Source organism: Granulicella paludicola, from assembly GCF_025685545.1.
Classification (GTDB): domain Bacteria; phylum Acidobacteriota; class Terriglobia; order Terriglobales; family Acidobacteriaceae; genus Granulicella; species Granulicella paludicola.
Genome location: NZ_JAGSYC010000020.1, coordinates 1 through 57,671, shown reverse-complemented (window position 1 = coordinate 57,671; position 57,671 = coordinate 1). Strand labels below are relative to the sequence as shown.

Annotated in this window: 36 protein-coding genes (1 of these 36 running past the window's edge); 15 read left to right on the top strand and 21 right to left on the bottom strand. The window is 60.2% G+C overall.

Features of this window, described 5'->3' with window-relative positions; translation table 11 throughout:
- The 4 genes from OHL14_RS03420 to moaC form a co-directional block, all read left to right on the top strand.
- A protein-coding gene (locus OHL14_RS03420; RefSeq protein ID WP_263377913.1) for a carboxypeptidase regulatory-like domain-containing protein crosses the window boundary here: on the top strand, nucleotides 1-73 show its 3' end. The gene continues 1,106 nt to the left of window position 1, outside the view; only the last 73 of its 1,179 coding nucleotides appear in the window; the start codon falls outside the window, past its left edge; it ends in the stop codon at nucleotides 71-73.
- A gap of 454 nt (nucleotides 74-527) precedes the next feature.
- Entirely contained in the window at nucleotides 528-1,844 is a 1,317-nt protein-coding gene (locus tag OHL14_RS03415) for a molybdopterin molybdotransferase MoeA (protein WP_263377912.1), read from the top strand.
- A 409-nt stretch (nucleotides 1,845-2,253) separates the two neighbouring features.
- On the top strand, nucleotides 2,254-2,472 hold the full coding sequence (locus tag OHL14_RS03410; RefSeq protein ID WP_263377911.1) for a hypothetical protein: 219 nt from the start codon (nucleotides 2,254-2,256) through the stop codon (nucleotides 2,470-2,472).
- Nucleotides 2,469-2,954, top strand: a complete 486-nt coding sequence (gene moaC, locus OHL14_RS03405; protein WP_263377910.1) for a cyclic pyranopterin monophosphate synthase MoaC — start codon at nucleotides 2,469-2,471, stop codon at nucleotides 2,952-2,954. The genes OHL14_RS03410 and moaC overlap by 4 nt, the downstream gene beginning before the upstream one ends.
- Nucleotides 2,955-3,180: 226 nt before the next feature.
- Here the strand turns inward: moaC and egtD are convergent, their stop codons facing one another.
- Both egtD and egtB read right to left on the bottom strand, forming a co-directional pair.
- The gene (egtD, locus tag OHL14_RS03400) at nucleotides 3,181-4,152 is read right to left on the bottom strand and encodes an L-histidine N(alpha)-methyltransferase (protein ID WP_263377909.1); all 972 of its coding nucleotides are present in this window, start codon (nucleotides 4,150-4,152) and stop codon (nucleotides 3,181-3,183) included.
- Nucleotides 4,153-4,216: 64 nt separating this feature from the next.
- Nucleotides 4,217-5,527, bottom strand: a complete 1,311-nt coding sequence (gene egtB, locus OHL14_RS03395; RefSeq protein WP_263377908.1) for an ergothioneine biosynthesis protein EgtB — start codon at nucleotides 5,525-5,527, stop codon at nucleotides 4,217-4,219.
- A gap of 383 nt (nucleotides 5,528-5,910) precedes the next feature.
- Between egtB and OHL14_RS03390 the strand changes: the two genes are divergently transcribed.
- The 5 genes from OHL14_RS03390 to OHL14_RS03370 all read left to right on the top strand — a co-directional run bounded on the left by OHL14_RS03390 (nucleotide 5,911) and on the right by OHL14_RS03370 (nucleotide 14,803).
- Nucleotides 5,911-6,708 (top strand): hypothetical protein, encoded by a 798-nt coding sequence (locus OHL14_RS03390; protein WP_263377907.1) that lies wholly within the window; start codon nucleotides 5,911-5,913, stop codon nucleotides 6,706-6,708.
- Nucleotides 6,709-6,826: 118 nt separating this feature from the next.
- Complete coding sequence (locus OHL14_RS03385) at nucleotides 6,827-10,423, top strand: TonB-dependent receptor (protein ID WP_263377906.1); 3,597 nt, start codon at nucleotides 6,827-6,829, stop codon at nucleotides 10,421-10,423.
- A gap of 35 nt (nucleotides 10,424-10,458) precedes the next feature.
- Nucleotides 10,459-12,687, top strand: a complete 2,229-nt coding sequence (locus OHL14_RS03380; RefSeq protein WP_263377905.1) for a VWA domain-containing protein — start codon at nucleotides 10,459-10,461, stop codon at nucleotides 12,685-12,687.
- 76 nt (nucleotides 12,688-12,763) lie between these two features.
- Complete coding sequence (locus tag OHL14_RS03375; protein WP_263377904.1) at nucleotides 12,764-13,660, top strand: tetratricopeptide repeat protein; 897 nt, start codon at nucleotides 12,764-12,766, stop codon at nucleotides 13,658-13,660.
- 120 nt (nucleotides 13,661-13,780) lie between these two features.
- Entirely contained in the window at nucleotides 13,781-14,803 is a 1,023-nt protein-coding gene (locus OHL14_RS03370) for a VWA domain-containing protein (RefSeq protein WP_263377903.1), read from the top strand.
- Here the strand turns inward: OHL14_RS03370 and OHL14_RS03365 are convergent, their stop codons facing one another.
- From OHL14_RS03365 to OHL14_RS03345, 5 genes are all read right to left on the bottom strand, one after another.
- Entirely contained in the window at nucleotides 14,804-14,986 is a 183-nt protein-coding gene (locus OHL14_RS03365) for a DUF5522 domain-containing protein (RefSeq protein WP_263377902.1), read from the bottom strand. It lies immediately after the preceding gene.
- The gene (locus tag OHL14_RS03360; RefSeq protein WP_263377901.1) at nucleotides 14,983-19,569 is read right to left on the bottom strand and encodes a DEAD/DEAH box helicase; all 4,587 of its coding nucleotides are present in this window, start codon (nucleotides 19,567-19,569) and stop codon (nucleotides 14,983-14,985) included. Before OHL14_RS03360 ends, OHL14_RS03365 begins: the two co-directional genes overlap by 4 nt.
- 53 nt (nucleotides 19,570-19,622) lie before the next feature.
- Nucleotides 19,623-20,231: a KdsC family phosphatase gene (locus tag OHL14_RS03355; RefSeq protein WP_263377900.1), complete on the bottom strand. Its 609-nt coding sequence runs from the start codon at nucleotides 20,229-20,231 to the stop codon at nucleotides 19,623-19,625.
- Nucleotides 20,232-20,310: 79 nt separating this feature from the next.
- Nucleotides 20,311-20,616, bottom strand: a complete 306-nt coding sequence (locus OHL14_RS03350; protein ID WP_263377899.1) for a hypothetical protein — start codon at nucleotides 20,614-20,616, stop codon at nucleotides 20,311-20,313.
- A 181-nt stretch (nucleotides 20,617-20,797) separates the two neighbouring features.
- A complete protein-coding gene (locus OHL14_RS03345) occupies nucleotides 20,798-24,391 on the bottom strand; it encodes a TonB-dependent receptor (protein WP_263377898.1) in 3,594 nt (1,197 codons plus the stop codon).
- A 349-nt stretch (nucleotides 24,392-24,740) separates the two neighbouring features.
- Here OHL14_RS03345 and OHL14_RS03340 point away from each other — a divergent pair, with 349 nt between their 5' ends.
- Nucleotides 24,741-25,163, top strand: coding sequence for an NIPSNAP family protein (locus OHL14_RS03340; protein ID WP_263377897.1), 423 nt, complete (start codon nucleotides 24,741-24,743; stop codon nucleotides 25,161-25,163).
- 210 nt (nucleotides 25,164-25,373) lie between these two features.
- Here the strand turns inward: OHL14_RS03340 and OHL14_RS03335 are convergent, their stop codons facing one another.
- On the bottom strand, nucleotides 25,374-26,339 hold the full coding sequence (locus OHL14_RS03335; RefSeq protein WP_263377896.1) for a carbohydrate kinase family protein: 966 nt from the start codon (nucleotides 26,337-26,339) through the stop codon (nucleotides 25,374-25,376).
- 113 nt (nucleotides 26,340-26,452) lie between these two features.
- Here OHL14_RS03335 and OHL14_RS03330 point away from each other — a divergent pair, with 113 nt between their 5' ends.
- The gene (locus OHL14_RS03330; protein ID WP_263377895.1) at nucleotides 26,453-27,367 is read left to right on the top strand and encodes a VOC family protein; all 915 of its coding nucleotides are present in this window, start codon (nucleotides 26,453-26,455) and stop codon (nucleotides 27,365-27,367) included.
- Between the two features lie 6 nt (nucleotides 27,368-27,373).
- Here OHL14_RS03330 and OHL14_RS03325 read toward each other — a convergent pair whose 3' ends face one another.
- The 4 genes from OHL14_RS03325 to OHL14_RS03310 form a co-directional block, all read right to left on the bottom strand.
- Nucleotides 27,374-27,757: a hypothetical protein gene (locus tag OHL14_RS03325; protein WP_263377894.1), complete on the bottom strand. Its 384-nt coding sequence runs from the start codon at nucleotides 27,755-27,757 to the stop codon at nucleotides 27,374-27,376.
- An 18-nt stretch (nucleotides 27,758-27,775) separates the two neighbouring features.
- Entirely contained in the window at nucleotides 27,776-28,087 is a 312-nt protein-coding gene (locus OHL14_RS03320; protein WP_263377893.1) for a DUF3861 domain-containing protein, read from the bottom strand.
- A gap of 67 nt (nucleotides 28,088-28,154) precedes the next feature.
- A complete protein-coding gene (locus tag OHL14_RS03315; protein WP_263377892.1) occupies nucleotides 28,155-28,322 on the bottom strand; it encodes a hypothetical protein in 168 nt (55 codons plus the stop codon).
- Nucleotides 28,323-28,388: 66 nt separating this feature from the next.
- On the bottom strand, nucleotides 28,389-31,277 hold the full coding sequence (locus OHL14_RS03310) for a TonB-dependent receptor (RefSeq protein ID WP_263377891.1): 2,889 nt from the start codon (nucleotides 31,275-31,277) through the stop codon (nucleotides 28,389-28,391).
- A gap of 301 nt (nucleotides 31,278-31,578) precedes the next feature.
- Here OHL14_RS03310 and OHL14_RS03305 point away from each other — a divergent pair, with 301 nt between their 5' ends.
- The 3 genes from OHL14_RS03305 to OHL14_RS03295 all read left to right on the top strand — a co-directional run bounded on the left by OHL14_RS03305 (nucleotide 31,579) and on the right by OHL14_RS03295 (nucleotide 34,248).
- On the top strand, nucleotides 31,579-32,289 hold the full coding sequence (locus OHL14_RS03305; protein WP_263377890.1) for a response regulator transcription factor: 711 nt from the start codon (nucleotides 31,579-31,581) through the stop codon (nucleotides 32,287-32,289).
- 3 nt (nucleotides 32,290-32,292) lie between these two features.
- Nucleotides 32,293-33,672, top strand: a complete 1,380-nt coding sequence (locus tag OHL14_RS03300; protein ID WP_263377889.1) for a sensor histidine kinase — start codon at nucleotides 32,293-32,295, stop codon at nucleotides 33,670-33,672.
- Nucleotides 33,673-33,777: 105 nt separating this feature from the next.
- Nucleotides 33,778-34,248, top strand: coding sequence for a hypothetical protein (locus tag OHL14_RS03295; protein WP_263377888.1), 471 nt, complete (start codon nucleotides 33,778-33,780; stop codon nucleotides 34,246-34,248).
- 136 nt (nucleotides 34,249-34,384) lie between these two features.
- Here OHL14_RS03295 and cspE read toward each other — a convergent pair whose 3' ends face one another.
- The 4 genes from cspE to OHL14_RS03275 all read right to left on the bottom strand — a co-directional run bounded on the left by cspE (nucleotide 34,385) and on the right by OHL14_RS03275 (nucleotide 42,678).
- Nucleotides 34,385-34,588, bottom strand: coding sequence for a transcription antiterminator/RNA stability regulator CspE (cspE, locus tag OHL14_RS03290; protein WP_263377887.1), 204 nt, complete (start codon nucleotides 34,586-34,588; stop codon nucleotides 34,385-34,387).
- A gap of 111 nt (nucleotides 34,589-34,699) precedes the next feature.
- The gene (locus OHL14_RS03285; protein WP_263377886.1) at nucleotides 34,700-37,165 is read right to left on the bottom strand and encodes a glycoside hydrolase family 31 protein; all 2,466 of its coding nucleotides are present in this window, start codon (nucleotides 37,163-37,165) and stop codon (nucleotides 34,700-34,702) included.
- Nucleotides 37,166-37,204: 39 nt separating this feature from the next.
- Entirely contained in the window at nucleotides 37,205-39,079 is a 1,875-nt protein-coding gene (locus tag OHL14_RS03280; RefSeq protein ID WP_263377885.1) for an alpha-amylase family glycosyl hydrolase, read from the bottom strand.
- A 143-nt stretch (nucleotides 39,080-39,222) separates the two neighbouring features.
- Complete coding sequence (locus OHL14_RS03275; RefSeq protein ID WP_263377884.1) at nucleotides 39,223-42,678, bottom strand: TonB-dependent receptor; 3,456 nt, start codon at nucleotides 42,676-42,678, stop codon at nucleotides 39,223-39,225.
- Nucleotides 42,679-42,998: 320 nt separating this feature from the next.
- Between OHL14_RS03275 and OHL14_RS03270 the strand changes: the two genes are divergently transcribed.
- Nucleotides 42,999-45,239 (top strand): winged helix-turn-helix domain-containing protein, encoded by a 2,241-nt coding sequence (locus OHL14_RS03270; RefSeq protein WP_263377883.1) that lies wholly within the window; start codon nucleotides 42,999-43,001, stop codon nucleotides 45,237-45,239.
- A gap of 70 nt (nucleotides 45,240-45,309) precedes the next feature.
- On the opposite strand, the gene OHL14_RS03265 is transcribed toward OHL14_RS03270, so the two are convergent.
- The 5 genes from OHL14_RS03265 to OHL14_RS03245 form a co-directional block, all read right to left on the bottom strand.
- Nucleotides 45,310-46,257: a rhodanese-like domain-containing protein gene (locus OHL14_RS03265; RefSeq protein WP_263377882.1), complete on the bottom strand. Its 948-nt coding sequence runs from the start codon at nucleotides 46,255-46,257 to the stop codon at nucleotides 45,310-45,312.
- A gap of 280 nt (nucleotides 46,258-46,537) precedes the next feature.
- A complete protein-coding gene (locus OHL14_RS03260) occupies nucleotides 46,538-48,874 on the bottom strand; it encodes a GH92 family glycosyl hydrolase (RefSeq protein ID WP_263377881.1) in 2,337 nt (778 codons plus the stop codon).
- Between the two features lie 48 nt (nucleotides 48,875-48,922).
- Nucleotides 48,923-53,302, bottom strand: a complete 4,380-nt coding sequence (locus OHL14_RS03255; protein WP_263377880.1) for an alpha-mannosidase — start codon at nucleotides 53,300-53,302, stop codon at nucleotides 48,923-48,925.
- Nucleotides 53,303-53,381: 79 nt separating this feature from the next.
- Nucleotides 53,382-57,107: a carboxypeptidase-like regulatory domain-containing protein gene (locus OHL14_RS03250; protein WP_263377879.1), complete on the bottom strand. Its 3,726-nt coding sequence runs from the start codon at nucleotides 57,105-57,107 to the stop codon at nucleotides 53,382-53,384.
- Between the two features lie 247 nt (nucleotides 57,108-57,354).
- On the bottom strand, nucleotides 57,355-57,671 hold a 317-nt coding region (locus OHL14_RS03245; protein ID WP_263377878.1), incomplete at its 5' end, for a substrate-binding domain-containing protein.

The following is a 57,671-nucleotide window of genomic DNA, read 5'->3' as shown; positions in this document are numbered from 1 at the left end:
TCCGGGTGTAAAGGAAGTCCTCACCAGCCTCGGCGAAAAGATCGACACCAAGTTCAAGGCCGGCAAGAAGTAGCCTGAACTCCAACCAACACCCCAAGGGGCATGGCCACAAGCCATGCCCCTTCCGCTTTCCCCCGCTCCACAAACTGTCCCCAAAAGCGCCGCCCGCCATCAAAAAAACTTATCCCCCAAGCGCAGCGGTGATCCCCAAGAACCTCTCACCCAAGCGCAGCGCCAAATTACAAAAACCTTTCACCCCAAGCGAAGCGGCAAATTACAAAAACCTGTCATCCTGAGCGAAGCGCAGCGTAGCCGAAGGACCCCGACGCTCTCGCCTCACCCCATCCGCGCGCCCCTTCCCCTCCCACAACCGACTCCGCCTCTTCGCGACAGCTTGACCATAGCTAAAGTCGGATGATGATCCCCCCGTCCTCCGCCACAGAACCCATCCTCACCCAACCACCAGATCCCTGAGACTCATTGCCTCTCATACACTGAAACAAGGGGCCGTCGCCCCGGAGCGAACCATGCCCAACCAAGTCTTCCCCTTCGCTGAAGCCCTCGCCACCGTTCTCACCCACGCGGCCTCCCTGCCCCGGCCCGCGACCGAACAAGTCCCTCTCGACGAAGCCACGAACCGCATCCTCGCCACCCCCATCGTCGCCCCGCGCGACCAGCCGCCCTTCGACCGCTCCACCCGCGACGGCTTCGCGATCCGCGCCGCCGACATCGCCACCCCTCTCAAGGTCATCGGCCAGCTCCGCGCCGGAGAGACCTGGCAGCACCCACCTCTCGCCGCGAACCAAGCCATCGAGATCATGACCGGCGCTCCCGTCCCCACAGGCGCCGACGCCGTCATCATGGTCGAGCACACCTCTCTCACCGGCGACACTCTCCACATCGATCCATCCCGCACCCTGCGCTCCGGTGACAACATCGTCCCGCGTGGAGCCGAGGCACGTACCGGCAACACCGTCCTCCCCACCGGCCGCTCCCTGCAAGCCGCCGAGATCGCCGTCGCCGCCAGCTGCGGGTGCTCCACCATTGCCGTCTTCCAGCAGCCCACCGTCGCCATCCTCGCCACTGGAGACGAGCTCGTCGAACTGGGAAGTACGCCGTTAGCGGCAGCGTTGAAGGGGCGGGGCTTCAGCCCCGCCATCCATACGCCTCCAGAAGAAGGGGCTTCAGCCCCTGAAGGTACTGCGCTCAACGAAGCCGAAATCTACAACTCCAACAGCTACGCCCTCGCCTCCCTCGTCCGCTCCACCGGCGGCCTGCCCACGCGCCTCCCCATCGCCCGCGACAACCGCGCCGATCTCGACGCCCGCCTCGCCTCCGCCATGGATCACGACCTCCTCCTGCTCTCCGGCGGCGTCTCCATGGGCAAGTTCGACCTCGTCGAAGAGGCCCTCGCCGCCCGCGGTGCCGAGTTCTTTTTTACCGGCGCTGCCATCCAGCCCGGCAAGCCCATCGTCTTCGGCAAGCTCCCCGCCACTGAGACGCACGAAGGCCCCTACTTCTTCGGCCTTCCCGGCAACCCCGTCTCCACCCAGGTCTGCTTCCACCTCTTCGTCGCGCCGCTCCTTCGCGCCCTCGCCGGAGGCTCCCATCTCGCGCCCACCTTCGTCGAGGCCCGCCTAGAACACGACATCCCTTCCGGCCCCAAAGTCCTCCGCTTCCTTCCCGCCGAACTCACCGGCACCCACGAATCCGTCACCACCCGCCTCGTAGGCTGGCAAGGCTCCGGAGACCTCTCCGCCAACGCCCGCGGCAACTGCTACTGCGTCCTCCCCATAGGCCAGGACCTCAAAGCAGGCGACCCCGTCCGCGTCCTCCTCCGTTGAACAGTCCGACTCTCCGTCATCCTAAGCGCAGCCCGCAGCTACAAAACCTGCTACTCTGAGCGCAGCCCGTAGCTACAAAAATCTGTCATCCTGAGCGAAGCGCACAACAGGAATTCTGTCATCCTGAGCGAAGCGCAGCGGAGCCGAAGGACCCCGACGCTCCCGTTTCACCTCATCCGCCCACCGCTTTCCCACCACCCAACCGGGCGCGCACCCCTTTTCTTTGTCACTCCGCACTTCTTGTTGTCCTTCCGTAGCGCAGCTCTTTGTCATTCCGTAGCGCAGCTCTTTGTCATCCCGTAGCGCAGCGGAAGAATCTGCATTTCCCGTAGCGATGTGCGAAGCACGAGCTTACCCCCTTTCCAGTTCCCACCCACTCTCTACTCCCTACTCCCTGTACCCTATCCCTATGCGCCTCTCCCTCAAGTTCATCGGCGGAGTTCTCGTAGGCTTCGGCCTCGCGACCCTGGCCTTCGGCATCTGGGTCTGGACATGGATGCGCCACATGTACGTCATCGGCACCTCCAGCTGGCCAGCCCTCATCGTGATGCTGCTGTTGCCCATCTTTCTCATCATCCTCGGCATAGCTCTCGCCGCCGCAGGCCGCCAGCACAAGGACAAGGCATGACCGATCAACCCACCAAGCTCTCCCACTTCGACGCCTCCGGCCAAGCCCACATGGTCGACGTCTCCGCCAAGGCTGAAACTTGCCGCGAAGCCGTAGCCTCCGCCTTCGTCGAACTCAACGAAGCCGTCCTCGCCGCCCTGCCCCAGAACCCCAAAGGCAATCCGCTCGAGGTCGCCCGCTTCGCCGGCATCCAGGCCGCCAAGCGCACCTCCGAGCTCATCCCCATGTGCCACCCGCTCGCTCTCAGCTTCGTCGACGTGCAGGCCACCATCGTCCCTGGCGGAGTCGACATCCGCGCCACCGCCGCCACCGTCGCCGGAACCGGCGTCGAGATGGAAGCCATGACCGCCGCCTCCATCGCCGCCCTCACCGTCTATGACATGACGAAAGCCCTCGACAAAGGCATCCGCATCCGCGAGATCGTCCTTGAAAGTAAAACCGGCGGCAAGTCCGGCCCTTACCATAGACCTGTCAAGCCCTGAATCTCCTAAACCCCTCATTCCATGCGAAATAGAGTTGGATGTTTACCCTTATCAACCTGATAAAATTGAAATAGAGAAACAAAAGAGACCGGCTGCCAGGAGGACATCCCCTTCCGCCAGCCGGTCTGCTGTTTAGAGCCAGTACTTTCAGACTTCACATCACCAAGAGTCAGACCTAACCCACGACCGCTCAATACTTTGACTACTTAAATATGGGGGAGGGGTCCTAGACTGCTACCGCCAGCGTCACCGCAAAGCTCTTCGTCGGCGACAAAAACGTCCTGCTGGCACTGAAGTCAGCGCTCCCCAGCAGCTGCTGCAAAGACGCCTCCGTGAATTTGTGGCTGTTCTCCGTATGAATCGTCTCGCCTGCAGCAAAGGAAATCGTCTCTCCCGCAATGTGAACCGTCTGCGCAATCAGGCTTTCCAGATGCATCTCAATGCGGCTGCAGCCTTGATTCCAGCGCGCGCGATGAGCAAACGCAGCCACATCAAAGTCAGCACCCAACTCGCAGTTCAACCGAGCCAGCACATTCAGGTTGAACGCCGCAGTCACACCAGCCGCATCGTCATAAGCTGCCAACAGCGTATCCACAGACTTCTCCACACTCGGCGAAAGGTCAGTTCCTAACAGCAGCGCATCGCCTACCTGCAAATGCTGGCGCAGGTTCGACAGAATCTGCACAGCTTCGCTCGGCGAGAAATTCCCAATGCTCGACCCGATATACAGCGCCAGCACCTTCTGTCCCTTCGGCCGCGCAATGTCATAACGTTCAGTGATGTAGTTCGCAACCTGCGGCTCTACCTTCACACCCGGAATCCGCTCAGCGATCGAAGCTGCCGCCTCATCCAACGCACTCGGGCTGATGTCGATCGGCTGATACAGCACCTCATCCTGAAACTTCGTGGCCGCCCGCAGCAGCACGCCTGTCTTCGCGGCTGAGCCCGCACCGAGTTCCGCGAGCGTCACATCCGCACCGAGCGCGGTCACTATCTCATCGGCGTGCGTGACAAACACCTCGCGCTCCGTACGCGTCAGGTAATACTCAGGCAGCGCCGTAATCTGCTCGAACAGCAGCGATCCAGCCTCGTCATAGAACAGCCACGGCGGAAGCGACTTCTGCCCGCGCGCGGTCAATCCAGTCAGAGCAGCGTTCAGCACAGCTTCATTTTGAAGGGAGATATCAGCAGCAGCCACAGAGTCCTCGAGCGGGTTTAGAGTCAACTTTCGTCAGCAAAAGACGCAAACTCAACGTTGGATGCTAACTTGCGCCGTCCCGCGCCAAACGAAGTCCCGAGAACTGCCACCGCGTAGCCGGGGTGAAGAAGTTTCTGTAAGTGGCGCGAATATGGGTCTGTGGCGTGACACACGATCCGCCCCGCAACACCATTTGCGAGCTCATGAACTTGCCGTTGTACTCTCCCAGCGCTCCAGGCAGCGGCTTATATCCGGGATAACCCGTATAAGGCGACTGCGTCCACTCCCACACATCACCGAACATCTGCTGTGGGCCCGGACCGTTCGCAGCAGGTCGTGGATGCAGCGCATTGGACTCCAGCAGATTGCCCTGGATCGGCATCTGCGCCGCGACGAACTCCCATTCGAACTCCGTAGGCAGACGATGACCGGACCAGCGAGCATAAGCGTCCGCCTCAAAGAAGCTGAGATGACAGACAGGCGTCTCCGAAAGCTCGCCCAGCGAACGCCATCCATGGAGCGTGTAGATCGACCAGCCGGACTTCGTTGCCGCATCACGGCGCCAGTAGAGCGGCGCCTGCCAGCCTTCGGCATGCAGCGTGGACCAGCCTTCGCTGAGCCAGACCTCGGGACGCGAATAGCCGCCTTCTTCGATAAAGGTGAGGTACTCCGCGCAGGTGACTGCCCGCGACGCCAGCCGGAAAGGAGCCACATAGACCGGATGGCGCGGCGTCTCGTTATCAAAAGCAAAGCTGTCGACCGCACGCGGATTGGGCGAGATGCCCACCTCGACAATGCCAGGACGCACCGGATAACCAGGCGAATACGGCAGCCACTCGACCGGCGGAGCGATCATCGAACTCGGCCCGTCTTTGGCATCGATGTACGCTGGCTGCAACGGATTAGTGAAGAAGGCGTGCTTGATATCAGTAGCGGCGAGCTCGAGATGCTGCTGCTCGTGTTCCAGTCCCAGCGCGACGCGACGCAGGATTTCATCCTCGGGCGTCTGCTGCAGAAGGCGTTCGATGCCTGCCTCCACATGCGCGCGGTAGGCGAGAATGCGGTCCAGCGGCGGTCGCGAGAAGCTGGCACGAAGCTTCTTCTCCGGCATCTCGCCCAGCGAGTTGTAGTAGCTGTTGAAGAGCCAGCGGAAGTCGGGATCGAACGCCTGGTAGCCGGCGACGAACTCAGCCAGAAGGAAGGTCTCAAAGAACCACGATGTGTGTGCGAGGTGCCACTTGACGGGCGAGGCTTCGGCGCAGGACTGCACCATCATGTCTTCCGGCGAAAGCGGGCCACAGAAGCGGGTGGTCGCGGCGCGGACGGCCCGAAAGCGTTCGAGCAGCGAGATCGCGGCGGACTGCTGGGTGAGCATAGAGGGAGCTCCAATCTCAGGTTAGATGCCGTTGCGAAGAGAAGTTGTTGCCAGAAGCAGCCTGCCGAAAGCTGGGCCCTGAGTAGAGACCCGGCAGCCGTGCAGGCCGGATCAGAGATGGGGAATGCGCGCAGCCGATCGCGAAGTTCGGTGAACTCGATCAACAGATAATACGCGCTCGGACGCCCTGGGGATTCAATTTTTGCGTGGAGCGTCCGCCGTTGGAAAGGCATGGAACGGCGGCAAGCCAGAAGGCTGCAGTAGGAGAGGTGCAAATATTTGATCGCTGCGTGCGTCTTCAGAGGCGGAAACACGTCTCTGTATGCAGGTCACAGACGAGGTTCGACGCGGGCGCTGACGTGACCTGCAAGGAGTGGTATTCAATGCTGCGTAAAGCCCTGGTGTGTGGATTGTCTTTAGTCTTGGTAACTCCGCTGGGTCGCGCTCTGGCCCAGGACACCGCTTCGTCCGATGGGGCAGGGGCGCCAAGACAGCGCGGCCAGTTCGGGGGCGGACAGTTTGCCGGCATGCAACGTGCAGGTGGCGAAGTGACGGCAGTCTCCGGCGCGACGATCACGATCAAAACCGAGACCGGTGGAACGATGCAGATCGTCACCACCGACAATACCCGCATCATGAAGGGCCGCCCTAACGAAGGCGGCGGCGTCATCAAAGTTGGCGATCTGAAGGTTGGCGATGGCGTCATGGCCATGGGCAATCTCGATGCGCCGAACAAGACGATCCATGCGGCCATGGTGATGGCGACGGACGCGGCACAACTGAAGGCACTGAAGGACAACCTCGGCAAAACCTACATCGCAGGTAAGGTCACAGGCATAGACATGGACGACGCCAAGCTCACGGTGCTGCGGTCGGACGGCGTCTCCCAGACGATCGGCCTGGACGAAGCGACCTCCTTCCGTCGGGGTCGCGTAGCAGCAGGAGAGTTTGGCGGCGCGGGAATGGGTGGTGGCCGACAGCGCGGCGGTGACAACGCCGGTCAGCCGACACCGACAGCTGAAAGCATCACGCTCGCCGACATCAAAGTAGGCGACAACATCGGCGGCAAAGGCTCGCTGAAGGCCGGCGTCTTCGTGCCGACCGAGGTCGTCGTGGCTACACCCGGACAGCGCAGGTCCCGCAATGCTGGCTCTGAAGCGCTTGCTGCGCCGCAGCAGTAGAAGCTGAAACTCGATCCGCAACCGCTGTAACTGAGCTTCGAGCGACACGACGCGAACTACAAATTTGTTTGGTAAGGGATGGGACCGCTGCAACTCAGCGGCGGTTGGAGGAGTGCAGGTGGCAGGTACGAAGACACGATTCGAGATGCGAGTGGCTGGCATGTTCGCGCTGAGCGCAGTGCTGGGTGGGCAGATGCTGCGGGCTCAGAACGCTGCTCCGACGACCGCAACGACACCGGCGCAAGTGACGGCTGCGGCTCCAGCACAGGGCGGCACAATCAAGGGCACCGTCATCGCTGGTATCGCAGGTAAGGCTGGCACCCCATTGCCAGGCGTCGCCGTGACTGCGACCAACACGCTCACCGGGAAGAAGTACACCACCGCTACCGATATCGACGGCGTGTATGCCATGAAGATCCCGAAGAACGGCCGCTATGTCATCAAGGCTGAACTGACCGGCTTTGCCCTCGAAACGCAGGAGGTTGTCATCACCAGCGCGGACGCAGGCAGCGAAAAGAAGGCCGAGTTCGGGCTGCAACTCGCCAGCCGCGCTGCTGCGGCCGAGGCTGCACAGACAGCGACCGCGACGACGCGCACCGGCGCAGCGATGGGACGAGGCACGGTGAGCCTGAACCTCGGCGACGCAGGCCTCGATGCAACCGACGCGAGCGCCAGCACAGGCAACACCGGCACCACGCTACCCGCGCTCGGTGGATTGGGCGATTCTGCGGATGCGACAAGTGACTCCATCGCTGTGAGTGGTGGGGCGCAGTCGCAGATGAATGGCCTCGCAGGCATAAGCGAAGAAGACCTGCGCAATCGCGTGGAAGATGCCGTCGCACAGGGACGCGCCAGCGGCTTGATTCCGCAGGGTGGCGATCCAACCAACGCCATCGTCGGCATGCTGGGCGGCATGATGGGTGGTGGTGGATTCGGCGGCGGTCCTGGCGGTGGAGGCGGCGGTCGCGGGGGCGGAGGTCGTGGCGGTGGCGGTGGCTTCGGTGGAGGTGCCTTCCGCAACCTGAACCCCGCACAGCCGCATGGCAGCATCTTCTACCAGGGCGCAAACAACGCCCTGAACTCGGCTCAATGGTCCCCGACCTTACAACCGACAACGCAGCCTGACGGCTATCAGAACAACTACGGGCTCACGCTGGGTATGTCGCCCTATATCCCGGGTCTGACGAAGCCAAATACGAAGCAATTCGTCTTCATCAACCTGACCGGCAAAAAGACGCTGACCGCGTCGCTCTATGACGGTCTTGTACCGACCGCAGCAGAGAGAGCGGGCAACTTTTCCGGCGCCACGCTGAGAGGCGTTCCGATTGTGCTGTACGACCCGACGACCGGCAATCCCATCCCGGGCAACAATCTCGCGAACGCCACAGTGCCCATCTCGCAGCAGGCGTTGAACCTGTTGAACACCGGCTATTATCCTCTGCCCAACATCACCCCGAACGTCACGAACGGCGACAACTATCAGACCGTCACCAACGCGGGCAACAACACCGTCGCTATCAACAGCCGCTACGTACGTACGCTGGGAAGCGCGACAAACACCCCGTTTGGTCGCTTCGGCGGAGGTGCTGGCGGTGGAACACGGCAGCGCGGACAGAACCAGAACGTGAAGCCGCAGATCCATCAGAACATCAACATCTCGTACAACTACCAGCATGCCGCGGCCGACCAGCGCCAGATCTTTCTGCCTCTCGGGGGTGCGACGCAGAGCGATGGCAACGCGCTGAACGTCGGCTACACCCTCGGCTACGGACGTCTATCGAACAACGCCAGCATCACGTGGAACCGGCTGGACGCAAAGACCCGCAACTACTTCACGGATACGGCCAACAATCCTTCCGCGACCATCGGCCTCAATGTGCCCAACATGGGCGGCGGCTTCGCCGATCCGCGTTTCTACAATGGCCTCGCGAGCTTCAGCTTCGGCAAGTTCACCGGATTGAGCAACCAGACGCCCAGCCAGACGATCAACCAGACCATCAGCTTCACCGACTTCGTGGCGTGGAGAAAGAAGAAGCACAACATCCGCATCGGCTTTGACCTCCGCCGCGTTCATAACGATCAGATCGGCGGCAACAATCCCCTGGGTTCTTATGACTTCACCGGCTATGCGACCGAGTCGCCAACCGATCAGGCCAACAACGACCAGGGTGCCACAGGCTCAGGCTTCGCCGACTTCCTGCTCGGCCTGCCGCAGACCACCTCGATTCAGGCTGGACTCTACAAGGACTACCTCCGCGAAAACGTTTATGACTGGTACGCGCAGGATGACTTCCGTGTGGCGTCCAATCTGACGCTGAACTACGGCATACGGTACGAGTACTTCGGCCCCTACACAGAGAAGAACAACCGGCTGGTCAACCTTACCGGCATCAGTCGCACCACGCCCGCGACCTCGGGCATTGGCTGCGTCTCACCGGTGGCGATCAGCTACACCAGCGCGGCAGGCACGGTGAATTGCAGTGCAGGAACAGGAAGCCTCGTAAACCCCGATCGCGCCATGTTCGCACCGCGCTTCGGCTTCGCCTACCGGCCGAACCAGAAGATCAAGCTGTTCAAGGATGTCGTGGTGCGCGGCGGTTATGGCATTAACTACAACACCGGCGCCTTTGTGAGCTTCGCGCAGTCACTGTCTCACCAGACTCCGTTTGCGGTGACGCAGACGAACACGTTGACCTCCGGCTGCACGACGACCACTACAGCAACCCGGGCGAACATGACACTGGCGAACGGCTTCGGCTGCTCCTCGCTGTACGCGATCACGAACAACTACGCCGTCGACCCAAACTACCGACTCGGCATGACGCAGGTGTACAACCTGAACATCCAGAAGACGCTGCCGCTGCAGACCGTCTTCAACATCGGCTACAACGGAACGAAAGCTTCAGGTCTGGACATCTACGGCACACCGAACGGCACGACCGCTGGTTCGACAGTACCGGGCGTCGCTCCGTTCGACTATGAGACCTCCGGCGCAACGCTGCACTCGAACCAGCTTGTCGTGAGCCTGCAGAAGCGTCAGCAGAAAGGCATCGCTGTCGGCGCGACCTACACCTATGGCCATGCTATCGACGACGCGTCTGCCGTGGGCAACGGAGCAGCTCGCACGCCAATGCAGAACTTCTACAACCTCCGCGGCGAAGAAGGAAACTCGAGCCTCGATGTGCGTCACAGCGTCACCGGCAATTGGGTCGCCGAGTTACCTTTCGGACCGAACCGCATGTTCCTGAACAAAGGCGGCGTGGTGGCCAAGGTGCTGGACAGCTTCAACGTCAGCGGCAACTTCACCTTCGCCTCCGGTACGTACCTTACGCCAACCTACTCCGGCACCGAGCAGGCAAACTCAGGCAACACCTTCACACAGCGCCCGAACCGCGATTACACCATGTCCAGCGTCGGTCCGGGCTCCGTTGGAAGGTTCTTCAACACATCGGCGTTCACCGTACCCACTGGCTACGGCACGGCAGCGGTGGACTCAATCGAAGGCCCCGGCACAGTTTCAGTCACAGCTTCGCTTTCGCGCACGATCCAGTTCAAGGGAACGAACTCGCTGGAGACTCGCGTGACGGCATCGAACGTCTTCAACACGGTGCAATACAGCGGCATCACCACGAATCTGTATTCGGGAACCTTCGGGCAGGTGCAGAGCGCAGCGAATATGCGCGCCATTCAATATCAGGCAAGGTACAGGTTCTAGCCATGACCCCAGGCACAACCATGAGCGGAGTACGTATGCAGCGGATGGTAGCGGCAATGATGGTGGGCACGCTGGGAGCGTTGAACCCGATGATGCTGGCCGCGCAGGATGCACAGCAGAACGGCGCAGGCACCTACACGTTGAAGGTCGACACCAACATCGTGCTGACCAACGTAGTGGCGCGCGATAAGAAGACCGGCGCCGTCGTGAAGGGCCTCAAAGCCAGCGACTTCACTATCATCGAAGACAAAACCCCGCAGAAGATCGCCAGCTTCGACTACCAGACCGTCGACGATGCCGCTGTGCTGAATGAAGGCAGAACCGCAGGCGGCAAAGCCAGCATCGCGGACCTACTGGAGCATAACTTCGCGGCGAACACGCAGCAACTGCGCGACCACCGGCTCATCGTCATGTTTTTCGACCTCAGCTCCATGCAGGATGAGGACATCGACCGCTCCGTCGACGCGGCGAAGAACTACATCAACAAGCAGATGGCGCCCGCCGATCTCGTTGCCATGGTGAGTATGTCCACTGGTCTCAGCATGGACCAGGACTTCACGTCGGACAAGGCCGCACTACTCCGCGCCGTCGCCAAGTACGACGGCAGCGACGAAACAGGTTTCGCGAACGGCACCACCGGCTCGACCGACGGCACCAGCGATGACACCTCCGCCTTCGCGGCGGACGACACCGAGTTCAACAGCCTCAATACGGACCGCGAACTGTTCGCCATCCGCGCAATTGCCAAGAGCCTGGAACGCGTGGACCAGCGCAAGTCGATGATGTACTTCTCCGGCGGCCTGACGCGCAACGGCATTGAAAACCAGGCGAGCCTGCGAGCCGCGACCAACGAAGCAGCGAAGGCCAACATGGCGATCTACAGCGTGGACACGCGCGGCTTGCAGGCGTTGCCTCCCGTAGGCGATGCCAGCAAAGGCAGCCTCCGCGGCAACTCGGCCTACAGCGGTGGAGCAGCAACAGCGCAGCTTGCCGCGAACTTCAGCTCGCAGGAGACGCTTGGCACACTGGCAGCGGACACAGGCGGCAAGTTCTTCGGCGACTCCAACGACTTCGCGCCTGCATTCCAGCAGGTGCAGCACGATACCGAGGCCTATTACATCCTCGGATTCCACTCGACGAACCAGCGCAAGGACGGGACCTATCGTCACCTGACCGTGAAGGTGAACCGGCCCGACGTGAAGCTCGAGTTCCGACCCGGCTACTATGCGCCTGCGGACTTCACTCACCAGAAGACAGAGGACCGCGAGCTGGCACTGACCGAGCAGATGCGCAGCGATCTGCCCGCCACCGATGTCGCTCTGTACCTGCAGGCACTCTACTTCCGCCAGACGGAGAACCTGTTCTACATCCCTGTCAGCCTGCTTGTACCCGGTTCGCAGATTCCGTTTGTGAAGAACGGGGATAGCGCCCGCGGCCAGGAGAAGGACAAGGCCACGCTCGACATCATCGGTCAGGTGAAGAAGGTCGTCGTCGATGCAAAGGTCACCGGGCCGAATGCCGAGTCGCAGAGCATCACCGTCGGCAACGTGCGCGACACAATCAAGCTCGCGCTCGACGCTTCGCAGCAGGTGCAGCGCAAGAACATCCAGTACTCGACCGGCTTTACGCTGGCGCCGGGCAAGTATCACCTGAAGTTCGTGGTGCGCGAAAACCAGACGGGCAACATGGGTAGCTTCGAAACGGACATCCAGGTGCCCGATCTGAAGAAGGTGCCGCTCAAGCTGAGCTCCGTCGTGCTCGCGAGCCAGCGTGTGCCGAACACCACCAAGCCCACCAAGGGAGCTGAGCCGAGTCCGCTTGTCCGCGATGGTCTTGAGTGGGTGCCGAACGTCGCGCACGTCTTCCGCCAGGACCAGCATCTCTACTTCCTGTACGAGGTCTATGATCCGACAAGCCAGAAAGGCGCGGCGACGCCGTCCGCCTCGCCCGGTCTAACTCGCCGCGAGAATGGTCCGGTGCACGTGCTCACCAGCATCGAATTCCTCAACGGCGGCACGAAGGTGTACGAGACGCCGCTGGTGACAGCGGATGCCTTGAACGATCCTCTGCGCGGCGCGGTTGCCTTCCAGTTCGATGTGCCGCTGACGCAGCTGAAGCCGGGCACCTACATCTGCCAGGTAAATGTGATCGACGACGCTGGCGGCAGCTTCACCTTCCCGCGTATGGCCGTGCGCGTAACGCCTGCCGCAGCAACAGTCACACCTGCTCCGCCTCCCCCGCCAACCGGTGATGGCGGACGGTAATATTCGTCCATTTTTGCCTTGACGAGTTGCAGCGACGAAGAGCAGAATTTGTGCCTTCCTGAACAGGAGGCTCACGATGCGTCTTCGTTCGCTGTTCGTCCCTTTCCTCACCGGCCTTTCCGCCTGTGCCCTGCTTCCCGCGCAGCAACCGTCTACGCCCACCTTGTCTGCAGAACGCGCATCGCTGCATCGCAGCAGTGAATGGGACCTGATCCTTCCGCATCTTCCCGATCCAGCGACCGCCACAGCCGCTCAGTTGGAGCTCTCCGGGGACGTTCTCAACGCTCGTCGCTTTCCGGAAGACGCTCTCGACTACTACCAGTTCGCGATGAAGCGAGGCGGCAACCCCAGTGAGTTGATGAAGAAGATCGGTGTCGTGCGCCTTGAACTGCAGCAAACATTGCTGGCCAGAGCGATCTTCCAGCGTTGCGTACAGGTGTCCAGAAACGATGCCCAGGCATGGAACAACCTGGGAGCCGCCGATTACGTAATGGGTGCTTACAGCCGGTCCATCCACGAATACAAGCGAGCGGTGAAGCTCAACAAAAAGTCTGCCGTGTTCCATGCCAATCTCGGCATTGCCTACCTCTCTGCAGGTGACACATCGGCGGCGCAGCGGGAGTTCCAGATCGCACTTGAGCTCGATCCCGCGATCCTCGAAGACCGATCTCAAGGTGGCGTCACGCTGCGGGCGTTGCAGGTCAAGGACTTCGCAAGGCTGTGTTTTCAGATGGCGCACCTGTATGTCGAACAGGGACGGATTCAGCTGGCGAAGGTGTGGCTGCGGCGGGCCGGCGAGAATGGCGCCGATCTGCGGGCCGCAATGGACGACGATCGCACGCTTCGTCCTCTTTTGAAAGACCCGGAGTTCCAGGACATGATCGCAAATACCGAGGCCCTCCGGAAACGCGTCGCCGTCACAAACACAGCTCCACTCGGAGCGGGTAGCGAACCCCATAACCTACCAGATTAAGCAGACTGGCAGCGATAATCGCTAGGCCACACGTCGCAACACGCCATAACGCATCTAAATCCTTAGACCCGAAAGGCCGAGGTGACTTACCCGCGGCATTCCGGCCTCTGAGGATTCATCATGCGTACACGTCTGTCTCTCGGTCTTCTCTCTCTCGCGGTAGCTCTTCTACCCTCTGCAACCCTTACGGCCCAAACCAGTACTCAGGCTGCAGGCCCGCAGAACAAGCAGATTCATCTCGACGTCCAGGTAAAAGGCGAGAGCGAGCTTCGCCCTCAGGACTTCACGCTGCTCGACAACAAAACACCGCGTCCGATCACCTTGGTACGTGCGGCGAACAACCAGACGGATCAAGCCGAGGTCATCCTCGTAGTGGATGCGGTGAACACGCCATACACGGCCTTGGGCTATCAGCGCGACCAGATCGATAAGTATCTGCGCAGCCACGAAGGCATGCTTGCCTATCCCACCCGCATCGCGGTGCTCACAGACAAATCTCTGGAGATCACGCCGAAGGCGACGCGCAACGGAATGGAGCTTGCGGACTCTCTCAAGCATTACGACATCGGACTGCGCGTAATTGGCCGCGATCAGGGATTCTACGGCGCGTCCGACCGCATGACGATCTCGCTCAATGCGCTCAAGCAGTTGATCGGCGCTGAAGCGAAGCAGCCAGGGCGCAAGCTGCTGCTCTGGCTTTCGCCAGGCTGGCCGCTGCTCTCCGGACCGGAAGTAGAACTGAGCGGCAATCAACAGCGCAGCATCTATCAATCTGTCGTCAGCTTCTCCACGCAGCTGCGCGAGGCTAACATCACGCTCTACAGCCTCAACAGCTGGGGAGCCAGTGAGTCCCTCAATCGCTCCAACTACTATGAGGCTTTCATCAGCGGAGTGAAGAAGCCCGGCGACGCGCAGCTCGGCAATATAGGGCTGCAGGTGCTGGCGGTACAAAGCGGCGGTCTGGTGCTGAATACGAGCGATGTGGGCGGCATGATCCAGCAGTGCACGGCGGATGCAGACCACTACTATGAGCTGTCGTTCGAGCCAGCGCCAAGCGATCATCCTGAAGAGTTTCATCAGCTGCAGGTAAAGGTTGCAGGCAGCGGAGTGCGGACGCGTGACGGTTACTATTCGCGACCCTAGTTACTTGTAAGGGCAGTGACGGCAGTCCGAGTTACAGCAGTAGCCGCGACGCAGATGGTAGGCCGCAGTGAAGACCATGTAAGGACCTTCCATGTAGAAGTCTCCGGGTTGCAGCTCGACTGCGACCTGGGGAGCTTCACCGGGTGCAGGCTTCGGTCCATCGGGCTTGATCTCTTGGCTCATTGGAAAAGACTCTGCGTAACGGGCGTTGCAGCTGCGCGCGGCGTGAGAGCTTCGTTGCGGAGCAGATCGGCGATGTTGCGGGCGCGCGTCGACTTCTTCGGCGGAGTCGGCACGAGATCGTCCTGCACCGCGCAGCCATTGAGAAACAGCACCTGATTGCCCGGCGTCGCAGCAACTCGCTCGCCCGGCACAAGGATGCCCACAAGGTTCAGTGGATCAGTTCCTGCAATAGAGATTGCCTGCGTTTCGGTCGACGAGGCGTAACGCTTGCGCGCTTCTCGGATCGCATCGGAGGCTTCGGGCAGCGCGTACTGTTCACCAAAGGGACCGCTGACAAAGCGACCGCCGCGAATCTCTCCACGGGCTTCAAGCCTGCGCAGGATAGGCACGAGATCGCGCCACTTCGGAGCGTTCGATTCACGCGCCAGCAGATCGCGGAAGAGCACACCGTAGCGGCAGAGCAGAATCCGCGCCTGGGCATCGAGAGCCGTATCGTTGCGACGAGCCTCCGCGATCGCCTTCTGCTGAGGATCCATCTGCGCCGTAGGTGCCTCGGATTCGATCAACAGCGACCAGCGGCCAGCCGTCGTTCGTGCGGCAGCTCGCTTCCGCAGACTCGTCGCGGGCTTCTGCTCCGTGGTCGCCGACTTGCGGCGAGGATCCATCAAGGCGCGCAGTTGATCGAAGCCATCAGCCGAAGCAAGACCCGCGGTTGCGAGCTCCCAAAGCGCCGTGCAGGTCTGCAGCTTCGTCAGGCCGGAGACACGCTGCAGGTCGGCGGTAAAGGCGGCCCCGCTGCGTGCAAGCAAGGCGCGGATAGTTTGAGCCTCCGCCGAGAGCGACTGTGCGAGCACCGTCTCATCCACGGACTTTGCGGCGAGAGCTGCATGCAGCCACTCGGAGGACTCGCGCAGATAGAACGTGATCGGCGCGGCGCTCGTCGGAATCACACGACGCGGCGCGGACGCTTCCTTCGCGCTCCACGCCGGATGCGGCGAGATGCGTCCCCAGCCGATCACACCAGCTAGGCACAAATTATCCAGCCATTGCGGATCGTAGTTCGCCACACGCGCAGGCAGCAGCGTGCGCTCCCATTCAACAGCCGGCGCTTCAAAGCCTTCGAGCTGCTCAATAGCGGCGAGGACGCCTTCTTCGCCGGTAAGCTGCGTCTGCGGCGCGAGATGATGCCAGTCGAGAAGCCAGCGCATGAAGATCGCGGGCGTTGCAGGCTCGACGGACTTCCGCAGCGTGCTAAGCGTGAGCCGATGGATGCGCTGCAGGATGCGGCGTTCACACCACTCGATGGCCAGCGGCTGATCGTCTGCGGGCTTCGCATGTTCAAAGACACCGCGCATCGCGATGCCCTGCATCTCCATCGCAAGGAAGGCCTGATGCAGAGAGCGAGGATGCAGGTGTGTGATCGCGCCAAGCTCCGTCGCCGTTGTGGGGCCGAGTAGCTGCAGCCAGCCCTGCACAAGCGTAGTCGTCGCCGTATCACGCGCGCTGAACGTCTGTGCGGGACGATCTTCTGTGCCGCCGAGCACGATCGCTTTGGCCTCAGGCACGACGAGCGACGCAGGCAAAGATGCCTCCGGCCAGAGATGGGCGGCGTCAGAAAGGCGTTCACTCGCGAGCCACATCGGCAGGCCGTCGATCTCGACGCAGTGCGCGCGCTGCTGCTGCGCCAGGCGTTCAAAGAGGAGCTGCCAGTGCGTTGTGTCGCCTTTACCTGCTTGCGCTGCAAGCCAGTCAAGAGGCAGAGCGACGAGAGAAAGCAGCAGGTCGTGAAGCTCATGCTCGTCGCGAACATCAGGCCAAAGCTGCTCGCGCACAGTGGCGATGGCAGCGGCATCGATGCGGCCAGCTCCTTCGCTGACAGCGTCGGGCAAAGCGCGCCGCAGCGAGGTCGAACGCGCTCGGCGCTCTTCCGCACCGGCTTCGTCGAGATACGCATACGGCATCGCGTTTACAAGTTCGTGTGCGAAGAGCGAAGGTACGGGCGTATCGACTGCGAGGGTGCGAATCGCTCCCGATGCGATGCCGCGCAAGACCTCCAACAGGCCTTCGATGTCCATTGCCTCCGTGAGTGTATCCTTCATCACCTCGTTCACAAGTGGATGATCCGGAATCTGAATGTCTCCGGTCATCGTCTCAGGGCAGGCCGAGGCGTGCGGAAAGACGCTGGCGAGCAGATCATCCGAGCGCGAGCGCTGAATCTGTGGAGCGACGCGTTTGCCCTTCTGCATGCGCAGCAGCTGGAGGCTGCGACCCGCAGCCCAGCGCCACCGGTTCTTGAAGAGCGGCGATGGAATACACGCCTGTTCGAGCAGGTCCTTCGCAGTGTGCTCGGTGAGGAAGTGGAAGACATCGGAGAGCGGAAAGCTGTGCTGCTCGGCGAGCGAGATGTTGATGCCGTTGTCGGTCGCCGCAGCCTGCAGCTCGAAGTTGAATCCGCGACAGAACCGCTTGCGCAGCGCGAGTCCCCACGCCTTGTTGAGACGACCGCCGAACGGCGCATGCAGGATGAGCTGCTGGCCTCCACCTTCGTCGAAGAAGCGTTCAGCGATGATGGTCGTCTTCGTCGGCACAGCGCCCAGCGCAGCCCGCCCTCCAACGATGTAAGTAATCAGCTGCAGTGCGGCCGAGTCGCAGACGTAACAGTTTTCCTTGAGCCACGTGATGCACGCAGCGACTTCGGGATTCGTCGTGCGGACCGCTGTGGGTGCGACGTTGCGCGTGCGAACATCGATCTCTGAACGAAGATCACCGACGCCATCGGAGAGCACACTGGTGCGCTGCGGCGCTTCGCCCTCCCAGAAAGGAATGCTCGGTGGCGCGCCGTGAGCGTCTTCGACGAGAACCCTCCCAGCAGCTTCAACACGCTGGATACGCCAGCTTGTGTTGCCGAGCAGGATCACGTCGCCAGGGGATGAGTCGACGGCGAAGTGTTCATCGAGTGTGGCGATCTGCACATTCTCCGGCTGCAGCATCACGGCGAAGATCGCGGTGTCAGGTATCGCCCCGCCATTGCCTATCGCGATCATGCGAGCGCCGCGACGAGCGTGCAGCTGGCCTTGGACGCGGTCGCGAAGCAGATAGGCACCGTAGCGTCCGCGCGAGCTTTCGATGCCATTGTGCAGGAGTGCCAGCAGCTTTTCGTACTCTTCAAAGGACAGGTTGCGGAAGGGCCACGCGCGGCGCACGACGTTGTAAAGCGTGATCTCATCCCATGACTCGGCACCGCAGGCTGCGACGATCTGCTGCATCAGCACGTCAACAGGAAGCTCTGGCACTTCGAGTTGATCGAGCTCGCCGGCGACCATCTTGCGCAGCAGAGCGGCCTGCTCCATCAGGTCATCGCGGGTCGTGGCGAAGAAACGACCCTTCGGAATCGCTCCACGCCAATGACCAGCACGACCGACGCGCTGCATCGCAACGGCGACGGCGCGCGTCGTGGCGATCTGGCAGACGAGATCGACGGTGCCGATGTCGATGCCGAGTTCAAGGGAAGCCGTCGCGACGAGAATCTTGATCTCCCCGCGCTTCAGTCTCTGCTCGGCATCCAGCCTCAGCGTGCGCGACAGCGAGCCGTGATGCCCTGCGACAACCTCTTCACCAAGCCGGTTGCTGAGTTCGAAGCTGATGCGCTCGACGAGCTTGCGGGTGTTCACGAAGACGAGCGTGGAGCGATGATGCTCGGTGAGCGCTGCCAGCTTGTCGAAAATCTCCTGCCACATGGCGCTCGTGGTAATCGAGCCAAGTTCGTCGGAAGGCACTTCAATCGCGAGATCCAGCGTACGCCGCTGCCCAACCTGGATGATGGTAGCTGGCTGGCGACTTCCCACTACGCCTGTCAAAAAGTTGGCAACGAGGTCGATGGGGTTCTGCGTCGCAGAAAGCCCGATGCGTTGCGGCGGCGTAGCAAGCCCGGTGAGAAACGTCCCCGGAGATAACCGATTTTCGCCGCAGACGAGAGCATCAAGCCGTTCGAGCGACAGTGCCAGATGCGCGCCGCGTTTGTCATCGGCGATCGCGTGAATTTCATCGACGATGACGGTGCGGACACGCGTGAGGTTCTGCCGCGACTTACCCGCAGTGAGCAGGATGTACAGCGATTCGGGCGTGGTGACAAGAATGTGCGGCGGCTGCCGAAGCATCGCCGCGCGGTCTTTCGTCGGCGTGTCTCCAGTGCGAACGCCGGTGCGGATCTGCGGGCAGAGATAGCCACGCTGCCCGGCGAGTTGCTGAATCTCGGCGAGAGGACCGTCGAGGTTCTTCTGCACATCGTTCGAGAGCGCCTTAAGCGGGGAAACGTAGACGACCTCGGTTTGCGCTGCGAGGCTGCCGTCAAGCGCCTTACGCAACAGCGTATCGATGCAGACGAGAAAGGCGGTCAGCGTCTTGCCGGAACCGGTAGGCGCCGAAATCAACGTCGGGTCGCCGAGCAGGATCGCAGGCCAGCCAGCGATCTGCGGTTCCGTGGGCGAGCCGAAATTCGCAAGGAACCACTCCTGCACCACAGGATGCGCCCAGGCAAGCGCGGGGTGCGTGAGGAGTTCCGGCGATGCAGCGGCTGCAGCCATGCTGCGATTGTAGCGCGAGGTTCGTGCTTTGTTCGCCCTGACTTTGGTGCAGTTTACATATTGCCAACGCCGATATCGGCCGACTTCGCTTCGGCGCTGTTTGGCGTGAGGTAGCGCTCGATGGTCTCCTCGAGGATCCCCCGCGACTCCAGCAGGAAGTCGATCGCATCCCGCCCGGCGCCCTCCCCACCGCGCATGGGGGTAATGTAGTGGGCGACGTCCTTCACCTGCTTGCGGGCATTCGCTACAGCGATCGCCAAGCCGACTTTGCGCATTACCGGCAGGTCAATGATGTCGTCGCCGACGTACGCAATCTCCTCCAACGTGCACTGCTCGTCCAGCAGCACCTTGTCGAGCGCCTCGCGCTTGTCATGCTGCCCCTGGTACACATGGTCAATCTTCAGATCGCGCGCACGAATCGCCACCACCTGCGACTGCCGCTTGGTGACCCATCCGATCTTTAGGCCTGCCAGCCGCGCAATGGAAATGCCCATGCCATCGTGCGCGGAGAAGCTCTTGACCTCGACGCCGGTGAGCTTCTCAGCTCCAGGTTCGCTGGTCGGAATAATCGTAATGTCGCCATTCGTCAGCACTCCATCTACGTCATAGAGGAGAACCTTGATGCGGCGCGCGCGGTCGGCTGCAGAGAGAGATTCAGACATGTAGTGATGATATCTGGAAGCGAAACAGGAAGCAGCCTGAGCTGCTTCCTGTTTGTGGATCAAGAGAGAGCGTTCAACCTTACCGCCAGTGACCTTCTACCCAGACGTAGCCACCGCCGCGGTGGGCCCAGTGTCCATCGACCCAGCGGGCATGTGGATGTGGTGGTTCGACATAGTACCCAGGGTGCCACCGATAGGCGCCGCCATCCCACTCATGGTAGCCAGCGTGCCAGGCCCAATCGCGGTGCTCAGGCGGAGGCGGCGGGACGACTTCAACGGGACGCGGAGGCGGAGGTCCGATGCGGACAACGAACTGAGCGTTGGCGAGTGCAGTGCCGAGCGTGATAGCAAGACCGGCGGTTGCGATCAAAATCTGCTTTTTCATGGCTTTCTAACTCCTTGCAGCGATGTCGTGTTGCGCAACACACATACGCAGACGCAAGGTTGAAGGTGAAAGTTGTGCTGTGCGATGAAAAAAGTCTGCTGATGTGGCAATGATGAGACTTACACGCAAAGAAAAGCAGGGGCGCCGATCGGCGCCCCTGCTCGGTTCAAGCAAGCTGCAGTTAGAACTCGTACTTGAGAGCGAACTGGAACTGACGCGATACCGTGTTGTTGATCGCGCGGGCTGACGACGAACGAGAGAAGCTGCTCGACGTAAGCGTCGCACCCGACGTTCCGAAGTTGGCACGGTTGAGGACGTTGAAGCCATCCGCACTGAACCGCAGATTGCCGTAGCTCTTCACCTTGAAGTTCTTGAAGATCTCTGCGTCCCAGTTGAAGATACCGGGCTCGCGGAACGAACCGCGGTGAAGCGTGTTGACAGGGTTGATGTTGCCGAGGCCTTCACCGAACGTGATCGTGGTGGAGCCATCTGCACAGGTCTTGGTCAGGTTCGTACCCGTGGGTGCTGTGACCGAGCACTGGAAGCGGCTGACGTTGGGGAAGCCGAAGAGCGGGCTGTTTTTGACCAGCTTCGGGTTGCGAGGCGAACCAGGAGTCAGCAGGAAAGCACGATCGTTCACTGTACCGTCGCGGTTCGAATCCACGCCGGAGTTGATGAGGAACGGCGTTCCCGTCTGGAAGTCGATCGTGCTGCTGAGGTTCCAGCCACCGATGATCTCATCCACGAACCCATTCACATCGTGACCGATCATCTTGCCGCGTCCGAAAGGAAGCGCGTACAGAACACTGGTCGCAATGCGCTGACGAACGTCGAAGCCGGAGTCGCCATAGTTGTATCCAATGGGACGGAACTTCACGTAGTTGGCGATGAAGTAGTTCGGAGCGGTGTTCGCGGTGAGAGCAGTGTTGCCACTGGCACACTGCGTAGCACCCAGGTAAGTAGCCGCCGAGGTGATCGTCGCTGCAGTCAGAGTGGCCGCCGAGACCTGCGTCGTGGGGCACGGCGAACCCGGAGCAAGGTAAGGAGCAAGCAGGTTATCGACCGTCGACTGCGGGCTGGGAGAGTCGGTGCCGCCCGCGATCTCGTCCGAGATATTGTCCATGCTGTGAGCGTAGGTGTAAGCCACCTGCCCGGACAGACCGAACTGGGTGCGGCGCTTGAGCGTGACCTCCAACGAATGGAAGTTCGAGCTGGCATTCGACGTACGCAGGCTGAGGTTGCCGAACGGCGGACGGATGATTCCGGCTGCGATATCGTTCGCTGAGCGTGGGCTGAAGGCTCCGCCTACTCCAGCAGCCACATTCGGGCCGTTGGTCGGACGGAAGGCATCCGGGAAGCTCGAACCGTAGTTCGGGTTTTCCGTGGCAAACAGCTTGGTACCGATGGAGCCGACGTACGCGACCGTCAACGAGGTAGCCTTATCCAGCTCCTGCGAGACCGTCAGGTTGAAGTGCTGCGTGTACGGGGTGCGAAGGTGCGGATCGAGGATCGTGCCGGTGTACACCTGCGTCGGGTTGATCGCGCCGATAGCCTGGGTCCCATCGAACGCGCCTGTGTTGAGAATAATAGGAGCCACGGCAGGAGCATTGAAGCGGCTGTTGCCGAAGACGTTATCGAAGATGCGGTCGTAGAAGAAACCCCATCCACCGCGGAGAACGGTCTTGCCCTTGCCCGTGACATCGTAGGAGAAGCCAACGCGAGGAGCCACGTTGTTCTTATCGTTGCAGATCGCCTTATGTCCGTAGGCCGCTGGGTTCAACAGCACCACGTTGGACATGGCAGCAGAACCGACTGGCAGCGAGGTGCACCACTGTGGGTTGTTGTTCGAATCCAGCAGGAATGCGTTGCCAAGATAGTTATGGATCTCGCTGAACGCAGGATACAGGTCATAACGAAGACCCGCCTCTAGCGTAAGACGAGCGGTAGCGTGCCAGCTGTCCTGCACGAAGTAGCCCTGCTCAAGCTGACGGAAACCGCGGTTGGAGGTGCCAGCCGGATTCAGATAGAAGTACTGCGACTGGGTGTTGAGAGTACCCGCGTCGAAGGCCGCGAAGCCCGTGCCACCGCTGTCCAGAATCGAGACCGACGGACGGATAGCGTTCGAGAAGATGCCGTTCTCCTGAATGTAGGTCAGCTCGCCGCCGAACTTGATCTCGTGCTTGCCCTTCTCGATCGTGAACGAATCCGAGAGAGCGCTGACGTTGGTAGCACGTCCCTGCGGGAAGTTGGAGGGCGTGCCAGCCGCGCTGAAGATGCCCGCCGTGTCGCTGACCGTGGGAACGCCATTTGCACTGCCGATGTTGTCCAGATAGGCAAGACCAGCGTAAGGTCCGGCGGTACGCGCCGTACCGGCCGCGAGGATGGCTGCCGAGGCATGCTCGCCCGGAAACTGGTAGGCCGTCCGCTGGACTGCAAGACGGAAGGTGTTCAAAAGGTTCGGCGAGAAAGCGAAGTTATCGCCGCCGACGAAGTGATACGGACGAAGCGTTTCGCCGTATCCGGAGTACGGAACCGTTGCGGAGTTCGCACCGCCGTAGTTGCCGTCCAGGATGCTGCCCGTCACGAAGCTCTGGTGACGCTGCGACCAGACGTAGTCGAAGCGCACAAAGCCTGTGTCGCCATCCAGGTTGTTCGTGTACTTGCGACCCTGGCTGAGCGAGCCGATGCCGGACTGCGAGTAGTTGGCCGCCGTGATCGGTGTGCCGCCGTTGGAAACGGAACCGAAGAAGCCAGTGAGGTACTGCCTGAAGGTGGGATTGGTAATGGTGTTAATCAACTCAGCCGACGGAATGAACTCGGTGGTCGAACCACCCGCACGCTGGCGGTAGCCTTCATAGGCACCGGCCATGAACAGCTTGTCCTTGATGAGCGGAATGCCGAAGCGTCCACCAAAGTCGTTCTGCTTGAACGCGCTCTTGAAGCCGAGCGGATCGAACCACTGGCGGGTATTGAACTTGGGGTTACGGATGAACTCGAAGAGCGTGCCGTGGATCTTGTTGGTACCGCCCTTGGTGACGACGTTGATGACCGCGCCGGAAGAACGACCGAACTCAGCCGAGCCGTTGGTCGCGATGACCGTGAACTCCGCGACCTCGTCGAGCGGCACGGGACCGATCTCACCGCTGGCGCCGCCGGCTGCGCCGGACGGAACGACCGGATCATTATTGTCCGCACCGTCGATCAGATAGTTGTTGTTGGTGGCACGCGTACCGGCAGCAACAACGCCCGAACCCTGACCTTCGCCACCTGCAGCGCGCGTCACACCGGGCGAAAGATAGAGAAGGTTCTGGTAGTCGCGACCGTTCAACGGGAGGGTCGTGATCTCCTTCGCCGTAAACACACCCGTGACGCTGGTGTTGGTGGTGACCACGCTTTCGCTCTCTGTGGAGACTTCAATCGCAGTGCCGGCATCGCCTACAGCCATCTTGACCGGCAGGACTTCAGCCTGGTTCAGATCGACCACGACGTTGCTGAACTTGGCCTCGGAGAAGCCAGGTGCATCGACCACGAGAACATACTTGCCGGGCGCCACAGCGGAGAAGAGATACTCGCCCTGCGCATTGACGGCGCCCTTGTAAGCAACGCCCGTATCTACGGACGTGAGGGTGGCCGTGCTGTTGGGCAGCGCCGCTCCCGTGGAGTCAACAATGGTGCCGTGCAGGCTGCCACTGATGTTTGCCTGCGCAAAGGCAGCACTTGCAGAGATGGCCAGAATGGCAAGGATCGTCATGGCACTTCGACGGAAAGACAACATACGTGAAAAGCTCCTCGTGATTCGGTCGCGTCTCGATGGAAGGGATAGTCAACGAGGTTGCTATTCGCTATCCATTAAGAGAACTAACGTGAATGAACAGGACGAAGCACGTATCGTGCCAAATAAAAATTCATGAAAATTACACGTGTATGCGTCATTCCAACGACGCCCCTGCGTTGGCTCTACGTCACGCCATAGAGGTGCGTAACGCGACATACGTCGCAACAGACTATGGCTGGATACGAGCTAATCCTGTCGCGGCGCGAAGAATGCCGTCCATTGGCCCGAGCGTCTTGATAGCATGGTCGCGTTTGCAAACGGAAGTATCTGGATGTGAGGAGCGTGAGGCATGGATCGTAGAGATGCACTAAAAGGAGCTGCTGCAATGGCTTTAGCAATGGGCACGCTGGGGGCTTCTGCCCAGGAAGGCGTAGGTCCGGAGACCGTCTATGAACTCCGCACCTACCACCTGAACGAAGGGAAGCAGCCGCTGATCCTGGCGCGGTTCCGCGGCAAGGAACGAGAGATCTTTGTGCGGCACGGCATGCATCCGGTCGCGTACTGGGTCCCCACCGATGAACCCCTGGCAGGGCGAACGCTGATCTACCTTATGCGCCACAAGAGCCGGGCCGCGGCGGACGCCAGCTGGAAAGCTTTTTCGTCTGATCCGGAGTGGGTGGCTATCAAGACGGAGAGCGAAAAGGATGGGCCGTTCGTGAAGCTGCACGAATCGACATTCATGACGCTGACGGACTTTTCGACAGCCATCTAGCAGCTGAGGGTCCGGGCTTGTCAAGCCCTTTATCCTGCAACATATTCATTCTAAACAGAATAGAGTTGCATGTTCACTCCATTCAACCCGCTATAATAGAAATAGAGAGAGAAATAGAAACCGGCTGTTGGAGCTTCAATGCGTCCGGCAGCCGGTTTCTCCTTTAGGAAGACTTCCGAACCTCTGAATCCAGACCTAACCCGCTTCGGATCAAGACTTTGAGTGCAAAAGTATGGGGGGGAGGGGGGGGGTGGGTTCGTACCGGGGAGTTGAGGCCATTAGAGCTTCGATAGCCGCAACCGCCTGAATGCTTCCCCGCGCTCCCTGCGCTGTGCAGTTCATCGCAGCCGCCGCGCAGGAGAAATCCAGCTGGCGGCCAAGCGGCCAGTCCTGCAGAAGCGCGTAAATAAAGCCCGCGTGGAAGATATCGCCAGCGCCAGTCGTATCGACGACAGGAACACAGTAAGCGGGCCGATGATGCAGCTTCTTCCCATCCCACGCAAGAACACCATCAGGACCAAGCGTAGTCGCCGTGAGACGAGCTCCATAACGTGTCTGCATATTGCGCAGCGCGCGCTCAGGATCGTTGTCGCCCATCAAGCGTCCAGGAAAGTCTTTGCTGACGATCAAATAATCGATGTTCGAGAGCAGCTCTTCGACGCCATCGTAGATCTCATCAAGGTCGGCGATGACAGGAATATTCGCTTCACGCGCCCAACGCGCAGCAGTCGTCGCCGCGGCTGTGTCATAACCATCGACGTGCAGAGCGCGAGCAGAAGTGATCCAGCTCCGATCGAGCTCCTCGGGACGCAACGCGATGAGCGGATCTTTGCGGTTGAGCACGGTGCGCTCGCCGTCCCAGTTAACGAGGATGAGGGACTTCGCAGAGGCTGCGCCGGGAGCTTCGACTATGCGTGCGTCGACGCCGAGGCGGTCGAACTCGGAGCGGTGCAGGCGACCGGCTTCATCGTCACCTAGCTTTCCCACATAGCGCGTCCGCAGGCCCCAGATCTGGCAGGCGACGACGGTCGAGGCGACCTGTCCTCCGGGCATGACGCTCTCTGAGGTGTAGGCGACCTTGGAACCGCAGGCGGGAAACTCGGTGAGAGGGATCACCGTATCGGTTGCATTGAGGCCGACGCCGACGAGGTCGACTTGCGCGGGGTGTTGCTGCATTAATTCATTGTAACGTTTGAGCGGCTTGCGTTGGGGACTTCGAACGGTTGACCATGCTAGTGTTTTCGCGAGTGAAAATGCGTTGCCACGGTGGCGCGAAGAGGAGTTCTCCCATGAAGACATGGATTCGGCTTGCGTTCGGCTTTGCAGTAGCTGGGATTGGAATGCGTGCTGGCGCGCAACAGCGCCCGGCAATTACCGGCATTTCGCACATGTGCGTGTATGCAAGCGATGCGGCGGCGAGTGAGCACTTTTATGCGCATGTGCTGGGAGCGAGCCGGAGCGCCGATCCCCTTGATGCGCAAGGTGTGCGCTATGCGTTCAGCCCGACACAGTTTGTGGAGATGCTGCCGCTGCCGAAGGAGCAGGGCCTGAGTCGGCAGAGCTGTGTGGCGTTCAGCACGGCAGATGCCGAGGCACTGCGGAAGTATCTGGGCGCGCATGGTTTTGCCGGGGCCAGCGAGGTGAAGCGAGCCAGCGATGGCAGCCGGTGGTTTGCAGTGAACGACCCCGAAGGCAATCGCGTGGAGTTTGTGCAGGGTGGGCAGAGCGCGGTGACGACGACCCCGATCAGTTCGCGGATCATCCATGTTGGCTACATGGTGAAGAGCAAGGCGGCGGAGGACAGGTTCTATCGCGAGGTGCTAGGGTTCCGTCCGTACTGGTATGGCGGGTCGCAGCCGGACAAGGTGGACTGGATCTCCTTGCAGGTTCCGGATGGGCACGACTGGGTGGAGTACATGATGGTGGGCGAGGGATCGGACACGCCGGTGGACAAGGTGGATGCGCGGTCGTTGGGCGTGATGAACCACTTCTCGCTGGGCGTGCCAAATATGGAGGCAGCGGTGACGACGCTCTATCGGGAGGACCGGCTGAGCCCTCGGCATGATGGCCCGCAGATGGGCAAGGACGGGAAGTGGCAGGCGAACTTTTACGATCCGGATGGAACTCGAGTGGAGTTGATGGAGTTTCAGCCGGTGATGAAGTCTTGCTGCTCAGTGCCAACGGCAGAGGCGCCGACGAAGTAGGCAGAATCAAAAGATGTGCTTGATGCCTTTGCCGGTGCCCTTGAGGATTTTGCCGGTGCCTTTGGCTGCGCCTACGCCTGCGTCTTTGGCTCCGACGCCTACGCCTTTGCCGACGTTGCCGACCGCGTTGACGGGGTGGAGTGTGACGAGGTCGACGGCACCTTTGCCCGTTCCCTTCGCGACGTTGCCTGCGGCTCCACCAGCGCCTTTGCCGATATCTCCGGCACCGTGACCGACGTCTGCTTTCGCGCTGGGAGCGGTGTTAGCGGGCATCTGTGTTTGTGTCTGCGGAGGCGGCACGGCTGCAGGCGGCGGAGCGGATTTCTGAGCGTGGGCCGTGAATCCGACGAGGAAGAATGCAGCGGCGAGGAGATGCGAGATAGAACGCATGAGCGAAGAGCCTCCCCGTTATTGGATGCTGCTTTCTTCGGCTTCGGATGGCTCCGTGGGGCGGGCGGCTTTGACGGCCTTGATGAAGTCGGCGATGGCGGGTCGAATGGTGATGAAGGGTTCGCGGGTACGGTTCTTGAGGATGATTTCGCTGAAGAGCTTCATGCCGATGGCCATGGATTTTGCCGACTCCTCGTCGAGATCGAAGCGTCCGTTCATGCGGTTCGCGATGGCGATGATGTCGTCGTGATTTTCGGTTTCGAACTTCAGAGGTGCCGACGTGGCGGGTTCGGGCGAGAGCATTTCAACGGTAATGCGGTAGCGATACATGCGCAACTCCTTGATGGAGATTGGATGATGCGGCCGCGGCTTTGGATGAGAAAGAAGTGATCGTAACTTATCGCAAAACGTTATGGCAGAAGCCGCGGATGGATTCGGCGATCGCGTAGTCAGTATTGGCGAAGAGGAAGAGCTGAAAGAGGACGAGGTGAGCGAGCGCGATGATGGCGAGGGCGCGGTGGTTCACAGGCTTGACGATGAGGCGGTAGGGGCGGGATGGTGTCACGGGAGTTCCTCGCGGCGTGTGCGGTGACGCCCTGCCTGTCGGGGAGGACAGGCAGGGCGGCTTACGTTAGAAGCTAAAGGAGGCCTGCAGGTCGATGCTGCGGTTGGAGGCTGCGGAGCCGAAGAAGCCGCCGGCGATGGACTGGTACTTGCCGAAGGCGCCAGAGTCGAGCACAGCGTTGGGGGCAGCGTAGCTGACGTGGTTGAAGATGTTGCGGCTCATGACAGAGAAGGTGAGGGCGTACTTGCGGGGGGCGAGCTGATCGAGGCGCGGCGGGCCGTTGTTGCCACTAAGGCCGCCGGGGCCGAGACCTCCGCCGGGGCCACCACGACCGCCTCCCGGAGGTCCGCCGCCGGGGCCGCCAGGACCACCGCCGTTGGTGCCACCGGCTCCGCCTGCGACGCGGGGACCGATGCCGATGGTCTTGGCGACGCGGAGGTTCATGCTGAACTCAGCGGGTGCGGTGCCAAGATTGTAGGCGATGCGCTTGGCCGTGGCGCCGGGGTCGAGATTGAAGGTGCCGTACGAGGTGGCGATAGTGTCGGTGCTGGTGGCCGTGGCGTAGGAGGGGCGATCGTTGTACTGGTTGTCGCCGTTGAGGTCGTTACCGATGGTGATGTTGAAGGGGGAGCCGGAGTTGGTGACGAGAAACGGACTGAGCGAGATGCCGAAGGGGGCGATGTAGTTTCCGCCGATGAGGAAGCGGTTGCGAACATCGAAGCTGGCGCGGCCGTAGTCAGCACTGAGGTTGGTGGGATTGGAGCCGAAGTAGCTGGCGCCGGAGGTGTCGGACTTGGCGAAGCCAAGCTGATAAAAGCCGAAGAGTGAGAGCTTCTTGGCACGGACAGAGTAGTTGAGCATCAGCTGGTTCTGGTTATAAACACCGCCAGACTGGAACTGGTAGATGTTCTCGTTGATGCCGTTGGGGCGGATGCCGGTGTCGGTGGTGCTGTTGTAGTCGAGGTAGGCGTTGGTGTTGTCGCTGTTGTACTGATGGATGCCGCGCGAGTTGACGTAGGTGGCGGAGAGCGTGACGGCCTTGCCGAAGGAGTGATCGACGCCGACGGCGGCTTCCATGTTGGTGGAGGCGTGCAAGTGCGGGTCGACGGAGTAGAGCGTGGGCGACGCGGTGCTGAGAGCGAGCTGCGCGGCGGTGGGTGTACCGCTGTTGAAGCCGGGGTTCTTGAGGACGTAGGAGGTCTGGTTGACGCCGTTCTGGTGGATGGCATCGAGGACGTAGGTGGGTGAGAAGCGATCGTAGAACCAGCCGTAGCCAGCGCGGAAGACGGTGCTGGCCTTCTTGCCGTTGCGCGCGGCGGGTGCCCAGGAGAGAGCGAAGCGCGGAGCGAAGTCAGCATGATCGCTGATGCGGTTCTGCGATTCGTACCGGACACCGTAGCTGAAGGTGAGGTTGGGGCGCACGGTCCAGTCGTCCTGGAAGAAGAGGGCGGCATCGAAGAGGTTAACGCGAGCGGTGGGCGTGCCGACGGTGACGTCGTATTCGGAGGGAGTGCCGTTGCCCTGGTTGTAGGCCTGCAGAGCGGTGGTGGTGGAGCCTGCGGCGGTGGAGGAGCTGTAGATGAAGTTGCCGTTGAAGCCGGAGCGCGTGGTGTTGACCTCGTGGGTGAGGCGAAGACGGGTGCCGAAGTTGAGAGCGTGCTTGCCTTCGGCGGCGGTGACGTAGTCCTGCAGCTCGTACTTGTCGAGGTTGTCCTGAACGAGACCGTTGTTATTGCCGCCGTTGACGAAGTCACCCTGCACGGTGATCGTGGGCGTGGTGTTGTTGGGGGTCTGGGTATCGCGGTCAGCGGTGTACTGAAAGCGGAGATCGTTGACAATCTTCGAGCTGAGAATCTGCGTGTCGCTGATCTGGACGGTGTTCTCGTAGTTGAGGGTGCTGTAGGCCTGCTGCTGCAGCGAGAGGCCGGTAACGCCGTTGTTGCTGGAGGAGACGCGGTCGAACTGGTAGCGGACGCTGAGGGTGTTGCTTGCGCCGAGCTGGAAATCGAAGCGCGGGCTGAGGTCAAGGCGCGTCTGCGGATTGGCGACGGCGGTGTTGTAGGCGACGGGGTTGTTGAGGGCGTCGGCGATGGTGGCAGCGACGATGGCGTTGGCCTGGTTATCGCGACGGAAGGCGCTGACGAACCATGACGACGATTTGTTGAGCGAGCCGCTGGCGCTGGCATTGAGGAAGGTGGAGTAGTAAGCGGGCTCGCTGGTGACGAGCGGGTTGAGCGAGTTGAAGGCGCTGTCATTGCCGTTGAACATGAACGAGGCGTGGAGCTTGTCGGTGCCGGGCTTGGTGAGGATTTCGATGCGACCGTAACCGAGCTTGTCGTACTGTGCGGAGAACGGATTTTTGTTGATGCGGATTTCCCGGATGGAGCTCTTGGGGGGAAGCTGGCCGCCGGTGAAGCCGTCGATGTATATCTGCGCGCCACTAGGGCCAGCGGACGGACCGGCGAGAGCCGTGAGCTCGTTCTGGAGATCGTCGGGATCGTCAGAGAGAGCGGCGAGGTCCTTGTCCTTGATGACTAGGGAATTCGCGTTGTCATCGGGGCTGGTGGTGAGGCCGGGATTTTCTGCGGTGACCTGGACTTCGGATTCCACGGAGATATCGAGCTTGACGGTTTCGGGCGTCACCTTGTCGCCGAAGACTTCGACATCGTCTACCTGCGCGGCCCCGAAGCCTTTGGCGGTGATGGAGAGCGAGTAACGGCCGGGGACGAGGCGAGGGATATCGAAGGCACCGGTGGCACTACTGGTAAGTTTGCGCGAGAAGCCGCTGGTGTTAAAGATGGTGATGCTGGCCTGCGGAACGAGGGCACCCGAGGGGTCAGTGACTGAGCCCCTGACGATGCCAGTGGCTGACTGTGCGATCGCAGAAGCGCCGGGGGCGAAGGCAGAGAGTGACAGCAAAGCGTTGAGTACCAGGCGGCGAACAGATTTCTTCATGATGATTCCCTTGCGCTCGAGGGGAGCTTCTCCAGAGTCGCGCAGGCGCAGAGGGAGTGCGGTTACATTGCGTAACGCTGTGTAACGAATTGTCACGAGGGTTGTGACCAATCATTACGCGCGGAGGGAGGGGTTGGGCAGTAGTATTACGCAGAAAGAGTCTTGCCATGCCTTCCCTCCGGGGCTAAAGCCCGATGTCTGGTAGCGGTTTGATGGCGGGGCTGAAGCCCCGCCCCTTCAAAGCAAAGCTAGCAATGCGCTACTTCAAAGCGAAGTTGGCAACGCGATACTCGAGGACACGATGGAAGACATACTGCTGATCGATGACGATATGGAGCTGTGCGAGATGCTGACCGAGTATCTGGCGCGCTACGAACTACGCGTGATTGCTGTGCATCGCGGCGATACGGGACTGGAGACGGCACGCAGCCGCAACTGGCCGATGATCCTGCTGGACGTGATGCTGCCAGGGATGGATGGCTTCGAGGTGTTGAAGCAGCTGCGGATGAGTTCGACCGACAGTGTGCTGCTGCTGACGGCGCGCGGCGAAGATGTGGACCGCATCGTGGGGCTGGAGATGGGCGCGGATGATTATCTGGCCAAGCCGTTCAATGCGCGGGAACTGCTGGCGCGGATACGGGCGATTCGGCGGCGCGGCGTAGTGCCTGCGACTGCGGGTGGATCGACGGCGCTGGTGGTGGAGGATCTGGTGCTTGATCCGGCAGCACGGACGGTGACGATGGACCGCGAGCCGATCGAGCTGACAGATGTGGAGTTCACGCTGCTGGAGGTGCTGATGCGCTCTCCGGGCAAGGTGGTGGAGCGCGAAGGGCTGGCGGAAGAGGTGCTGGGACGCAAGTTCAGCCCTTTCGATCGCAGTCTCGACATGCATGTGAGCCGGTTACGGAAGAAGCTGGCGGGCGATGGCGGCGGCGACGAACGCGTGAAGACGGTGCGCGGCACGGGATATCAACTGGTGCTGCGCAGGTCGGCTGCGGGCGGAAGGAGCTAGGCGATGCGCGGATTATTCTTCAAGATCTTTGCGATTTTCTGGCTGGCGCAGAGCATGATTTACATCATCTCGACGGCGCTGATTGTGAGCCAGCGGTTTCCGAACCACAACACGGTGGGGGATGCGCTGGACAGCCACTTCCATAACGACGCACGGCTGGCGCTGGATGCGTATGAGGCGGGTGGGTGCATCGGTTTCAACAACAATGCAGCACGTAACGAGCCTGCGGGAGCGGCGCTGCTGAGACTCGATGGCGAGCCGCTGTGCCAGACGCCGGGAGCTGACTCTTTGCAAGGCGTGCATCCACACTCACCGCATCGGATAGAAGGACGAGCACTGGACAAAAGCTATGTCTGGTTCATCCCCGCGATGGCAAGCAATGGGGTGAGTTATTGGTATGCGTGGTTTCAGCCGCCTTCAACATCCACAGCGAGGCCACCCACGCCTTGGCATGACATTTTGCACTTTGCGTTTCCGCAGATTCCGGTGGCGCTTGCGGTGGGTGGACTGACGACGTTTGTGCTGGTGCTGCTGTTTACGCGACCGCTGGTGCGGCTGCGCAAAGCGGCGAGAGAGCTGGCGGGCGGGAATCTGAGTGCTCGCGTGGAGCAGGTGGCACCGCCTGCGAGTGGGAAGCATGCGGACGAGTTCCAAGGACTGGCGCACGACTTCAATCACATGGCGGAGCGGCTGGAGTCTCTGGTGGCGGCACAGAGGCTGTTACTGCGGGATGTGTCGCACGAGCTGCGGTCTCCGCTGGCGAGGCTGAGTGTGGCGCTGGAGCTGGCGCGGGACGACTCCGCGCCGGAGTTGGAAGAACATCTTGGCCGGATCGAGCGCGAGACGGAGCGACTGAACCTGCTGATCGGGCAGCTGCTGACGCTGTCTTCGCTGGAGGCGACGGAGCGGACATCGACGTTCGAAACGCTGTCACTAAACGAGCTGTGCGAGCAGATACTGCCGGATGCGGATTACGAGGCGCAGCAACGGCCGTGCTCGGTGGTGCTGGAGCAGGAGAAGACGGCGACGATTCGCGGCGACTGGGAGTTGCTGCATCGGGCGATTGAGAACGTGGTGCGCAATGCGATTCGCTATACAGCGGCTGGGTCCCAGGTGACGATCCGCTTGGCGCAGGACGTGCAGTCGGCGATGGTGATGGTGGAGGTGAGCGACCACGGGCCGGGGATTCCTGAGGCGGAGCTGGAGCACATCTTCCGACCGTTCTATCGCGTGGATATGGCGCGCAGCACCTCAACCGGCGGGTTCGGTGTGGGGCTGGCGATTACGGAACGCGCGGTGCGGCTCCATGGTGGCACGCTGAAAGCAATAAACCGGGTAGGTGGAGGGACGTCGATCCAGATGCTGTTTCCGGCAGAATGCTAGGGAACCGTTGACGTTTATGTCGTATAAGGAATACGTGCGCTGTACGACACAACAATGTGAGCCGACGGCGCATCTCACAAAGAGTGGGACAAGGAGATGAACGTTATGTCCATTTGGAAACCGCTTGTATTTTCCGCTATCGCAGCCGCTGTGCTCATTCCGAGCGCGAAGGCTCCTGCGCAAATCTCCGTAGGTATCGGAGTCGGAGGCGTCGCGCCGGTCTGCCCTTACGGCTACTTCGACTACGCACCCTATGATTGTGCTCCATATGGCTATTACGGTCCGGACTGGTTCGATGGCGGCGGCCTCTTTATCGGAGCCGGTCCCTGGTTCCATGGTCCTCGCGGGTTCTATGGCCACGTGGACAATCGCTATGACCCGCATTACGGGTACCACGGTCCCCTTCCCGGTCGCGGCGCTCAACCCTTCAACCACTTCCAAGGCAACGAGGCTCGTGATGGCCGAGGCCATATCGGCGAGGCTCCGCATGGTGGCGGAGGGGAACACGCGTTACCTGGATTCCACGGCGGTGGCGGCGGCGGCTTCCACGGTGGTGGTGGCGGCGGACACCACTAAAACTTAGTCAGCATCTGCAAATGAAACGGCCCTGTCTCTCAACGAGAGACAGGGCCGTTCGATGTTTTGGCCGAAGGCACAGAAGTTTAGAGCGCGCGGCAAAGTCTGCTCGTGCGAGGACGTGGTCGGTCAACGACTACGCAGACTGGATGTTCGAAGCCTGCTTGCCTTTGGGGCCCTGTGTAACGTCGAACTGGACCTTTTGGCCTTCCTGAAGCGACTTGAAGCCGCTGGACTGTATAGCTGAAAAGTGAGCGAAGAGGTCTTCGCCGCCGTCGTCAGGTGTGATGAAGCCGAAGCCTTTAGAGTCGTTGAACCATTTAACTGTGCCGGTAGCCATGCGGAAGTATAGCGCGAATAAGGGATAAGAGAGACGAAGACATCAAGATTTGCGCCGAAGGCCCGCCCAATTTGAATGGGCGAGCCTTCGGGATGCACACAATCGACAAATCTAGTTTGCGGCTACGGGAAAGGTGACGGACTCTGCGTTGGTAACAGTGACGGCCGAACCCAGAGGGGTTGCAGTGATGGGCTGGTTGCGGCCGGTCTTCTCGGTGCCTGAGGTTTTGCGGCCGACGAGTTCGATGCGGAGAGAGGTCCACCACGGCCTGAAGCTGCCTTCGGGTTTGGCCATCGAGACGGTGACGGCGCCATCGGCCGCGACGCTGCAGGTGAAGTGCTGGCGGAAGAAGCTTCCCTTGCGGAAGTCGTAGCTTACGCCGTCGTCCTGGTAGACGGTACCTTCGCAGTTGTCGCCGGGAAAGACGCGGAGGGTGAGTGGGCCGACGGGGCGCTCCTCGGTGGATTGCACGAGCGGAGCCATGGGGACGATGCTGCCGCCTTTGACGTAGACGGGCAGCTCCCCTTCTTTGGGCTGGACCATGACGGGCCTGGGGCCATTGTTGGCTGCGTCGCGGATTTCGAGATCGCGAGCGCCGACGGCGACGCGGCGATCGAGCTTTTCGCCGGTCCAGTAGTCGTACCAGATGCCCTGAGGGAGATGGACCTCGTAGGGGGCGACCTCATCGGGTGAGGGCGAGGCGGCGACGAGTATGCTGGGGCCGAAGAAGAACTCGCCCGGGGCGTCGCTATCGAGCGGATGGTTGTCGGAGGTGGCGTGCGGGAACTCTAGGAACAGCGGTCGCACGATGGGTAGGCCGTCGCGCGAGGTCTCCTCCGCGGTGGTGTAAAGGTAGGGCATGAGGCGATAGCGTTCTTCGATGTAGCGGCGGCGGATTGCTTCCTGCTCGGGGCCATCGACCCAGGGCTCATGATCGCGGGTGCCCTTGGCGGAGTGATCGCGGTCGATGGGCTGGAAGGCTGAGAGCATGAGCCAGCTGGTAAGTAAGGCGGGAGACGGTGAGCCAGCAAAGCCGCCAACGTCAGCACCGGACATGGCGAAGCCGCTGAGGCCGAGGTTGAGCAGCTGCGGCGTCGTCTGACGCAGGTGGTTCCAGGTGGAGGAGTTGTCGCCAGTCCATGTGGAGGCGTATCGCTGGCCGCCCGCATAGCTGGCGCGGGTCATCACGAAGGGACGCACGTTGGGGCGCAGCGCGAGTTGGCCGTCCCAGGTGGCGCGGGAGTTTTCCATGCCGTAGACGTTGTGGATCTCGGTGTGGGGCGCGGTGCGTTTGACGAAGCCGGGCTCGTCGATGCGATGCTGTACATCGTCGGGCATGGTCTTGGTGGGGTAGGTGAAGACGGCGGGTTCGTTCATGTCGTTCCAGAAGCCGGCTACGCCATCGGCGTCGAACTGCTTGTAGAGGGTGCCCCACCAGTCGCGGGTGCTCTTCTGCGTGAAGTCAGGAAAGACGGAAGGGCCGGGCCAGACGGTGCCGACGTATTCCTGACCGTGGAGCTTGACGAAGCGATCGCCTGCTTCGCCGGAGTCGTAAGGGGCGTAGCCCTGGTTGGGCAGATGGGCGATGTGGAGGTCGGTGATGACGATGGTGTGGAAGTGCTCGGCGGTCATCTTGTGAATGAGGCCGGGGAAATCAGGGAAGGTCTGCGGATCGACGGTGAAGGGGCGATTCTTTTCCTGGAAGTCGATGTCGAGCCAAAGGACATCGGTGGGGATTTGGTCGGCGCGGAGGCGTGCGGCGACCTCTTCGAGACGTGCTCGTGGGGTGTAGCTGTAGCGCGACTGCTGATAGCCCAGAGCCCAGAGGGGCGGCAGCGGCGTGGGGCCGGTGAGCCAGGCGTAGGTTTCGACGACGTGCTTCGGCTCAGGGCCATAGAGGAGGTAGTAGTCGACCGGGCCGCCGGGAGCGCCGAAGGTGTAACGGTCGGTGCGCTCGTGGCCAAAGTCGAACCAGGTGCGGAAGGTGTTATCGAAGAGGACGCCAAGGGTGCGACCTTCATGCATCTCGAGGAAGAACGGAATGGACTTGTAGATGGGGTCGGTGGATTCCTGCCAGCCGAAGTTGTCGGTGTTCCACATGACGAAGGATTCACCGGCGCGGTCGAGCGGTCCGGGCTTATCGCCGAGGCCGAAGAAGTGATCTTCGGGGGACTTAATCTTGTTGATGTGGAAGCCTGCGCCGTCGCGGGCGATGGGGGCGGCGTCGGACTGCAAGATGTGGCCTGCGAGATCGGTCACGGTGAGCTTGAGGTCGGAGCCGATGTGCACGGCAAGCGCGGAGGTCTTGAAGCCATCGTCGGAGGAGGTGACGGCGATGTGCGCGGTGCGTGCCTGCGGGAGTACAGCCCAGGAGGCGTCCTCTGCTGGATGGCCGAGGGGATAGAGACGGACGCGGAGTACGTCGTCGCGAAGCGCGTCGACACGCAGGGTATCGGTCTGGTCGGAGACCTCGATGCCGGAGTCGGTGTGATGTGAGTTAGTAGAAGTCTCGGCTTGCGAACACGCAGACGACAGCAACAGAGAACAAATAAGAAAAGAGGCTTGAGAGACGTTCATGCGGAGAGCTCCGTTCAAGGACAGTAATGAGTGCAGGGCCTAGTTCAGGTTGAAGATGACTGCCGATTCGGAGCCGAGGTGAAGCTTGAGCAGGTTCGGCTGGAGCGTTAGGGTGCCATCGCCGAGCAGGAGCTGCGCATGGGTGAGGCCTGCGAGTGTGGTTTCAGACGTGATCACGGAGAGGTCCTGCCCTGACTTGCTTTTGTTGACGGCGATGAGCACACGCTGCGTGCCCGCGGAACTTTCTAACACACGCGCATAAACCATGACATCTTTATCGACGGAGAGCAGCTGCTCGGTGCCGTGCTGCAGAGCGGGTGTCGTGCTGCGAAGTTGGAGCAGCTTCTGCAGGGAGTTGTACGCCTGTGCTTCTTCAGGCGTGCGGCCCTGCGACTGGAAGGCATCGTGCGAGGCAGGCGTAAAGCCACCGGGAAAGTCGCGACGGTCGTCGGGGTCGTCGCCACCACGCATGGCGAGTTCGTCGCCGGAGTAGATCTGGGGCATACCGCGCATGGTGGTGAGCACGGTGAACGCGAGTTGCAGCTTCGCCAGGGTGGCGGCGGGATCGTTCATGAAGCGGCTGGTGTCGTGGTTGCCGAGGAACGGGACAAGACGCTCGGGGTGCGGGAAGAGGTTGTCGAGGCGAAGGACTTCGGCGAGCTTGGACATGGGCGCGTCTTTGAGAAAGACCTCACGGAGAGCAAAGTAGCTGGGGAAGTCGAAGGGTGTGTCGAGGCCGGTATCGACACCCGTGCGCGTGACGCCAGCGGCGAAGGTAGAGGTGATGGTGGGATCGCCGTTGAAGACTTCGCCGACGCTGGTGAGATGCGGGTATGTGGCGTGGAGTTCGGCGTGGAAGTCGTGCCAGAAAGCGCGGCCGACATAGGGGAAGGTGTCGAGGCGGAGGCCGTCGACTCCCGCTTGCTCAACCCACCACATGGTGTTCTGGATGAGGTAGCGCTCGACGGCGGGGTCTTCCTGATTGAGGTCGGGCAGTACGTTGGCGAACCAGCCCTGCGTGATGTCCTTCTGGTCGCGCCAGGGAGCGTGAGGGTCGGTGATGGGAGCGAATTCTCCCTGGGCTTTATCGTGCTGCGCGAGCGTGCCGTGGAACCAGGTGGGGTCGGGGCTGTCGTTGACCCAAGGGTGCGCGGGGCCGATGTGATTGGGCACGCGATCGAGAACGAGCTTCATGTGGCGCGCGTGCAGAGCGGTTGCGAGGGCCTTGAGGTCGTCGAGGTTGCCGAAGTGCTCGTCAATGCGATAGAGGTCGGTAGCGCCGTAGCCGTGATAGCTCTGCGGCTCGTGATTCTCTTCGACGGGGGTGATCCAGACGGTGGTGATGCCGAGTTGCTGGAGGTAGTCGAGATGCTGCGTGATGCCGCGCAAGTCTCCGCCATGCCAGCCGCGGGGTTTTGCGAGCTCGTCTGCGTGATCGGGGCCATCGTTGGCGGGGTCACCGTCGGCAAAGCGATCGGGCATGATGAGGTACATAACGTCCGCGGAGGAGAAGCCTGCGAAGCCGTCGCTCGCGGCGCGGCGGGGCGCGAAGGTGTAGGAGATTTCGGTGGAGCCTGACTTGTTCTTTACTCGGATCTGAATAGTCTGGGGCTTCGACGGGTCTTCGGCAAGCCAAAGCTGTGCGTAGTGTCCGTTGGCGGAGTGCCCTACTTTTTGAAGATGAAGGTTGGTGTCGCTGAGGGTGAACTGTGCCGTGTCGAGGCCTTCGCCATAGGCGAGAAGCATAGGCGCGGGCATGGCGGGCCACCAGTTGGGCGGATCGATCTTGCAGATGTGCGGAGCCGGAGCAGCAGAGGTGTGGGTGTGACAGTCGGCTGGAAGTTCAGCGTGTGCGATGGTGCAACAGCTGGCAAGAACCAGCCCCCAAACGAGTTCCCGCCCAAAATACGACATCGTCAATTCCCTGACTCGTTCCTGCAAAGCGCGTGGCTTTGCGGTGGCTGCGAAGCATTGCTGCGAGGCGTTGCTGCGGAGCTTTGCTGCGAAATAAGGCGCCCCGATGATAGTCGATCGGGGCGCCTTTATCGGTGGTGTTGTTAGAAGGTGAACCGAGCGGCAAGCTGCAGCTGGCGTTGCGAGAATTGCTGCACACCAGTGATCTTGCCGTAGTTCGCGTCCGTCAGCACGCCATCGGGATTCGTGAACTGGGGCGTGTTGGTGATGTTGAACGCATCGCCATGCAGTTGGAGAACATATTTGTGGGTAAGGTAGATGTTCTTCTGGATGGAGATGTCCGCATCGCGCTGTCCGGGACCGTACAGCTTGTCACGTCCGATTGTGCCGAGGCGCGTGTAAACGATGTGGCCGTTCGCGGTGGTCTGCGAGGGCTGTGCGAATGCGGCGGTGTTGAACCAGGTGCCGAGGATCGTCTTCGGATAGCTGATGTTGCCGACAATATCCGGACGATCCGCCGTTACCGCGCCGTTCAGGCCGCCCGCAGAAAGATCAAACGGGTTGCCCGAAGAGAGACGACCGATGACGTTGAATTGCCAGCCAGCGATCAGCAGGTTTGTCGCATAGTTCACACCACCGCCGAAGCGCTTACCCTGCCCGAAGGGCAGCTGGTACACGATCGAGGAACTGAATACGTGACGCTGATCCTGTAGGGAGTTGCCGTAGTCTGCGCCGGGGTTGTAGTAGAGCGGAGCGGTGGACGACAGGTTCGATCCGGGCGAGTTATCCAATGCGTGAGACAGAGCGTATGACGCCGTAAGCAGGAGGTCTTCGCCCTGACGGTGCTCGTAGTGAACCTGCAGAGCGTTGTAGTTCGCGTTGCCGTTGTAGTTGTTGTAGGTGATCGTTCCGTAGGTCGGGAAGTTCTGGAGACCCGTGCCGAACTGATAGAGGTTGTAGTTGTAGTAGGTGGAAAGATGCTGTGCCACGGTTCCAACGTATGCCGCATCGATTACGTCATACCGGCCAAGCTGTCGGCTGATCTGGAGGTTGAACTCCTGGATCTGCTGGCTCTTGTCATTGCGATTGACGGCCAGCGTGCTGAGACCAGCCGGAGGCGTCGCGGGGTTGAAGCCGGGGTAGCCAGGTGCGGGAAGAGCGGTCGTCTGCTGCGAGTTTGTGGTGCAACCGTAGGTCGCACCCGGAGCAGGCGTCTGACCCGTGAACGTCACACAGTAACCATTCTGAGCGGAATACGAGAGGCTGCCGCCGAACGGTGCCTGCTGGCCGAGCTGATTGCTGATGCCACCGTAGTCCGGGAAGTAGAAGATGCCGTAACCGCCGCGGACAACCGTCTTACCGTTGCCGGTGACGTCGTAAGCGAAGCCGATACGGGGAGCGAAATCGTTGAAAGCGTTATTGATGATCGAGCGGGAGACGCCGTTGACACCAGCTTCGAGCACCTGACCGTAGGTCGGGCTGCTCTTGTTGATGTCGAACGAGGCCTGACGGTTCTGGGTCTCGTACGGACGGGTGAGGATGTCGTAACGAACGCCCAGTTGGAGTGTGAGCTTCTTGCTAACGCGCCAGTTGTCCTGGGCAAAGAATCCGTCCTCGTATGCGATGTTGCTGAAGTAGCCGTTCTGCGCACCGATGCTGTAGGAGTCCGTGAAACCTGCCAGCATTTCTGCCGAGGGGAAGCCGGTGAAGTCGCCTGCGCCGAAGTTGAAGTAGCCCTTACCCGAGATCGGGCGGAAGTACTCTGTGTTGCGCAGGATGCCACTCGCGCCGAAACTGAACGCGTGATGACCCTTTTGGTAGTCGACGGAATCGGTGATCTGGATGGTGTTCTGTGGAACGGCGTAGAGGCCGTAGTCACCGGTGTAGTCGACGCCGTTGTTGCCGCCGATGAGCGCACCACCGGTGGTCTCTTCATTACGGTTCGCGTTGACGATACCGAGCGACTGCGAAAGATATTGACCGTAGAACGGAGGCTGGTAACCGTAATTGTCGCGGTTATAGCCGATCAACAGCTGGTTGACGACCGTTGGAGAGAAGGTGTGGGTCTCGCCGAGCGCGTACGAGCGAGCGTGAACGTAGTTTGACCCCGAGCCGAAGCCTGAAGGTAGCGTGCCAAGTTCAGGGGTCTTGGTCTGGGTGGAGTTGTCGTAGCTGAAGCGAGCGAACATGAGATCGCGCGCGGTGGCGTTCCAGTCGAGACGAGCGTCGAAGGTGTTGTAGCGAACATTGGACTGTTGGTGGGTAAGGAAGTTATTGATGACACCCGCACGCGACGGTGCGGGATATGCGTTGAAGTAGTTAATGCCAGCTGCGTTGGGAGTGATACCGCCAGCGGAGAGCACGTTGCCGGGGATCGGAGCGCAGGTGGTGGGGTTGTAAAGCTGACCAGCCGCCGCCTTACCGCCCGAGTGAATAAGGCAGTAGGGCGTAGAGAACTGGCCGTCGACAACTGCACCGTTGGTGCTTGTGCCGTTCGGGGTAGTGTCGAAGTTTGGCGAGGTCGGCAGCAGTTCGCTAAAGTCGCCGGTGCGCATCCGTGCAGTGGGCACGGTCACGTAGTTGGCATTGACGGGCACCGTCTCACGGTAGGCCTGATAGTCACCAAAGATGAACAGCTTGTTCTTGATGATGGGAGCACCGAGGGAGATACCCGGCTGGTTGCGGTTGAAGGAGGGGTTGGCGCTCTTGGGGGCACCGAGGAACTGGTAGTTTGGGTTCGCATCGAACTTGCCGCTGCGGTAGTACCAGAACAACGAGCCGTGGATATTGTTGGTGCCGCTGCGGAGCGAGTTCGAGACGATAGCTCCGCCTGCACGTCCATACTGGGCCGGAGCGATGCTGGTGTCGACCTTGAACTCCTGGAGGGCGTCGATGTTGGGGAAGATCAAGATGGTGTTGAGCAGCGAGTCGTTGTCGTCGAGGCCGTCGAGCAGGTAGTTGTCTGCTTGAGGACGGAGACCGTTGACGGAGAGCGAACCGCCCCCGTTCTCGCTGTTGCGGAAGGTTTCGGAGTTGCCACTGACGCCGCTGGCGGCATCGCCGTAAGAGCCGCGGGTGACGCCCGGGGTGAGCAGGGCGAGGCCAGTGAAGTTGCGACCGTTCAGCGGGAGGTCGGTGACCTGCTTGCCAGAAATGACGGTGCCGAGGGAGGCGTTGCTGGTGTCGACGAGCGGGGTGGCATCGGAGACGGAGATGGACTGGGAGGTGGAACCGATCGCGAGCTTGAAGGCGAGGGTCTGGGAGGTGGCGACGACGACGGTGAAGTTCGCGCTCTGGCCTTGGAAGCCGTCGGCGGTGACAACTGCTTTATAGTCGCCGCGGGGCACGGTGGGGATACGGAACTCACCAGAGTCGTTCGACTTGGCGTTGAAGACGGTACCGGTCTGGGTCTCGGTGACGACGACGGTGGCGTTCGGGATGACGGCGCCGGTCTGGTCGGTGACGGTTCCGACGACGCTTCCGTTATCGGACTGGGCGTGGGCGATGGATGTGGCTCCGCATAGGCCGAGGGTCATAACGACAAACAGCAGAAGCAGTTTGCCCGCACTCCTGTACATTGATTTCATAAAATCAGACATCTTTGGCTCTCCAAAATTCTTACCTACCGGGGATGGATTCCCGAGTTAGGCCTTCGGACCTGACCCTCCTCTTGAGGCGAATCGGGTCCCTCCCTGCTGCGCAGAAGCTGACAGTCAGTGTCGGAGAGAACTCTCCTCTAATCTGTCGCATAATCGCAATAGTCTGGGGATAGTCTCTTGCTGAACAAGACATATCCCATCAACTCTTTTTGAATCAGCATCTTGAGAATTGAGATCAATTGTCCGGGTATACTGGAACAGGCAGCCAGGCACGAAGATAGAGATGCTTTGCGTTGCGCCCAGATGCATGTGAACATTCCATGAACTCCGATTCCCAACCTTCGCCTCGACTCTCGTTCGGCCTCTATGAGGCCGATCTGCATACGGGCGAGTTATGGAAGGCGGGCCGGAGAGTCAGGCTGCAGAGCCAGCCGTTCAAAGTGCTGGCGGCGCTGCTGGAACATCCGGGCGAGGTGGTTAGTCGGACGGATCTGCAGACCCTGATCTGGGGTAAGGACCAAGTGGGTGAGTTCGACCAGTCGCTGGGGACGGCGGTGAACAAGATTCGCGATGCGCTGGGCGACCATGCGGACAATCCCCGGTTCATTGAGACGCTGGCCCGGCGAGGATATCGTTTTATTGCTCCGGTGACGGTGCTGGCACACGAGCCAGTGCATGGGCCGTTGACTGCTGTTGAATCGGCACACGAGGCACCTGCGGCCGAGGATGTGACAGAGCCGATCGTTCCGGCGGAGGTGGTGATGCCTGCCGTGAGTGCAGCCGCGGCGGTAGTGGTGGAACCGATCGGTATGAAACTGCGGCGATCGGCCTGGCTGGTCGGGGGCGCAGTGGTTCTGGCATTCGGGCTGGGAGTGGTGGCGACGCGGCTACTGCATCATGACCTGCCGAAAGGAGCTGCTCCTTTATTGAGAGTGGAGCAGCTGACGCATGTGGGGAAGATTGCGCCGGGAATGCCGGGGATGGAGAGCCTGCCGGCTTCGGTGAGTGACGGGCTGCGCATCTTTGTGCCGATCCTGGTGGATGGCCGGACGGTGCTGTCGCGCGTGGACGTCCACACGGGAGCGGTGCAGCCGATCGATCTGCCACAGGAGGTGGCATCGCCGATGCTGGGCGACCTGTCGCCGGATATGTCGACGCTGCTGTTGAGGAACCACCTGTCGCCGGAGTCGGAGCAGCCGCTGTGGCTGGTTCCTGCAGATGGAGGCAGCGCGTTGCGGCTGCCGAACGTGACCGCGCATGATGCGACCTGGATGCCGGATGGCAAGAGCGTTTTATATGCGATTGGGAATGACCTAAGGATTCACCGGATCGACAGTGGCGTGTCGACTCTGTTTACGACGCTGCCGGGTCGGGCGCTGTGGCTGCGCTGGTCTCCGGATGGGAGCACGCTGCGGTTTACGCTCCTCGATCCGCTACGCCACACGATGCACCTGTGGCAGGTGGATAAGAGCGGCAAGGGATTGAAGACGGTGATCAGCGATGGCGACAAAAGGTCGTCCGAGTGCTGCGGTGTGTGGGCGGATGGTGGTAAGTCTTTTGTGTACCAGGTGAACCGCGATGGACACTCCGATATATGGAGGATCGACAGCCGACTCGGCTCGCGGCCGGTTCGTGTGACCGATGGACCGCTGGACTTTGCGGCGCCGGTGGCGGACGCGCACAGTAGCCGCATCTACTTCCTTGGCCTGGATGCGCAGTCGAAGCTGCAACGCTACGATCCTGCGCGGTCGCGCTTTGTGGCGGCGGATGGATTTCTGGCGGATGCCAGCCGGGTGGAGTACTCGCGGGACCACAAGTGGGTGCTATGGGTGGACCAGGCGGGGCGCGCGTGGCGGGCACATACGGACGGGACGGAGCAGATTCAGCTGACGTCGGATTCGCTACAGGTGTTTATTGCGCGCTGGTCGCCGAACGGACAGCAGATTGCGCTGATGGCGCGCGAGGCGAACGGGGCCTATCAGTTGTATGTGATGTCGGCCGAGGGCGGAAATGTGCAGCGACTGCCGACGGGTCAGCACAATGCTGCCGACCCTTCATGGTCTGCGGATGGAACTCAGATTGTGTTTGGGCGGCTGAACGATGTGATGGGCAACGAGGGCGAGCCGCGCTTTCTGGAGATGCTGAATGTTCGCACCGGAAAGTCGACGCCGGTGCCGCAATCGACGGGGATGTTCAGCCCGCGCTGGTCGCCGAACGGGCAGTATATTGCGGCCCTGTCGCTCGATCAGAATCAGCTGCTGCTATATGACGTGGCGACGCAGCGATGGAAGACGCTGGCGAGGACGACGGCGGCGGACCCCGTGTGGTCGCCGGACAGCCAGTCGATTTACATTCATGCGGCGCTGGCAGAGACGCAGCCGATCTATCGGGTGTCTGTGCCGGATGGCAAGCTGCAGGAGGTGACGAACCTGGGCAGCTTTTCCGACTCGCCTACAGATTACTTCTTTTCGGGGCTAAGTCTTTCGGACACGCCGATCGTTCGATCGAGAACGGCGACGGGCGATCTGTATACGCTGGACCTGAATGAAGGAAAGCACTAGCTCCTGTTTACGCAATGCTGCACGGCAGCGACGACGAAAGCAGAGGCACTGGGCATCGATGCTCTCCCCTTCATGGCTGGTGAGGTATGTGCTGTGAGGTTGGAAGACCTGCTGTGAGCCATCCCTGAAAACCGCCCTCGATATCGGTTGCGCGCCAGAGGCCGAGTTCCTGCAAAGCTGCCGCCGCGAGACTTGAGGTATAACCTTCAGAGCAAAAGACGATGATCTGTAAGTCGTAGCTGGTCGCGATTTGTAAACGAGCCTCCGACTTCGGATCAAATCGCCACTCGAGCACGTTGCGTTCGACAATCAAGGCCCCCGGGATATTGCCTTCTTGCGCACGTTGGACTTCGGGACGAATGTCCACCAGGATTGCCTGGGAGTGCGCCATGGCGTCGAAGGCGGCCGACGGGGAGAGACGTCGCAGGCGATCACGCGCTTCGGCAAGCATGAGGTCGATATTGGAAGCGCGCGTTGATTGGGGCGGTTTCCGCTGGTGTCGTTCCTTTGCAAGCGACTCCGCGCGGGCCGATGCCTGCTCACGCGACACAAGTTCGCTTCCCACCAGATCGTACTCATTCATCTCGGTCAACGGTGGTGAATAGGCATGAATGCTAACGGCCGGTCCGAGTGAGGCATTGCGGACATCGTGCGCGTAATGCTGCCCAAAGGCGCGAGGTCTGCCCGGGGTGATTTCTATGGGCGCCGCTCCTGGACGATGCTCTTCAAGCACGCCGGTTGCTACAACAAATGCTCCTGACGAGTCGCCATGATCGTGGAAGCCGGTCGATTGTGCGGGCATCCAGCTGATCGCCCAGACGTCGTAGTCGGTGCCGAGGTAGAGACGCTCATACCAGCGGTTTTCTGTGCGCAGACGGACGCGGTCGATCCATCCGTCTGATGCTGCGAATCGCGTGACGATATCAGCGAGTTCCTGGGGTGTCTTCCCTTCCGCCGGGTTGGGAGCAAGTGCGTTTTCCGATTCGGCAATGAGCCGTTCCTCTGTTGCGAGTGGCATAGGATCTCTCCAAAGCATCGACGTCAGCAAGGGGCCTGCGGATCAAGACAGGCCAGTTGACGGTGCTATGAGCAAGGTATGGAGATTTCGGATGAGCTTCGGAGGATGCGTTTCAGCGTATGGATATGTCGAGGCTCACCCAAGAAGAGAGTGATCGCAGCGACAACAAGGAACGAGGGGAAACGCCATATCGAGAAAGTAGCACGCCTCAGCGAGAGGGTCAATTGCGAATGATCAAACGGAGGTGGCGGTTGCACTCCGGGGAAAGCGTCCATGACCTCTACCTGTCGGCAGAGGTCATGGACGAAGGTGCGACGTCGGGGGAACTACCCCAGGTCGTGTTGGGAGTTGCGCCCATCTGCAACGTAAAAACTGCACCTGCTCTGATGTCGGCATAGCTGAACCACGGCTTTGACCAAGGCTTGCCGTTGAGCGCGGCCGATTGGATGTACATATTTTGTGTCGAATTCTTTCGGGCGACGATGTCCAGTTTTTTGCCATTACCGAGCACGAGCGACACCCTATCGAACAGAGGAGAACCGATGATGTATTCATCGCTCGATGGATCGACCGGATAGAAGCCCATGGCGCTCAGGGCGTACCAAGACGAGGTTGCTCCCTGATCATCCATGCCTGGATAGCCGTAGCCAGAGGCATCGCTTCCATACATCTCGGAGAGAATCTGACGCACCAGCTTCTGTGTCTTCCACGGTTGACCACTCCAATCGTAGTAGTACGGGGATTGCTGGTCCGGCTGGTTTCCTTGCACGTACTGGCCGATCAAGCCGGTGCAATCGCGGCAGATGCCTTTGGGATTGTAGGGAGTCGAAAAGAACTGATCTAGCTTTCGATCGAAGGCTTCACGTCCGCCAAGGAGGTTGATCAGCCCTTGCACGTCGTGTGGCTCAAGCCAGAGCGTCGACCAGCCTGAGGCCTCTTTCATCATGAAGTTGTAATACGGTTCCTGGGGATCGAAGGGCGAGATCCATTTGCCGTCTTCGGTACGGCCACGTATAAAGTCGACCGAGGGATCGAAGACATTTTTGTAGTTGGCGGCACGCTTCAGGAATACCTGCTCATCGTCTTTCTTGCCGAGGAGCGCAGCGTACTGCGCCATGGCGTGATCGTCCCAGGCGTATTCGAGAGTCGTTGCGGCTCCGGCTTTCCCGCCTGCATAGGGTGGGCTTGGGTTTCCTTTGGGAATGAAGTCTGAGATCCAGCCGTTCTTCTCATACTCGGCAAGGTACTGACGAGGACCGGCGGGATCGAGTGCGTTCTTGCGAAGGTATTCGTAGGCGGCGGCGTAGTCGAACGGGATGCCGCGCTTCCATGAGCCGAGGTACATGAAGACGGCGTTGTCGCCGTGAAAGGAGGTGTTCATGTAGCCGCGCTCGCGCGCCATGTCGAGTTCGGAGGCCATGATGTCTTTCATCCGCTCGGGCTCCATCATCTCGAGAAGCACGATCTGGTTGCGGCCCGTATCCCAGAAAGGTACGGGGCTGTAGCGGTCATGCGTGGCTACCTGAATCTTGCCGTTCGTATCTTTGAACTTCTCGCCTTTGGCGGCGATAAGTCGAGGGCTTGCGAAGGACTGGAAGAGCGTTGAGTAGAAAATCGTGCGCTGCTGCGGTGTACCGCCTTCTACCTGCACGCGATCGAGCAGCTTCGACCACTCTTTGCGAGCGGCCTCGTGAATGCCATCGAAGTTCCAGCCGGGGAGTTCTTCGTGCAGCCGCTGCTCCGCCTGCTCGTAGCTTGCTCCGTGCGCCATCTTCATCAGGATCTGCTCACCCGCTTTGGTGTGAAAGGTGAGATAGGTGCCTGCATAGCTGCCCTCGACGGTACGTGCGCCAGGATCAACGTCTTTGTCACCGATGCCCCAGCCTCTGCCGTCACCAGAGGATTTGCGGAAGATTCCGAGATCGACGAACGGCGCGGAAAACTCGGCGACGAAGTAGGCACCGTCCACCGCTCCGTTGTCTCGCGAGATACCGCGCACGGTATGATCTCCGACGATCTCCATCTGGCCGCCATGCGCTGGAAAATTCACGAGGATGTTGGCGCGTTCGCTTGCCGGGAAGGTAAAGCGCATCAGGCTCGCCCACCGAGTCGCTGTCAGTTCCACGCGAGTTTTGAAGGTGGCGAGGTCGACAGAGTAGTAGCCGGGAGTCGCCTTCTCTGCCGCTTTGTCATAGTAGCTTTCGCGATAGGCGGGAGGCATCGACCAGTCGCCGACGACCGGCGAGATGATGGGCTCGGCACCTCCACCATACGTGGCGCCCCCACCGCCGGTGAAGCCCAGCATCGTCGGGTTCGGGTAGTAATACGGGACCGGAACGCCGTTGGGAAAGCTCAACTCGATGTTGTTGTTTACGGGTGCGGCTTCGACGGAGCTGTGAGGTAAACGAGCTCCGGGCGAGGTCTGTCCCGAGTAGACGGGCTCGCCCGGAGGCGGCGCGTTTCCAATGAATTTCTGCTGGTCGAGCGGCGCGGTACCCACCAGAGTATTTACATAATCGATCGGTTGCTTCGAACTACTTTGAGCGACTGCTCCGGCGACCGATACAGCCGTGCTCAATGACAAGACGATGAGGCTTCGCACCGTTGCACGAGTCATGTTTCTTATTCCTCTTGAAGAGACGAGAGTGGTTCAACGGACTTGACGTTAGTTGCCCGCAGGAACAAGCGTGACACCGAAGACGATGACGTTGCGATTGGAAGGGAGAGTGAGGCTCTTCACTTCCTTTGCAGGATCGGTCTTCCATTCGTAAGCCCACAGGTGGAAGGGATTACCATCGACCGTGCCATCGCCCGCAATACGATAGGGCACGTCTGTGGCATCGCTTTCCCCACGGAAGCCTGCGGAGCCGGACCAGTCACTGAGACTCTGCGTAGCGGTTGAGGTGGTTCCATCTGTATAGGAGATGGTGAAGGGCTGCCGCGTCTGGTTCCCTTCGATGGCCGTCGCGAGAACATGGATGCTGCTGTACTTCCCTGCCGGGAGCGAGATGGTCTTACTCGATACAGCATCCGCGACGTTGGCGGGGCCGAGTTTGAAGATGACCTCACCCCCCACCTGCTCGCGACCGAGGGTCTCAGTTGCGAAGGAGTAACCTCCTCCATCTGCGCTGGCATTGGGTTCGAACTTTGTGCCCTTCTTATAGATTCCGTTAACGTTGAAGGCGGAGGAGAGATCAACCGGGACGGTTCCCTTGAGGATCGGAGTGACATTGAGATGGATTGTCTCTTCATGTTTGATGGAGCCGGAGGTCGCAATCACTCTAAAATCCGAGATGGTGGGCGCTGCGGTCTCCGCCGCTGAGATCGTGAGGGTCTGGGGAGCGGCGCTTTCTGAACTGAATTTTGCGGTGACACCAGCGGGAAGATCGATTGCGGTGAGCTTAGCTCCGCCATCAAAATTGCCTCGCGGAAGAACGACGATCCTGGTTGTCGCGGAGCGGCCCTGCGAGACAGCGACCTTGCCCGAAGTTGAGAGAGAGAAGTCCGGTGCGCCTGCGTTGGGGGATGGCAGCACGTCGTAGAGGGGCTCCAGCGGCTTTGCCTCCGTGTCCTCATTCGCGACGGAGATGGCGAGGATGCGGACGTTCGGATTTTTGGGGAGGGTGAGGGTCCTGGCACCCGCAGGCAGGTCGATGCCATAGGCGAAGAGATAGGAGTAGCTATACGCTACGTTCTTGCCTGCCGCATTGTGATGATGGCTGCTGTACCAAGCGAGATCGGCGCGCTTGATGAAGCCGGGCTTGAGACCGACCATCTCGCCGTAACCCTGTGAGGTATCGGCCGAGCTCCAAACACGTTCGTCCCATTGCCCGACGAAGCCGCCCCAGTTTTCAATGTTGAGCTTTGTCTTTCGGTCGCCCGCTTCGAACTCCGCAGACTGGTCGCCCGAGGATGAGGCTGCCAGCAGGTAGACGCGGTTGTAACTACCGGCGGGCAGCTGGATCTTTTGCCCACGTGTGATGACCGCGTTCGGCGTGTTAGTTTTTGCGGCTGCCAGATGGAAGACCACATCGTTGAAGGTCACTTGCGCAGGCAGCATCTCAGCGGGCAGCGAGTTGCCCTTGCCATCGAACCCGATCTTTTCGGCACTACCGTCGCTCGTCGCCGTTGCAACGTCATACTTCAGGGCGACAGGAATCGACTGTACCGCAGTGACGGTCGACGGTGCGGGCCCAAGTTTCAAAGCGAAGGCACGCGGCTGATACGCACCGAGCGAGGTGACGAGTTCACCCGCCTCGGTATGCGCCTCTCCCAGAGGCTGTTCCTGACCATTGACCTCGCGCGCACTTGTGACTGGCGCGGCGAAGGTCACGCGCACATCCTTCTGCGGCTTGCCATCGAGTTCAACAAGCCGCACGATGATCTCGTCGCTATCCTCCGCTTTCTTCATACCGAGGATGCGAACGCGCGGGTTGTTGATCTTTACGATGGAAAAGCTCTTTCCCAGAGAACCCGCATGCTTCGTGGCAGCAAACGACAGCAGCGGAGCGTTGAGTTCCTGTCCCTGCCAATCTGTCTGTGCGTCCCTCCAGCCATCGGCGTGTCCAGCAAATCCATACTTGAACTCGTGGTGTCCGATGTCCTGGGTCGCCTGATCTGTGTACCCTCCAGCGACGCCAGGCGTGCGAATCAAGGTGAGACGAATCGTGTGATCGTCCGGCTTATCGGAGCCGTTCTTGGCATCGGTCAGGACCGTCGCGCCAAACTTGCCGCTCATGTCCGTGAGATCGATCCACTGGTGCGATGGCACCTCGAACTTCTTAGGCTGTGCTGTTGGTCGATCAATCGTTCCGATGTCCCAGTTGTACGTAGCGTTTTCGTTCTCAGCGACCAGAGGGAAGGTGGCCTTCAGGTTTCGTTCTCGGGTGTTCCAGTCGATCACGTTGCCGAACTCGACGCGCTTGCCAGCCTGACCGCTTGCAAGACTGATCGTCTGCATAAAGCGGGAGCCTCCCGTCTCACGTGTCACCTCGATGGCGACGCGGACGGGACCCTTTTCTGCGATGCGTATCTTTGCAGGGCCTGAAACGTATTCCTTCGGAGCAGCCTGCTCTTGCGTCCAGTCCATGTTCCACGCGGGCCACTGCTCAGGGTTGTCGTAGGAGAGCGCGAGACGTGCGGGTGCAGAGAGAAGCTCCTTGTTCAACTGTTTGTCGAAGATGCTGGCAACATCGCCATCGCCGTTCAATGTAACCCGATAGTACGCATTTTCAAGTTCGTGGTCCGTTACGCGCAGATCAGAAGAAGCCGCCGCTTCGTTGTCTGCTGGCTCGACATCGTAGACGGCGTAGCCGATCGATGGGACCTTTGCGTTGAAGATCAGCTTGTCCTTCACCCTCTGTGAAGGAACAACATTCCCGTCAGGGCCGGTGACGCGGACGGTAGAAGGAGACTTGCCATTGAAGTCGAGAGACGCTTCCACAATATCTTCGCGGGGAACGTTCAGTTGATTGAACACCACCACAGGTATGCCCTTGGTCTGCGTATCGAGAGCCTGTGAGACCGCATCAGTGGCACTCTTCAGGACGACCGAGAACTGGTTCATGGCGATCACATCGTCGTTCCACGCGAAATCGTACGAGCGAGGTGTTGCAGTGCCTGCAGCAAGGTCGTGGAAGTGAGCAGCCATTGCGAGCGTCCAGGCATCATTGAGTCGTTCAAGTGGATAGCTGCGCCCTCCCAACCAGGCAGCGGCGAGAGAGGATTTTTCTGCAGCGTCGGCGAGGAGCTCTTCTGTGCGGATCCAGCGTTTTTGATACGCCTGCGAGGTAAGTGAACCAGCGGAGTGGTTGGTCAGCTCAAGCTCTCCGGTGTAGCGAGGCAGCGCCGCGGCTTCCGCCGGGGTGATGTCTTTGAACATCTGATCCGCTGTAGCAGAGACGACGTGGACGGGGCCGTTTCCTACAGTGACCATCGGCCACCCACCCTGTCGCCCGCTACGCATGCCGGAGCCATCAGCTGGTGGCATGTCGACCGAGCCCTTCGTGATGATCGCTTCCAAGCGCTTGACGGATTCTTCTCTCGGAGCTCCTCCGATGTCGCCGGTGCCGTAATAGTGGTAGTCGGCGAATAGCCCTGTCACTTTACCGTTGTTCAGAACACGCGCGGCCCAGTCTCCTTGGAAATGACGAGCTTCATCGAGCTGCCGCTGATGTTCGAGCGCCGATTGCTCCTGACGCAAAGCGAAGTACTGTTGCACCATGCCTGGATCGATTTGACCTTGGCTTGAATTCTGGCGTTGCACATCGACTGCCGAGAGCTTCTTCTCGATCTCCGGCAACAGCGGATTTAGCTGCATAGGAGGCAACGGAGTGCTCAGGTCAGTCGTAATGTCTCCGTTATAGGCCCCGGGATTGAAGGCCGCGATGACTCGCGAGCCATCCGGCCCGACCCATACGCCTACATTGAAGGGTGTGCCCTCAGGAGTGTTCTCCAGCGATTCAGGGCCGCCTACATTCGCAGACGATCCCCACGACAGCTTCTGGGTTGAGAAACCCTTCACGCCCGAGTGCGCAAGAATGCTCGGTAGCGACGACGGGAATCCGAAGCAGTCGGGAAGCATGTACTCTTCACTGGCTTTGCCGAAGGTCTTGAGGAACCACTTATTGCCATAGAGGATCTGCCGGATGACAGCCTCTGCGTTCGGCGCGTTGACGTCGCCTTCTTCCATGGACGATCCCGCGGGAAACCAGCGGCCCTCAGCGACGTAATGCTTCACGCGATTGAAGTCAGAGGGGTAATACTCCTCCATGAGCCGGTAGCGGTTCGCGCCACTGAAATTGAAGATGTAGTGCGGATACTTTTCAAAGAGATTGAAGTTATCGTGCATCGTCCGATAGAGGTATTCGTCGATGACCTGTGGATACTCCCAACGCCATTCGGTATCGAGATGCGCGTAGCCGACTGCATAGAGGGTAGGTTCTTTGGTGAGATCGGGTGCGGCTGCAGTTTGAGCGGTAGAGATGGCGGTGTAGGCAACAGAAGCCATCAGGACGGAGAACATGCGGGCACGCGAAAGATACATCCAGATCTCCAAAACGAACTAACGTTAAGATGGCTCTGCGGAGGGCCTGGATCCAGGCCCTCCGCATGAACCATGGTGATTAGAAAGAGAGTTTGCCACCGATTTGCAGGATCCTTGCAAAGTTGGCCTGGTTAGGTCCAATGGTACCGAAGCCACTCCAGCCGCCGTTCGGGGAGTAGGTCGCGGGCCCATCGTTCGGGTTTGTATCCGGACCACCCATCAATCGCGAGTTGGTCGCGTTGAAGGCGTCAAGACGCAAATCGAATCCGAGGCGACCAAAGATGCGGGTCGTCTTCTGCAACGACGCATCGAGGTTTGGTTGCGTGGGAGTGCGGACGGAGTCGATGTTCTGAACGAGAACACCATAGCCGTAGTCCGGCACACTTGTGTAGCAACTCTGGTCCTGATTGATCCAGTGACCCAACGCTGAACCCTTCGGAGACGCATAGCTACCGCCCTGGCAGTTGTAGTAAAAGCCTGTGTTGATGCTGACGGGTGTTCCGCTTTGTGCGGTGAAGACACCGCTTAGCGTCCAGCCACCAATCAGCCGATCGACCAGACCATTCGAGTTACCTAGAAAGGTGCGACCGTGACCGAAAGGAAGATCGTACACACTTGTTACAGCCAGTACGTGCGTGCGATCACTGCCATTGAGCTGGTGATAGCGCTCGATATCCTGGTAAGGCCAGCCGTTGCGATAGCCATCGGCATCCATGCTCTTCGACCACGTGTAGGCGATCTGGTAGCTGAATCCGCGCGCGCTGCCTCCGACGACGCGCTTCGACAATTTAACTAAGAGAGCGTGGTAGAAGTTACCGCCGAGCGGCGCGTTGTACTGACCGATCAGACCAGGACCGTTGCCATTGGCCGAGCAATACTGCGAGCCCGGCAGGAGGAGCGCGATCGCCTTGATCGTTTGCACCGTGCCGCACTGCCCCGGACCAGACATGCCCGCGACACCGTAATACGGATTCGGCACCTGCTGGTCATAGTACGAAGGGTCGGCAATCGCACGATCCTCCATCGCCTTAGTCGCCACACCATTGCGCCATAGGTTGACCCGGAGGCGATTCGTCAGATTACCCGCGTAGCTCACATCGAGCACCGTAGCGCCAGGCAGCTCACGCTGGAAGCCCAGCGACATAACCTGCTCGATGGGAATTTTGCGATCAGGGAAGTCAGCCTGAATGGTGCCATTGCCGACATCCGTCAGCAGACCGAGAGAGTTGCCGGTTGGCTTCAGCAGGCCGCTGGCGTAGGGATTGCCACTCTGGAATCCGGTTGTGGGAGTGTTTCCTCCATCCGTCGACGTTGTGTAGTTCGTACTCTGCGAATCGCCGATGCTGGAACCACCTTCCAATCCATAGGAGTACATGATGCCGTAGCCACCGCGAATAACAGTCTTCGCATTGATCTGATAAGCAATACCGAAGCGCGGACCGGCATTCGACCAGTCTGTATCGTATGCATCGCGCGATTGTCCATCCGTACCAGCGAACTGCAGACCACCTAGAACCTGCGACAGGCTTGACGTCGCAATGCCCGCTGCTGCCCAAGTTGCAAGATTTCCTGTGTTCTTGACGTTGGCCTGGTAGGTTGCATCATTCGTAAGCGGATTGACGCAGGTGAGGCAAAGTCCGCGATTCAGATTGTTGTGACGCTCACGCAGACCACGCTGTACGTCATAACGGAAACCCATGTTCATCGTGAGCTTCGGCGTCACGCGCCAGTTATCCTGGAAGTAGGCTGCGTAGACCGGATAGCCTTCCATGATGGAACCGATCCAGTCGACGCTACCACCTGTCGGCAGTCCAAGGTAGAAGGATGCCAATGCGGAGCCATTTTGATTATTGGTCGCCGTGCATTGACCCGTGGTGTCCTTGTAGCAATGCTCGTTCTGTGGGTTGTACTGTGTGAAGCCAGAGCCGAAGCCAAAGGTTCCGTTGGGGTTTCCGCCTCCGCTCGGGAAGCCACCGAACTGGAACTCATCGATTTCGCCGCCGATCTCCATGGTGTGACGACCGTGTGTCTTGGTGAAGTCGACGTTGAAAGCGAAGTTATTGGTGACATCGTTGTTGATGTTGTTGCCAAAGAATGCATTGTTGCTGATCAATCCGGTGCCCCAATCATCGCCAACGTTGAACTGAGGGACAATGCTGCGGCTGGTCGTAGCAGGTAGTGGCATCGCAAGGCCGATCGAGGTCGGACTCGGCTGCTCTGCGTAGTTGCTGTTTGGTGAACTCTCGTAGAAGCGGTCGAAGGCGATCTTGAAGTCGGCCGTCAACGAGGGCGAGAAGGTGTGTGTGAGGTCCTGGGTTGCTACGTAATTCTGATGGATCCAGTTGATATTGCCGTTCGCGGCGGGACCATTGAGACCGTTGTTGCTGCGGTACTCGGAGCCTTTCCAGTACAGGAAGTAGCTGTAGAGTTTGGTCTTGTCACTGAGGTTGTAATCGACGCGAAGCTGCGGCTGGTTGTAGTCGTACAGGTCAGGCGTGTTCGCGATGTAGTTATTCCCTTTTGCGAAATTCGCGTTCGCTGCAATGTTCGGTAGCGGGATGTACTTCAGTACCGCGGTAGAAATGGGGCTGATCATGTTCGCGGGGATTGCATTTCCTGCGAACTGCGTCTGTGCAATGTTGTTTGTGTTGCAGGACGTGACGGGCCCGCCAGATTTACAGGTCGCCGTTCCTGGCTGATAGATAGGAAGGCCATTCGGAAATTCTGCCGAGTCATACGTCTGGATCAAGCTGAAGTCGACGCCTGCATTGCCATTGAAGCCCGGGCGAAGATAGGCGGGCGCAACATTCTCAAGCTTGCCTCCAGCGATTGACTGGCGATAGCCCTCGAAGCCGAAGAAGAAGAACAATTTGTTCTTGATGATCGGGCCGCCCGCCGTGATCCAGAATTGATTTTGGACCTGTTGTTGCCGGGGAATGTCGTTGATGATGAACTGATTGATATTCGCGCCGAAGAGGCCACCATCCTCGTAAGCATAGTGCGCGGTGCCGTGGAACTGGTTGCCGCCGCTCTTGGTGTCAACGTTGATGGTACCGCCGCTGGTACGACCGAAGCGCGCGTCGTAGGTCTGCGTCATCACGTTGACCTCCTGTACGGAGTCAATGTTTGGAGATACGGTCCACTCACCGGCGCTGTGGTTGTCGTAGCTGAACTGGCTGGTGATGTTTGCACCGTTCAAGGTGAACTGATTGGTGCCGTTGACGCCGCCGCCGAGGCTGTAAGAAGAAGACACGTCCCAGCCGCGCGATCCAGAGTTGCCACCAGGACCGGCTTGGCTTGTTACCTGACTGCCGGGCGTTGTGCCGATCAGAGAGTAGGCCTGACCGCCGTTGAGCGGCACGTTTTCGAGCTCGCGCGCACCAAGGACGGTGCCACCGGATCCGGTGGATGTTTCAAGCATCGGAGGCGCATCGCTAACAGTTACGGTATCGCCCGCGTTTCCGACAGATAACTGAAAGTTCTGATTGAATGTCTGTGCTGTGAAGAGTGTGACTTGCTCCTGAATGTTGGTCTTGAAACCCTTTGCCTCGGCGGTGATCGTGTAGACGCCGGGCAGAACGTAATTGATGTAATAGACGCCCTTAGTGCTGGTCTTGCCGGTAAACTTCGTACCCGACTCAACGTTGGTCGCCGTAACCACGGTGCCGGGAATCAAGGCTCCTGACGGATCTGTGACCACACCGGTAAGGGTGGCGCGAAACTCCTGTGCCTGACACACAACTGCCGCGAACAAGAACGCGACCAGCCAGACGCCTCTTTTTGCAAAACGGGCGATAGAACGCATTTAGGTGGCTCTCCAAAGTCGAACTCAGCTTATGGCTGCATATCGTTCAAGCATGCTGAGCTTGAGAAGACAGCGTTGGAATGGTTTCCATCCGCATTGGTAGCGATTCCATAAGCTGCGGAGAATTGTTGTTCGAATGCAGGAAGACTGTCAATCGTATGGAGAGACTTTCCTTCCCGAGTCATCAAAGTTTTTTTGATAGCGCTAATTCTGCAACGCTGTAAGGGAGTGCCATCAAGACCGGAGACTAGGCAGGCTGGCAGCCGCAGGACTTCCGTAGAACGAGTTCCGTCTCAAGTACGATCTGTCGTCGCTGCTGAGGAGCGCCCCGCTTGGTTGAGTCCTGACTCAGCAGGCGCTCGAAGAGGAGTTCAGCTGCGGCGTGACCGATGGCTTCGATCGGTTGGCGGATGACACTGATCGAGGGCCGCAAAACAGCAGCCATCTCGAAGTCGTCGTAGCCCACCAGCGCGAGGGTCTCCGGCACCTTCACGCCGTGCTTCTGCAGCGTCTCGAAGACAGCGACCGTCGCGCTGTTCTTCAGCGTCAGGATCGCATCGGGCG

Bases quoted from the DNA above. Each gene is read 5' to 3' on its own strand.
- OHL14_RS03415 (WP_263377912.1), top strand. From the start codon at position 528: ATGCCCAACCAAGTCTTCCCCTTCGCTGAAGCCCTCGCCACCGTTCTC.
- OHL14_RS03410 (WP_263377911.1), top strand. From the start codon at position 2,254: ATGCGCCTCTCCCTCAAGTTCATCGGCGGAGTTCTCGTAGGCTTCGGC.
- moaC (WP_263377910.1), top strand. From the start codon at position 2,469: ATGACCGATCAACCCACCAAGCTCTCCCACTTCGACGCCTCCGGCCAA.
- egtB (WP_263377908.1), bottom strand. From the start codon at position 5,527: ATGCTCACCCAGCAGTCCGCCGCGATCTCGCTGCTCGAACGCTTTCGG.
- OHL14_RS03390 (WP_263377907.1), top strand. From the start codon at position 5,911: ATGCTGCGTAAAGCCCTGGTGTGTGGATTGTCTTTAGTCTTGGTAACT.
- OHL14_RS03380 (WP_263377905.1), top strand. From the start codon at position 10,459: ATGCAGCGGATGGTAGCGGCAATGATGGTGGGCACGCTGGGAGCGTTG.
- OHL14_RS03375 (WP_263377904.1), top strand. From the start codon at position 12,764: ATGCGTCTTCGTTCGCTGTTCGTCCCTTTCCTCACCGGCCTTTCCGCC.
- OHL14_RS03370 (WP_263377903.1), top strand. From the start codon at position 13,781: ATGCGTACACGTCTGTCTCTCGGTCTTCTCTCTCTCGCGGTAGCTCTT.
- OHL14_RS03365 (WP_263377902.1), bottom strand. From the start codon at position 14,986: ATGAGCCAAGAGATCAAGCCCGATGGACCGAAGCCTGCACCCGGTGAA.
- OHL14_RS03360 (WP_263377901.1), bottom strand. From the start codon at position 19,569: ATGGCTGCAGCCGCTGCATCGCCGGAACTCCTCACGCACCCCGCGCTT.
- OHL14_RS03355 (WP_263377900.1), bottom strand. From the start codon at position 20,231: ATGTCTGAATCTCTCTCTGCAGCCGACCGCGCGCGCCGCATCAAGGTT.
- OHL14_RS03350 (WP_263377899.1), bottom strand. From the start codon at position 20,616: ATGAAAAAGCAGATTTTGATCGCAACCGCCGGTCTTGCTATCACGCTC.
- OHL14_RS03345 (WP_263377898.1), bottom strand. From the start codon at position 24,391: ATGTTGTCTTTCCGTCGAAGTGCCATGACGATCCTTGCCATTCTGGCC.
- OHL14_RS03340 (WP_263377897.1), top strand. From the start codon at position 24,741: ATGGATCGTAGAGATGCACTAAAAGGAGCTGCTGCAATGGCTTTAGCA.
- OHL14_RS03335 (WP_263377896.1), bottom strand. From the start codon at position 26,339: ATGCAGCAACACCCCGCGCAAGTCGACCTCGTCGGCGTCGGCCTCAAT.
- OHL14_RS03330 (WP_263377895.1), top strand. From the start codon at position 26,453: ATGAAGACATGGATTCGGCTTGCGTTCGGCTTTGCAGTAGCTGGGATT.
- OHL14_RS03325 (WP_263377894.1), bottom strand. From the start codon at position 27,757: ATGCGTTCTATCTCGCATCTCCTCGCCGCTGCATTCTTCCTCGTCGGA.
- OHL14_RS03320 (WP_263377893.1), bottom strand. From the start codon at position 28,087: ATGTATCGCTACCGCATTACCGTTGAAATGCTCTCGCCCGAACCCGCC.
- OHL14_RS03310 (WP_263377891.1), bottom strand. From the start codon at position 31,277: ATGAAGAAATCTGTTCGCCGCCTGGTACTCAACGCTTTGCTGTCACTC.
- OHL14_RS03305 (WP_263377890.1), top strand. From the start codon at position 31,579: ATGGAAGACATACTGCTGATCGATGACGATATGGAGCTGTGCGAGATG.
- OHL14_RS03300 (WP_263377889.1), top strand. From the start codon at position 32,293: ATGCGCGGATTATTCTTCAAGATCTTTGCGATTTTCTGGCTGGCGCAG.
- OHL14_RS03295 (WP_263377888.1), top strand. From the start codon at position 33,778: ATGTCCATTTGGAAACCGCTTGTATTTTCCGCTATCGCAGCCGCTGTG.
- cspE (WP_263377887.1), bottom strand. From the start codon at position 34,588: ATGGCTACCGGCACAGTTAAATGGTTCAACGACTCTAAAGGCTTCGGC.
- OHL14_RS03285 (WP_263377886.1), bottom strand. From the start codon at position 37,165: ATGAACGTCTCTCAAGCCTCTTTTCTTATTTGTTCTCTGTTGCTGTCG.
- OHL14_RS03280 (WP_263377885.1), bottom strand. From the start codon at position 39,079: ATGTCGTATTTTGGGCGGGAACTCGTTTGGGGGCTGGTTCTTGCCAGC.
- OHL14_RS03275 (WP_263377884.1), bottom strand. From the start codon at position 42,678: ATGTCTGATTTTATGAAATCAATGTACAGGAGTGCGGGCAAACTGCTT.
- OHL14_RS03270 (WP_263377883.1), top strand. From the start codon at position 42,999: ATGAACTCCGATTCCCAACCTTCGCCTCGACTCTCGTTCGGCCTCTAT.
- OHL14_RS03265 (WP_263377882.1), bottom strand. From the start codon at position 46,257: ATGCCACTCGCAACAGAGGAACGGCTCATTGCCGAATCGGAAAACGCA.
- OHL14_RS03260 (WP_263377881.1), bottom strand. From the start codon at position 48,874: ATGACTCGTGCAACGGTGCGAAGCCTCATCGTCTTGTCATTGAGCACG.
- OHL14_RS03255 (WP_263377880.1), bottom strand. From the start codon at position 53,302: ATGTATCTTTCGCGTGCCCGCATGTTCTCCGTCCTGATGGCTTCTGTT.
- OHL14_RS03250 (WP_263377879.1), bottom strand. From the start codon at position 57,107: ATGCGTTCTATCGCCCGTTTTGCAAAAAGAGGCGTCTGGCTGGTCGCG.